49 protein-coding genes and 1 tRNA gene are annotated in these 51,041 nt (G+C 42.0%); 13 read left to right on the plus strand and 37 right to left on the minus strand.

Translation table 11 applies throughout. The features are described from left to right. Positions 1-182: hypothetical protein (locus BTO21_RS20180; protein WP_211298261.1), on the plus strand; the 182-nt coding region annotated here is incomplete at its 5' end. A gap of 299 nt (positions 183-481) precedes the next feature. Here BTO21_RS20180 and cysQ read toward each other — a convergent pair. Genes cysQ through cysG form a run of 6 tightly spaced genes read right to left on the minus strand, consistent with a single transcriptional unit; the run spans position 482 to position 7,395 of the window. Continuing rightward, entirely contained in the window at positions 482-1,219 is a 738-nt protein-coding gene (cysQ, locus tag BTO21_RS18445; protein ID WP_045030890.1) for a 3'(2'),5'-bisphosphate nucleotidase CysQ, read from the minus strand. Positions 1,220-1,243: 24 nt separating this feature from the next. Next, positions 1,244-1,867 (minus strand): adenylyl-sulfate kinase, encoded by a 624-nt coding sequence (gene cysC / locus BTO21_RS18450; protein WP_045030892.1) that lies wholly within the window; start codon positions 1,865-1,867, stop codon positions 1,244-1,246. 19 nt (positions 1,868-1,886) lie between these two features. Next, positions 1,887-3,617, minus strand: coding sequence for an SLC13 family permease (locus BTO21_RS18455; protein WP_045030895.1), 1,731 nt, complete (start codon positions 3,615-3,617; stop codon positions 1,887-1,889). Positions 3,618-3,622: 5 nt separating this feature from the next. Beyond that, complete coding sequence (gene cysN, locus BTO21_RS18460) at positions 3,623-5,047, minus strand: sulfate adenylyltransferase subunit CysN (protein ID WP_105026970.1); 1,425 nt, start codon at positions 5,045-5,047, stop codon at positions 3,623-3,625. Between the two features lie 10 nt (positions 5,048-5,057). After that, positions 5,058-5,966 carry a sulfate adenylyltransferase subunit CysD gene (cysD, locus tag BTO21_RS18465; RefSeq protein ID WP_045030899.1) on the minus strand — a complete coding sequence of 303 codons (909 nt, stop codon included), beginning with the start codon at positions 5,964-5,966 and terminating at the stop codon, positions 5,058-5,060. A gap of 13 nt (positions 5,967-5,979) precedes the next feature. Continuing rightward, a complete protein-coding gene (cysG, locus tag BTO21_RS18470; protein ID WP_045030901.1) occupies positions 5,980-7,395 on the minus strand; it encodes a siroheme synthase CysG in 1,416 nt (471 codons plus the stop codon). Positions 7,396-7,810: 415 nt separating this feature from the next. Between cysG and BTO21_RS18475 the strand changes: the two genes are divergently transcribed. The 4 genes from BTO21_RS18475 to BTO21_RS18490 all read left to right on the plus strand — a co-directional run bounded on the left by BTO21_RS18475 (position 7,811) and on the right by BTO21_RS18490 (position 11,870). Then, the gene (locus BTO21_RS18475) at positions 7,811-9,778 is read left to right on the plus strand and encodes a bifunctional 2',3'-cyclic-nucleotide 2'-phosphodiesterase/3'-nucleotidase (protein ID WP_045030902.1); all 1,968 of its coding nucleotides are present in this window, start codon (positions 7,811-7,813) and stop codon (positions 9,776-9,778) included. Between the two features lie 94 nt (positions 9,779-9,872). Then, positions 9,873-10,469 carry a Crp/Fnr family transcriptional regulator gene (locus tag BTO21_RS18480; protein WP_105026971.1) on the plus strand — a complete coding sequence of 199 codons (597 nt, stop codon included), beginning with the start codon at positions 9,873-9,875 and terminating at the stop codon, positions 10,467-10,469. A gap of 67 nt (positions 10,470-10,536) precedes the next feature. Further along, positions 10,537-10,998 carry a GNAT family N-acetyltransferase gene (locus BTO21_RS18485; RefSeq protein WP_045030904.1) on the plus strand — a complete coding sequence of 154 codons (462 nt, stop codon included), beginning with the start codon at positions 10,537-10,539 and terminating at the stop codon, positions 10,996-10,998. Further along, positions 10,998-11,870, plus strand: a complete 873-nt coding sequence (locus tag BTO21_RS18490; RefSeq protein ID WP_045030906.1) for a DMT family transporter — start codon at positions 10,998-11,000, stop codon at positions 11,868-11,870. Before BTO21_RS18485 ends, BTO21_RS18490 begins: the two co-directional genes overlap by 1 nt. Before the next feature lie 79 nt (positions 11,871-11,949). Here BTO21_RS18490 and BTO21_RS18495 read toward each other — a convergent pair whose 3' ends face one another. After that, on the minus strand, positions 11,950-12,810 hold the full coding sequence (locus tag BTO21_RS18495) for a LysM-like peptidoglycan-binding domain-containing protein (RefSeq protein WP_170064531.1): 861 nt from the start codon (positions 12,808-12,810) through the stop codon (positions 11,950-11,952). A 124-nt stretch (positions 12,811-12,934) separates the two neighbouring features. Between BTO21_RS18495 and BTO21_RS18500 the strand changes: the two genes are divergently transcribed. Then, positions 12,935-13,555 (plus strand): BamJ family beta-barrel-assembly machinery protein, encoded by a 621-nt coding sequence (locus BTO21_RS18500; RefSeq protein ID WP_045030910.1) that lies wholly within the window; start codon positions 12,935-12,937, stop codon positions 13,553-13,555. Positions 13,556-13,732: 177 nt separating this feature from the next. Further along, positions 13,733-14,218, plus strand: coding sequence for a DUF2780 domain-containing protein (locus tag BTO21_RS18505; RefSeq protein ID WP_045030912.1), 486 nt, complete (start codon positions 13,733-13,735; stop codon positions 14,216-14,218). A gap of 95 nt (positions 14,219-14,313) precedes the next feature. On the opposite strand, the gene BTO21_RS18510 is transcribed toward BTO21_RS18505, so the two are convergent. The 8 genes from BTO21_RS18510 to BTO21_RS18545 all read right to left on the minus strand — a co-directional run bounded on the left by BTO21_RS18510 (position 14,314) and on the right by BTO21_RS18545 (position 22,116). Further along, positions 14,314-15,078, minus strand: coding sequence for a phosphoadenylyl-sulfate reductase (locus BTO21_RS18510; RefSeq protein ID WP_045030914.1), 765 nt, complete (start codon positions 15,076-15,078; stop codon positions 14,314-14,316). Then, positions 15,071-16,762 carry an assimilatory sulfite reductase (NADPH) hemoprotein subunit gene (gene cysI / locus BTO21_RS18515; RefSeq protein ID WP_045030916.1) on the minus strand — a complete coding sequence of 564 codons (1,692 nt, stop codon included), beginning with the start codon at positions 16,760-16,762 and terminating at the stop codon, positions 15,071-15,073. Before cysI ends, BTO21_RS18510 begins: the two co-directional genes overlap by 8 nt. Continuing rightward, on the minus strand, positions 16,762-18,582 hold the full coding sequence (locus BTO21_RS18520) for an assimilatory sulfite reductase (NADPH) flavoprotein subunit (protein ID WP_045030918.1): 1,821 nt from the start codon (positions 18,580-18,582) through the stop codon (positions 16,762-16,764). Before BTO21_RS18520 ends, cysI begins: the two co-directional genes overlap by 1 nt. Before the next feature lie 166 nt (positions 18,583-18,748). Next, the gene (locus BTO21_RS18525) at positions 18,749-18,979 is read right to left on the minus strand and encodes a thymidylate kinase (protein WP_045030920.1); all 231 of its coding nucleotides are present in this window, start codon (positions 18,977-18,979) and stop codon (positions 18,749-18,751) included. Between the two features lie 152 nt (positions 18,980-19,131). Then, the gene (locus tag BTO21_RS18530) at positions 19,132-19,758 is read right to left on the minus strand and encodes a TIGR04219 family outer membrane beta-barrel protein (protein ID WP_045030922.1); all 627 of its coding nucleotides are present in this window, start codon (positions 19,756-19,758) and stop codon (positions 19,132-19,134) included. A gap of 87 nt (positions 19,759-19,845) precedes the next feature. Continuing rightward, a complete protein-coding gene (pspG, locus tag BTO21_RS18535; protein ID WP_045030923.1) occupies positions 19,846-20,088 on the minus strand; it encodes an envelope stress response protein PspG in 243 nt (80 codons plus the stop codon). Positions 20,089-20,319: 231 nt separating this feature from the next. Beyond that, positions 20,320-21,300, minus strand: coding sequence for a tRNA dihydrouridine(20/20a) synthase DusA (dusA, locus tag BTO21_RS18540; RefSeq protein WP_045030925.1), 981 nt, complete (start codon positions 21,298-21,300; stop codon positions 20,320-20,322). A gap of 261 nt (positions 21,301-21,561) precedes the next feature. Continuing rightward, positions 21,562-22,116 (minus strand): porin family protein, encoded by a 555-nt coding sequence (locus BTO21_RS18545; RefSeq protein WP_052672693.1) that lies wholly within the window; start codon positions 22,114-22,116, stop codon positions 21,562-21,564. Positions 22,117-22,981: 865 nt separating this feature from the next. Here BTO21_RS18545 and zur point away from each other — a divergent pair. Continuing rightward, positions 22,982-23,434 (plus strand): zinc uptake transcriptional repressor Zur, encoded by a 453-nt coding sequence (gene zur, locus BTO21_RS18550; RefSeq protein ID WP_045030928.1) that lies wholly within the window; start codon positions 22,982-22,984, stop codon positions 23,432-23,434. A gap of 220 nt (positions 23,435-23,654) precedes the next feature. Then, positions 23,655-23,861, plus strand: coding sequence for a cold-shock protein (locus tag BTO21_RS18555; protein WP_045030930.1), 207 nt, complete (start codon positions 23,655-23,657; stop codon positions 23,859-23,861). Between the two features lie 90 nt (positions 23,862-23,951). On the opposite strand, the gene pgi is transcribed toward BTO21_RS18555, so the two are convergent. Further along, entirely contained in the window at positions 23,952-25,604 is a 1,653-nt protein-coding gene (pgi, locus tag BTO21_RS18560) for a glucose-6-phosphate isomerase (protein ID WP_045030932.1), read from the minus strand. A gap of 258 nt (positions 25,605-25,862) precedes the next feature. On the opposite strand from pgi, the gene BTO21_RS18565 reads away from it, so the two are divergent. Next, entirely contained in the window at positions 25,863-26,282 is a 420-nt protein-coding gene (locus BTO21_RS18565) for a secondary thiamine-phosphate synthase enzyme YjbQ (RefSeq protein ID WP_045030933.1), read from the plus strand. A gap of 107 nt (positions 26,283-26,389) precedes the next feature. On the opposite strand, the gene alr is transcribed toward BTO21_RS18565, so the two are convergent. Further along, positions 26,390-27,469: an alanine racemase gene (gene alr, locus BTO21_RS18570; protein ID WP_045030935.1), complete on the minus strand. Its 1,080-nt coding sequence runs from the start codon at positions 27,467-27,469 to the stop codon at positions 26,390-26,392. Positions 27,470-27,495: 26 nt separating this feature from the next. Continuing rightward, the gene (locus BTO21_RS18575; protein WP_045030937.1) at positions 27,496-28,893 is read right to left on the minus strand and encodes a replicative DNA helicase; all 1,398 of its coding nucleotides are present in this window, start codon (positions 28,891-28,893) and stop codon (positions 27,496-27,498) included. A 231-nt stretch (positions 28,894-29,124) separates the two neighbouring features. Between BTO21_RS18575 and BTO21_RS18580 the strand changes: the two genes are divergently transcribed. Then, a complete protein-coding gene (locus BTO21_RS18580; protein ID WP_045030939.1) occupies positions 29,125-29,883 on the plus strand; it encodes a DUF481 domain-containing protein in 759 nt (252 codons plus the stop codon). Between the two features lie 75 nt (positions 29,884-29,958). On the opposite strand, the gene rplI is transcribed toward BTO21_RS18580, so the two are convergent. The 7 genes from rplI to nsrR all read right to left on the minus strand — a co-directional run bounded on the left by rplI (position 29,959) and on the right by nsrR (position 35,575). After that, the gene (gene rplI / locus BTO21_RS18585; protein WP_045030941.1) at positions 29,959-30,411 is read right to left on the minus strand and encodes a 50S ribosomal protein L9; all 453 of its coding nucleotides are present in this window, start codon (positions 30,409-30,411) and stop codon (positions 29,959-29,961) included. A gap of 38 nt (positions 30,412-30,449) precedes the next feature. Beyond that, positions 30,450-30,677: a 30S ribosomal protein S18 gene (rpsR, locus tag BTO21_RS18590; protein WP_045030943.1), complete on the minus strand. Its 228-nt coding sequence runs from the start codon at positions 30,675-30,677 to the stop codon at positions 30,450-30,452. A 15-nt stretch (positions 30,678-30,692) separates the two neighbouring features. Continuing rightward, on the minus strand, positions 30,693-30,995 hold the full coding sequence (priB, locus tag BTO21_RS18595; protein WP_036788812.1) for a primosomal replication protein N: 303 nt from the start codon (positions 30,993-30,995) through the stop codon (positions 30,693-30,695). Between the two features lie 8 nt (positions 30,996-31,003). Beyond that, the gene (rpsF, locus tag BTO21_RS18600; RefSeq protein WP_045030945.1) at positions 31,004-31,390 is read right to left on the minus strand and encodes a 30S ribosomal protein S6; all 387 of its coding nucleotides are present in this window, start codon (positions 31,388-31,390) and stop codon (positions 31,004-31,006) included. A 308-nt stretch (positions 31,391-31,698) separates the two neighbouring features. After that, positions 31,699-32,433, minus strand: coding sequence for a 23S rRNA (guanosine(2251)-2'-O)-methyltransferase RlmB (gene rlmB / locus BTO21_RS18605; protein ID WP_045030947.1), 735 nt, complete (start codon positions 32,431-32,433; stop codon positions 31,699-31,701). Between the two features lie 3 nt (positions 32,434-32,436). Further along, positions 32,437-35,001: a ribonuclease R gene (gene rnr / locus BTO21_RS18610; RefSeq protein WP_045030949.1), complete on the minus strand. Its 2,565-nt coding sequence runs from the start codon at positions 34,999-35,001 to the stop codon at positions 32,437-32,439. Positions 35,002-35,140: 139 nt separating this feature from the next. Beyond that, a complete protein-coding gene (gene nsrR, locus BTO21_RS18615) occupies positions 35,141-35,575 on the minus strand; it encodes a nitric oxide-sensing transcriptional repressor NsrR (protein ID WP_065192464.1) in 435 nt (144 codons plus the stop codon). A gap of 104 nt (positions 35,576-35,679) precedes the next feature. Here nsrR and hmpA point away from each other — a divergent pair, with 104 nt between their 5' ends. After that, positions 35,680-36,882, plus strand: coding sequence for an NO-inducible flavohemoprotein (hmpA, locus tag BTO21_RS18620; RefSeq protein ID WP_045030953.1), 1,203 nt, complete (start codon positions 35,680-35,682; stop codon positions 36,880-36,882). Positions 36,883-36,969: 87 nt separating this feature from the next. Here the strand turns inward: hmpA and motX are convergent, their stop codons facing one another. The 11 genes from motX to tsaE all read right to left on the minus strand — a co-directional run bounded on the left by motX (position 36,970) and on the right by tsaE (position 48,626). Next, positions 36,970-37,593 carry a flagellar protein MotX gene (gene motX / locus BTO21_RS18625; RefSeq protein ID WP_045030955.1) on the minus strand — a complete coding sequence of 208 codons (624 nt, stop codon included), beginning with the start codon at positions 37,591-37,593 and terminating at the stop codon, positions 36,970-36,972. A gap of 146 nt (positions 37,594-37,739) precedes the next feature. Further along, on the minus strand, positions 37,740-39,056 hold the full coding sequence (locus BTO21_RS18630) for an adenylosuccinate synthase (protein ID WP_045030957.1): 1,317 nt from the start codon (positions 39,054-39,056) through the stop codon (positions 37,740-37,742). A gap of 120 nt (positions 39,057-39,176) precedes the next feature. Next, positions 39,177-39,371 carry a DUF2065 domain-containing protein gene (locus BTO21_RS18635; RefSeq protein ID WP_045030959.1) on the minus strand — a complete coding sequence of 65 codons (195 nt, stop codon included), beginning with the start codon at positions 39,369-39,371 and terminating at the stop codon, positions 39,177-39,179. Between the two features lie 75 nt (positions 39,372-39,446). Then, positions 39,447-40,448, minus strand: coding sequence for a protease modulator HflC (gene hflC / locus BTO21_RS18640; protein ID WP_045030961.1), 1,002 nt, complete (start codon positions 40,446-40,448; stop codon positions 39,447-39,449). Positions 40,449-40,450: 2 nt separating this feature from the next. Then, a complete protein-coding gene (gene hflK, locus BTO21_RS18645; protein WP_045030962.1) occupies positions 40,451-41,614 on the minus strand; it encodes an FtsH protease activity modulator HflK in 1,164 nt (387 codons plus the stop codon). 53 nt (positions 41,615-41,667) lie between these two features. Then, entirely contained in the window at positions 41,668-42,957 is a 1,290-nt protein-coding gene (hflX, locus tag BTO21_RS18650) for a ribosome rescue GTPase HflX (RefSeq protein ID WP_045030964.1), read from the minus strand. A 28-nt stretch (positions 42,958-42,985) separates the two neighbouring features. Then, a complete protein-coding gene (hfq, locus tag BTO21_RS18655) occupies positions 42,986-43,252 on the minus strand; it encodes an RNA chaperone Hfq (protein ID WP_036788836.1) in 267 nt (88 codons plus the stop codon). An 86-nt stretch (positions 43,253-43,338) separates the two neighbouring features. After that, positions 43,339-44,274 carry a tRNA (adenosine(37)-N6)-dimethylallyltransferase MiaA gene (gene miaA, locus BTO21_RS18660; protein ID WP_045030967.1) on the minus strand — a complete coding sequence of 312 codons (936 nt, stop codon included), beginning with the start codon at positions 44,272-44,274 and terminating at the stop codon, positions 43,339-43,341. 3 nt (positions 44,275-44,277) lie between these two features. Continuing rightward, the gene (gene mutL, locus BTO21_RS18665) at positions 44,278-46,413 is read right to left on the minus strand and encodes a DNA mismatch repair endonuclease MutL (protein ID WP_105026973.1); all 2,136 of its coding nucleotides are present in this window, start codon (positions 46,411-46,413) and stop codon (positions 44,278-44,280) included. Positions 46,414-46,415: 2 nt separating this feature from the next. Then, on the minus strand, positions 46,416-48,155 hold the full coding sequence (locus tag BTO21_RS18670) for a LysM peptidoglycan-binding domain-containing protein (protein ID WP_045030971.1): 1,740 nt from the start codon (positions 48,153-48,155) through the stop codon (positions 46,416-46,418). 6 nt (positions 48,156-48,161) lie between these two features. Beyond that, a complete protein-coding gene (tsaE, locus tag BTO21_RS18675) occupies positions 48,162-48,626 on the minus strand; it encodes a tRNA (adenosine(37)-N6)-threonylcarbamoyltransferase complex ATPase subunit type 1 TsaE (RefSeq protein ID WP_045030973.1) in 465 nt (154 codons plus the stop codon). A 435-nt stretch (positions 48,627-49,061) separates the two neighbouring features. Here tsaE and queG point away from each other — a divergent pair, with 435 nt between their 5' ends. Then, on the plus strand, positions 49,062-50,195 hold the full coding sequence (gene queG / locus BTO21_RS18680; protein ID WP_045030975.1) for a tRNA epoxyqueuosine(34) reductase QueG: 1,134 nt from the start codon (positions 49,062-49,064) through the stop codon (positions 50,193-50,195). Positions 50,196-50,912: 717 nt separating this feature from the next. Here the strand turns inward: queG and BTO21_RS18685 are convergent. Further along, positions 50,913-50,988, minus strand: a tRNA-Gly gene (locus tag BTO21_RS18685). Positions 50,989-51,041: the final 53 nt, after the last annotated feature.

Genomic DNA, 51,041 nt, shown 5'->3' on the forward strand with positions numbered 1-51,041 from the left:
CGTTAGCACAATACATCGTATTGGCTGAGGCTGCGTATACTACTCCGCGCCAATTTAAAGTCAACAAGTTTTTTAAATCAGATTTAAGAAACCCTTTACTGACTTGCCTTGCGTTAAAAACAAATTACATTTCCAACCATTCGAATAACATTCAAATCAAGACTGCGATTTTCATAGCTTAATATAAGACAAAAACAGTCAATTACCGCAATGATTTTTTATAAACCGCTTATCGACAAGTTACACACAGGTTGTAAGTAACTTACTAACCGTAGGTATTCCGTGTCGTTGGGCTGCATTATAGAGAGAACACAAAGGATGACAATTGTTTATTTGCTTTTTTGGTGTGAATGCTAGTAATACCAACCAAAAGCCATAAAAGACTCAATATTCATACAACAACATCCCTGATTAGTAGTTGTGATTTAAAAATGCTGCTGACTATTTAATCAATCAGTGACTTTTGGTTAATTTAAAATGATTATGAGACAACAAAACAAGGATTCAATAAAGATTCACGATCATAACGAAGTGGTAAACCCTCAAAATCATTCACTGTAGCGCCAGCACTTTCAGCTATACATTGACCAGCTGCGGTATCCCACATCATTGTTGGCCCGAAACGCGGGTAATACTGGGCGCGTCCTTCAGCCACTAAGCAAAACTTCAATGATGATCCAACCTCAACCAATTTATGCTCACCTAATTGTTGAAGATAAACAGCTAACTCAGCAGAAGGGTGTGAACGACTACCAACAACGGTTGGAATAGTAGAGGGTAAAAGACGAATCACATCTTTACCTGCTTTAGTCACAAGCCAAGCTTTATTACTATCACCCAACCACGCTTTATTTAATGCAGGCGCATAGACCACTGCTAAAATAGGTTTCCCGTTTTCAATAAGTGCGATATTAACGGTGAACTCGCCATTCTTATTGATAAATTCTTTGGTGCCGTCAAGTGGGTCCACCAGCCAAAAAGATTGCCAATGTTGACGCTGTTGCCAATCAGTATGTGGTGACTCTTCAGATAAAATAGGGATATCAGGCGTTAACTGTTGTAACTGACTAATGATAATTTCATTCGCGGTAAGATCCGCAATGGTCACGGGGCTATTATCGGCTTTATTTTCAATAATAATATTACTGTGATAATGCGTCATTATTGATTTACCCGCATCCAATGCGATGTTGTATATAGCATCAAGTAATGTTGTCACTTACGGTACTCCTGTTACCAGTTATCAAGCAATAATACCTCGACTCCGTAAAGCGTTAATACATTGCTCAATTAACTCATTAATATTATGACTATCGGCTGCAAGATGAATTTCAGGCTGTAAGGGCGATTGGTACTCTGCATCAATACCTGTAAATTGCTTTATTTCTCCCGCACGTGCTTTTTTATATAATCCTTTAGGATCGCGCTTTTCGCATTCAGCCAAAGGGGTATCAACAAATACTTCAATAAATTCACTTTGTGGCAGTAAATCTCGAACTAATTGTCTTTCTTCACGATGGGGCGAGATAAACGCACTTAGCACGATTAATCCTGAATCAGCCATTAGTACGGCAACCTCACCAATCCGGCGAATATTTTCACGTCGATCTTGCTCTGAAAAGCCAAGATCTTTGCATAACCCATGACGAACATTATCACCATCTAATAAATAGGTATGATAACCCAACGCCAATAATTGATGCTCTAAGGCTCCAGCAACCGTTGACTTACCAGCACCACTCAACCCAGTAAACCATAAAACACAAGGCTGCTGCTGCTTTTGCTGACCTCGCTGCTCTTTAGTCACACTATAACTATGCCAGACAATATTATTGTTATCATCATGGGACTTCGTTGTCGTATTCATAACATATTCCATTGTTAATTTAGTTAAAAGGAAAGACGAATGGGATCAAGATCAACACTACGCTGGAATACACAATGGAAAGCGGTAATCCAAGTTTAATATAATCTCTAATTTTATAATTACCGACGCTGTAAACGAGTAGATTGGTTTGATAACCATACGGTGAAATGAAACTCGCACTCGCGCCAAATAACACTGCCATAATAAAAGGCATCGGATCGACACCATAGCCAAGCGCCAAGCTATAGCTAATTGGAAAGGCCAATGCTGCCGCGGCGTTATTGGTGATCAGCTCAGTAAGAATTAAGGTGAGTAGATAAATGGCAATTAAACCACCATAAACACCCCAACCATTAAATGCGGTAATAAGGGCTTGTCCCATGTGGTGTGATAAGCCGCTGGTCATCATTAATTGTGCTAATGTTAATGCTGACCCAACAATCACTACAATATCGATAGGAAATCGACGGCGAAGCTCACCAAATGAAATAATACCCAACGCCACCAGCACCAATAGATAAACGGCTAATCCTTTTATCAATGGTAGCCAATCAAATAAAGCCAATACAATCACACTTAAAAAACCGGCTAATACTGTTGTGCTGCGATAACGGTCTAAACGGGCGCTTGAATCGAGACCATTAACCAATACAAATTCACGCTCAAGCTTGGTTTGCTTTTGGTTAAACAGTTTCCCCGGCACAATAACTAATGTATCTCCAGCTCGTAATTCAATATTACCCAAGCCACCAGCTAACCGTTCATGGCCACGACGGATGGCGACTACTACCGCATCAAAGTTTTCGCGAAATTGAGTGATTTTTAAGGTACTACCACAAATAGCAGCAGAATGGCTGACCACTACCTCCATCATCGATTGACCATTAAGATGATGCTGACCAAATAAATGCAGTCCTTCTATTTCTTGTAAAGTGGTGACACTTTCAATATCACCACAAAACAATAATCGATCGCCTGCTTGTAATTTAGTCTCAGGGCAAACGGGTGCAATTGTCTTACCATCACGAATAAGCTCAGCCAAAAATAAACGCCGTAATGCGCGAAGTCCATTTTCAGTGACACTCTTTCCTATTAACGGTGAATGACTTTTTACTCGCGCCTCTAAAAAATAAGGCAGCTGTTCTTCACTGTCGTCATCGTTATCCGGTAAAAAATAACTCAATGGGATTAAGATCATTAACCCAATAACTAATACCGCTAAGCCAATCATGGTCGGGGCAAAAAAACCAAGACTCGGCAAGCCGACATCTTCAACAAAGCTATTAATAATAAGATTAGTCGATGTACCAATTAAGGTCAGTGTGCCCCCTAAAATAGCGGTATACGATAAAGGCAGTAATAATTTAGAGGGTGCATGGCGTTGATTACGTTTTATCGCCCCAATTAACGACACCACCACCGCGGTATTATTGGTAAAAGATGATAATAACGCGGTTGATAATCCCAGCTTAGCCACAACTGAACTATGACCACCTTGTGAAATCTGGCGTCCAACCCAACTAATTAAGCGGGTTTTTTCTAATGCAATTGACACTAATATCAACAGCACTAAGGTTAATAATGATGAGTTAGTAAAATTTGCGGCAATGGCTGGTAATTCAATTAAGTTTGCTTGAAAACCAATAAACGCACTGCCAGCAAATAAATACGCGGGTTTAATCTTCGTGGTGAGCAAGCAGAGAATAATCACTACTAGCATTGCCAGCACAGTAGCTTGTTCCCAGCTCATTCACATTACTCCAGTAATTGACTGATATCTTTCGCATCCCAATGCGGGAAGTGCTTACGGACTAATGCATTAAATTCAACTTCAAACGTTGAATAACTACGACTGCTTTTATCTGTTGCTAATGGCTCTCTAATTAATCCGGCGCCAACGGTTACATTGGTTAATCGATCAATAATGATAAAGCCGCCAGTATCTTTACAGGTTTGATAGCTATCAACGGCAATCGCATCGTGTAAGTTGAACTCACATAAACCAATGCCATTAAGGGGTAACGTCTCGGTTGCAAAGGTATCAAGACTATTAATATCAACTTGATGACGTATCGTACTTACACTGCCTAGCGTTTTTTTACCTGCCACTTTAATATCATACTGACGTCCCGCCGTTAATGCGGTTTCCCCCATCCAGACAATATCGGCTAATACATTATTACTTAACGGCACGTTATCTTCCGTGGCAATTAACGTATCACCACGGCTAATATCAATTTCATCCGTTAAGGTAACAGTAATGGCTTGGCCTTTAGTTGCTGATGCTAAGTCACCATCAAAAGTGACAATCCGCTCTACAGTCGATATTTTACCTGAAGGTAATGCGGTAACTCGTTGCCCAACACGTAATTCACCCGACGCTAATGTGCCAGCAAAGCCGCGAAAATCGAGATTAGGACGATTCACATATTGAACAGGAAAACGTAAGTCTGCCGAATCATCATCCGTCGACAAATCAACGTATTCTAATAGCGTTAATAACGGCTCGCCTTGATACCACGGCATCTTGGTACTTTGACTGACAACGTTATCGCCCTCTAAAGCTGACAGAGGTAACAATTGAATATTGATATTAGGATTGAGTTTTTTTGAAAATTGGAGGTATTGCAGCCTAATATCGTCAAAACGTGCTTGATCAAAATCGACCAAATCCATCTTATTAATTGCTACAATAAATTGGCGGATACCAAGTAAACTGGCGATATAAGAATGACGTCGCGTTTGATCTAAGACCCCTTTACGGGCATCAATCAAAATAACCGCCACATCACAGGTCGAGGCGCCAGTTGCCATATTACGGGTGTACTGCTCATGACCCGGAGTATCAGCAATAATAAACTTACGTGCTTTGGTCGAGAAATAACGGTAAGCGACATCTATGGTGATCCCTTGCTCACGCTCTGCTTGCAGTCCATCGACTAATAATGCTAAATCAGGTTTATCGCCCGTGGTACCGACTTTTTGACTATCAGTATGGATTGCAGCAAGTTGATCTTCATAAATCTGATGCGAGTCATGCAGTAGACGACCAATTAAGGTACTTTTACCGTCATCAACGGAGCCACAGGTTAAAAATCGCAGTAAAGATTTATTATGGTGTTGATCGAGGTAAGCTTCGATACCCAATTCTGCGACCTGTTGTTCTATCACACTGTTCATTATTCTCTCCTTAGAAATAACCTTGGCGTTTTTTCAATTCCATTGAGCCAGATTGATCATGATCGATAGCTCGACCTTGACGTTCACTGGATGTCGCCACCAGCATTTCTTCAATGATCCCCGGTAACGTATCAGCAGTAGATTCCACCGCTCCCGTTAACGGGTAGCATCCCAAAGTTCTAAAACGGACACTTTTTTGCTCAATGGTTTCCCCTGGCTGTAACTCTAACCGCTCATCATCGACCATGATTAACATCCCATCACGCTCAACAACCGGTCGTACTTGAGATAAATACAGCGGCACAATTTCGATTTGCTCTAAAAAGATATATTGCCAAATATCAAGTTCAGTCCAATTGGATAACGGGAACACGCGAATGCTTTCGCCTTTATTAATTTGACCGTTATAGGTTTTCCATAATTCAGGGCGTTGATTTTTAGGATCCCAACTGTGATTTTTATCGCGGAATGAATACACTCGCTCTTTAGCGCGTGACTTTTCTTCATCGCGACGAGCACCACCAAATGCAGCATCAAAACCGTACTTATCCAGCGCTTGTTTTAAACCTTGGGTTTTCATAATGTCAGTATGCTTTGATGAACCATGGGTAAATGGCCCCACTCCCATCGCTACCCCTTCTGGATTCTGATGGACTAATAAATCAAAACCGTATTTCTTGGCGGTACGATCACGAAACTCAATCATTTCGCGAAATTTCCACGTGGTATCGACGTGCAATAACGGAAACGGAATTTTTCCGGGATAAAAAGCCTTACGAGCTAAATGCAACATCACTGAAGAATCTTTACCGATGGAATACATCATTACAGGGTTATCAAATTCAGCCGCAACTTCACGCAAAATATGAATACTTTCCGCTTCGAGCTGTTTGAGGTGGGTTAAACGTTTCGAATCCATCACTCTCTCCATGTTATGCCAGTTTCACTACCGCTTCAGGTTGCGGTAATAACTGTTCCTTTGTTGTGAACCAAGCTAATTTATGTGACAACTTAACGACTTCACCGACAACAATTAACGATGGCGAAGCAGCATGCTGTGCTAAATCGGCAAGTTGATCTAATTGTCCGGTTAATACTTTTTGAGTGGCCTGTGTGCCGCGTTCAATAATCGCTATAGGGGTATCAGGGGCGCGGCCATGTTGTAATAACTGCTGCTGAATATGGCTCGATTTCATTAGCCCCATATAAATCACTAAGGTTTGATTACCACGCGCTAAGGTTGACCAATCGAGCTGCTGACCATCGGGCTTTAAGTGCCCAGTAATAAACATCGCGGTTTGAGCGTAATCACGATGAGTTAATGGAATGCCAGCATAAGCAGTGGCACCTGCTGCGGCAGTAATTCCGGGAACAACTTGAAAATCAATCCCCGCCTCTACCAGTACTTCTAACTCTTCAGCGCCACGACCAAACACAAATGGATCACCGCCTTTAAGCCTTACAACGCGTTTACCTTGTTGGGCATATTCAACAATTAAACGGTTAGTTTGCTCTTGCGGCACACTGTGAAAGCCCGCTTTTTTTCCGACACAGACTAATTCCGCGTCACGGCGCACCAACGCCATTACTTCATCGGAAACAAGGTAGTCATACAGCACTACATCTGCTTGCTGCATTAACTGTAAACCACGTAAAGTTAATAACCCTGCATCACCGGGTCCGGCCCCAATTAAAGCAACTTGCCCTGTTGGTGGCGTATGGTTTTGTAACTGTTGTTCTAATGCTTGCTGCGCTTCACTATGACGACCAACAGCAATCAAATCAGCAAAACGACCATTAAAAGCTTGCTCCCAAAAGGCACGACGACTAGAAAAGGTAGGGAGCTTGGTTGCAAGATAACCTCGAAAGCCACCAGCTAGGGTTGCCATCTTGCCTAAGTGCTGTGGCAGTATCACTTCTAGTTTTTGACGTAGTAAACGCGCAAGAACGGGCGCTTTACCTGATGATGAAATCGCAACAATGATCGGTGAACGATCAATAATTGACGGCACAATAAAACTACAACGTTGAGTATCATCAACTACATTGACCAATACTTGGCGTTGATTCGCTGATTGATAGACCAAGGCGTTCAGCGCTTTATATGGGGTAGCTGCAATCGCTAAAAAAATCCCATCAAGATCGCTAGGAGTAAACTCTTCACCAATATGGCGAACTTGACCCGCGGCAATGGCTTCCTCAAAATCCGTATTAAGCTTAGAGGCAATCACCCCCACATCTGCACCTGCTTTTAATAACATCCTTGTTTTGCGCCATGCGCTATTACCACCACCAACAACCAAACAGGGTCGACGCTTTAAATCAGCAAATATTGGTAAATAATCCATTGTTAACTCTCCATTGTTGCTCTGTTACCACTATAGAGAGCCGGTGATATAACTTGAAATTCTAAAGTTTCATTTTTTATACTCAAAAGTTTGGTTGTTAATTCGAGCGTTCTCTTTCTGTTACCAAAGAGGATGATCAACCGCAAATAAATACAAACCAAACATAAATAGCGAACAGCAGCCAAAATGAAGGATTTTCAAATAACACTTCGAACCTAAGTTATGCTTTTTATTTCTTAATTTAATGATTCATTTTTGCTTTCAGCTCCATAGTTACGGTTATTTAACGGTTTAATAATCGTTGTGCATATAAAAAATGAGAGTTAAAGCACAATTACGCGACAGGTTGTGATAGTAACCGCATAAGATTTGCTATTTTAAGCGCGCTTTCCTTGCCTATCCTTTGGAGATACACATGACACTATCTGTTAAGCCTTTATCAATTGCGGTATTAGGCGGACTCCTGCTACTTGCCGGCCCTGCAAACGCAGAAACAATTAAATTACGTATTCTTGAAACAACAGATATTCATACAAATGTAATGGATTACGATTATTACAAGGATAAGCCAACCGATAAAACAGGCTTAGTGCGCACAGCAACATTGGTTGAGAAAGCGCGCGCCGAAGTAATTAACAGTGTCTTGGTTGATAATGGTGATTTATTGCAAGGCAGCCCGATGGGTGACTACATGGCAGCCAAAGGTATTAAAAAAGGCGAGGTTCACCCTGTTTATAAGGTCATGAATCAACTTGGCTACGCAGTAGGTAATATTGGTAACCACGAATTTAACTATGGCCTAGATTTCCTTGATACCAGCATCGAAGGCGCAAACTTCCCTTATATCAATGCCAATGTTTATGATTTAAAAACCGGCAAAAACTTATTTACGCCTTACCTTATTCAGGATTACACCTTCAAAGATAACGACGGTAATAACCAAAAACTAAAAATTGGTTACATTGGTTTTGTGCCACCACAAATTATGGTGTGGGATAAAAATAACCTTGAAGGTAAAGTAGAAGCGAAAGACATTAAACAAACTGCTGAGAAGTTTATTCCACAAATGAAGGCGGAAGGCGCAGATATTATTATCGCCATTCCACACTCTGGCGTTTCAACTGATCCGTATAAAGTGGGCGCTGAAAACTCAGTCTACTTCCTCACCCAAGTTGAAGGCATCGATGCAATCGCATTTGGTCACTCGCATGCGGTATTCCCAAGCAAAGACTTTGCTAATTTACCCGGCGTTGATATTGAAAAAGGCACCATTAATGGTATTGCAGCAGTGATGCCAGGTCGCTGGGGTGATCACGTTGGTATTATGGATTTAGTGTTAAATAAAGAAGGCAATAGCTGGAAAGTAACCTCAGCCCAAACTGAAGCACGCCCTATATTTGATAAAGCCAACCAAAAATCGTTAGTAAAAGCCGATCCTAAATTGGTTGCAGCAGTAAAGATTGATCATAATGCCACTCGTGATTTTGTTAACCAACCTATTGGTAAAGCTAGCGATGTGATGTACAGCTATTTAGCCTTGGTTCAAGATGATCCAACCGTACAAATCGTTAACTTGGCACAAAAAGATTACGTTGAACGCTTTATTCAAGGCGACCCCGATCTTGATGGCCTGCCAGTATTATCAGCAGCTGCCCCATTTAAAGCAGGCGGTCGTGGTAATGACGCAGGTAACTACACCGAAGTAGAAGCAGGCCAACTAACATTCCGTAACGCGGCTGACTTATACTTGTACCCCAATACCCTTGTTGCGATGAAGGTAAAAGGTAAAGATGTTCAAGAATGGCTAGAATGTTCCGCGGCACAGTTTAATCAAATTGATGTTAACAGTGAGAAGCCACAAGGATTGATTAACTGGGATGGTTTCCGTACTTACAACTTTGATGTCATTGATGGCGTCAAATACAACATTGATATTTCACAACCTGCAAAATACGATGGCGAATGTAAGCTAATTAATCCAACCGCTAACCGTATTAAAGATTTAAGCTTTAATGGTAAGCCGATTGATTTAAAGCAGACGTTCTTAGTCGCAACTAACAACTACCGCGCTTACAGTGGTAAATTTGCAGGAACGGGTGAAGCGTTTGTTGCTTTTGCATCACCCGATGAAAACCGTACTGTATTATCCGATTACATCAGTCGCGTGAGCAAACAAAAAGGTCAAGTGGTACCAAGTGCTGATAATAACTGGCACTTCACACCACTGAAAAGTGATAACAAACTAGATATTCGATTTGAAACTGCAAACAGTGATAAAGCAGCACAGTTTATTAAAGATAAAGGCCAATACCCAATGCACCAAGTGAGTACCACGCCTGGTGGGTTTGCTATTTACCAATTGGATCTTCAATCTAAAAAATAATAACACTTCAATGTAACATCTATATACCGCAACCTTGGTTGCGGTATTTTTTTGGTACACTATCGTTACTGCCTATTTCAACGTTAGATTATCTATGTTCTCCAATAACCATGTCGAATTAATCGCTTTCCTAACCCAACTTGGCGCTGATGCTGCTACCATTAGCGATGTGATTGCCGTAGCGGAACCGTTAGAACTACCTACTCGGCATATTCTATTGCACCAAGGGCAACGTCAAACCCATTGCTACTTTTTATTAAACGGCCTCTGTCATGCGTGTTATCTCACTGATCAAGGTAAGCAGTTCAGTAAAGAGTTCTATTGGGATCAAGATGTAATCATTGGATTTGAAAGTCTAATTAATAACGAACCATCAGCTTTTCTATTAGAAACATTATCAGCCAGTCAATTAATCATGTTGCCCATCACATTATTTCAACAATGGCGCCAGCAACAGCACCCACTCTATCAAGCATTATTAGAACGCCAGTTACTGCATAAAGAACACAAAGAACGCTTTATGTTAATGCACACACCAGAACAACGATTACAACTATTTTGTGACCATTTTCCAGAGTTAGTCGGTCGCATTACCGACTACCAATTAGCGTCTTACTTAGGGATTACTTCCATTAGTTTAAGCCGTATCAAAAAACGGATCGCAAGTGACGATATTATTGATAAAAGTTAACCATTGTTAACCTCATTACTGATAAATATCGATACACTCAGCAGTATATCTAATAAGGACTTTAACCATGACGACTTGGCAATGTTTACCCTTTGAACAACTGACCACCCACCAGCTTTATGATCTTTTAAAGTTACGTTCTGATGTGTTTGGCGTTGAACAAAATTGTGTTTACCCTGATCTTGATGATCACGACCGAGCCGATAGTGTTTACCACCTCCTGGGTTACGCAAACAATGAACTCGTTGCGTACCTCCGTTTATTAGCGCCAGGGGTAACCTATGATAACGTCAGTATTGGGCGGGTGGTTGTGGCGCCAAGCCAACGTAAACATGGCCTCGGTCATCAATTATTACGTCAAGGATTAGCCCACGCAGAAGTCATTTGGCCACAACAGTTAATTGAAATTGGTGCTCAACAATACTTAGTCGATTTCTATCGCTCTCATGGTTTTACTCAAACTTCAGACATGTATCTTGAAGACGGTATCCCTCATGTTGATATGCAATTATTACAAGATCTGGTGTAATGCGTTGGTCTGCAGTTTCAGTCGGTATTGCGATTTTAATTTGCGGTAATTTATCGTCATCACTGTCTGATGTGGCAGTAAAATTATTAGATGGCAGCGTATCTGCGTTTCAATATATGTTTATTCGCCAATTATTGAGCGTGATCCTAATTGCACCATTATGGTTACGATTAACCCCCGCTCAGCGTGATATTGGCCATTGGAAAATCAATGCTATCCGTGCCCACTTAGTATTAGCAGGCAGTGGGATGTTACTGATCGCTCTAACCTATCTACCACTAGCCACCGCAAATGCCTTATTTTATGCCGCGCCACTATTAATGTTACCACTATCAATGGTCGTGTTAGGTGAGCGCCCTAATAAAGAAAAAGTGCTAGCAACTGCGGTGGGATTTATAGGCATTATTATTGTGTTACGCCCAGATCAATTTCATTGGGCGGCATTGGCAGCGCTAGGTACCGCATCAACGTTAGCGTTATATAATGTTTTAGTGCGCAAATTACCGCCTCAACAACCGATAATTAGTACACTATTTTGGACCGGTATTTTATCGTTACCAATATCAAGCTTATTAGCCTATCAATATTGGCAACCATTACAGCCAAAGCAATGGTTATTGATTGCAGCAAGTGCCGTGTTTACCTTGGGCTATCAGGGATGTTGTGTGGCAGCGTACCGTCAAAGCGAAACGTATAAGATTGGTTTGGCAGAATATTCGGGGCTGATCTTTGTGGCGATATTGGGTTATCTATGGTTTGACGAAATTCCCGATTTACTCACTGGTTTAGGTATTCTATTGATTATTATTCCAATGGCACCATGGCCAAAGATTCGTCATTCTAAAAATGCACTAACCCATAATGCAGATTAAGAAATCTAACACTTAAAAACAACAAGCCGCCAAGTTTACCACTGGCGGCTTGTTTATTTAGAGCTCAATAATAGGTTATTTATTGGCGGTAGAAACGACCACTGGCATTTCTTGCATACGAAACAGAAATACCGTTACCTTGAATTTTTAAGCCGTCGATCTTACCTTGGCTATTTTGACGGTAACGTAATGTTTGTCCGGCTTGAATACGGCTAATTGGCTTACCCGCCCCTTCAATATTCGCCATGGCATAAAGATCGCCTAACGGTAAATTTTTATCTCGGAAAATATTGGCTAGGGTTTCCCCTGCTGGTACTTTTAAACTGTACCACTGACCTGCAACACCTGCGGGTTGTTGAGTTGCAACGGATGCAGGCTGCACGTTAGGCTTAGCACCTTGCGATACCACTACGGGCTTATGAGTTGTAGTATCAATGGTATAAACCTTACCGCCATTAATCGGATATATTTTTGATGTCATAGGCTTACGTTCAGGAGCCGGACCACGATCTTCTATGCCACCCGCCGCTTTCATTCCAGCATCTTCTTTAATATCAGCGCTATCTAATACCACATCGGTACGTTTAACGATGCCTTGTTTACGACTACCATCAGGATTGTTTTCTGCCTGAATATTAGGCCCAGATGTGACGAGGCTAGCAACATCACTATTGCCTAAATTAAGAGAAATATCACGACGCATCGGTATTCCCCCCGATCCTCCCTCTAATTCTTTTGCTGATGGCAGCATTAATACACCAATAAATACTGGCACCACAAACAGTAACGCCCAACGATGAAAACGAGGAAAACGCTGCCATACTCGACAGGCTCCAGATAGACGCTCGCTGCATTTTGTCTTTACCGCGCTAATGTTTAGTTTTAGTGGCGGTTGACGGCGGCCGTTTTTTTTATTTGAACGGCGGTTTACCTTTCCCATATACAGCACTCCAAAGCTTCATATGTCACGCAATTAGCGAATATTGGTTACAAACATTTACCCGACGGGGGCTAAACTGTTATCCTGCCTGCTTTAATTCATTCTACATTAAGAGATGACAATAATGTCTGACGTTAAACTAGATACAGTTGAGACTAAAGCAAGCTACGGTATTGGTCTACAAATGGGTCAACAACTAGCACAAAGTGGTCTTGAAGGCCTAAACGTAGCAGCAATTGCTAAAGGTATTGCAGCTTCTCTTGCTGGCGAAATGCCAGAAATCGAAGTTGATGAAATCAACAATGCGCTACGTGATCTTCACACAACAGCAGACGCTGCACGTCAAGAGCAAGCTAAATTAGCGGCAGCTGACGGCGAAGCATTCCTAGCTGAAAACGCACAGCGTGCAGAAGTTACAGTAACTGATTCTGGCCTTCAATACGAAGTTCTAGTTGAAGGCAACGGTGAAATCCCAACTTCTGACAAGCAAGTACGTGTGCATTACCACGGTATGCTAACAGATGGCACTGTTTTTGACAGCTCTGTATCTCGTGGTCAACCTGCAGAATTCCCTGTAACTGGCGTTATCGCTGGTTGGGTTGAAGCTCTTCAAATGATGCCTGTAGGTTCTAAGTGGAAGCTGTCTATTCCACAAGACCTTGCTTACGGTGAGCGCGGCGCAGGTGCTGCTATCCCTCCGTATGCTGCACTAGTATTTGAAGTAGAGCTACTAGAAATCCTTTAAGATTTTTAGCTTGAACAAATAAATAAACGGCGCTCCGAGCGCCGTTTTTTATGGCTGTAAAATAATTCAATCAATAATAAAGCATTACAATCAGACAAATCTTCACTAGGATTGACATACCCAAGTCAATTTCTAATTTTAAAGACTTCGGTATTTATCTTTACTAAGGAGTCTCCAATGAAAAAACGTCGTATCGTCACGACTCTCGCAGCGGTTGCATTGTTATCATCAAGCACCATGAGCTACGCCTTTAGCTTATCTGATATTTTCGGTGGAGAAAGTGCCGATCAAGTGGTCAGCCAAGTGGCACAAAACCCACTAACAAAAACCCTTATTTCTGAGCTTGGTGTTAAACCAGAGCAAGCAGCCGGTGGTGCTGGTGCACTATTAGGGTTAGCGGCGAGCCAACTTTCAGGCCCACAAGGCAGTGAACTTTCAAAACTGATCCCTGGTGCTGAAAAGTTAACGGACTCATTACCAATGGGATTAGGTCAGCTACTTAGCAACCAAGCTAACATTGATAAAGTGTTCTCATTACTTGGTATGGATCCAGCGATGATTAACAAGTTTATTCCTGTTATCACCCAGTTCTTAGGCCAGCAAGGTGCAAGTAATGCCCTTTTAGGCGCGCTAGATAAAGTATGGGCACCTGCTGCAAAATAATATTTTCAGCCCCAATAACCAACAAGGCAGCGTCGATACGCTGCCTTGTTTTTTATTTAACGTCTTGATTATTTAACGTCGCAATTTATTACCGCTTAAATACCTGAACCTTGTGATTCAGTATCATTATCTTCATGCAACCCACATTCACGTTTCAGACCAAAAAAACGGGTCTCTTGTTCTGTCATTCCCGGTTGCCATTTGACCGTAGTATGTATATCACCCACCGATAAATAATCGTGCTGTTTTAACGGATGGTAAGGTAGGCCATGTTGCTGCAAGTAAGCATCAATATCCTCATTACTCCAGTCAATCACCGGTAAAAACTTAAACCGTCCATTTTGAATAGCTAATACCGGTAATGTCGCTCGAGAATCCGCTTGCTCACGGCGTAAACCAGAAAACCATGTGCTCACATTGAGCTCATTTAATGCCCGTCGCATCGGCTCAACTTTGTTTAATTGATTATATTGCTTAATGCCATCAACACCTTGGAGCCACAATTGACCATAACGTGCCTCCTGCCATGCAGCGCTTTGTTTTGCACTGTATACATGAAGGTTGAGGTTTAACTGTTTGGTTAAGCTATCAATAAATTGATACGTTTCAGGGAATAAATACCCGGTATCGGTTAACACCACCGCAATATCCGCTTTAGCTTGCGTGACGAGGTGTAACATCACCGCCGATTGGATGCCAAAACTTGATGCTAACGCAAATTCCCCATCAAGGTTATCAAGCGCCCACTGCACCCGTTGTTGCGCTGTCATCGTTTCCAGCGTGGCATTAATTTCAGCCAGCTGAATAATTTGACTCACTTTTGGCAGTTCAAGTAACTCAGCCAGTTGACATTTAGGCATAGAAATCCCTCATCGATATTTTCACTTCATCAATAATGCCAGCGCGAATAGTAAAATCACCAAAGTCTTCACTGCGTTGACGTTCAATTGCCCAACGCCCGACTAAATTATCAATTTCATCCATGATCTGAGCGACGGTAATGTTTTCACGGTACATTTTCGGTACACGGGTACCATTACGGTTGCCCCCTAAATGCAAGTTATAGCGCCCGGGTGCTTTACCCACTAAGCCAATTTCAGCCAACATCGCACGACCACAACCATTAGGACAGCCCGTTACCCGTAGAATGATATTTTCATCGTCGTCTAACCCATGCTTTTCTAGAACACCTTCAACATCCGTCACAAACTCGGGCAGGAAACGTTCTGCTTCTGCCATCGCTAATGGACAAGTTGGCAGCGATACACACGCCATCGAGTTTTTACGTTGCTCACTAACACTGTCATCCATCAAACCATGATCACGTGCGATCTTCTCGATCCTGGCTTTGTCTTTCGCTAACACCCCTGCAACAATCAGGTTTTGGTTGGCGGTCATTCTAAAATCACCGCCATGCACCTTGGCAATTGCTGCCATACCCGTTTTTAGGGACTTATTGGGGTAATCAAGTAGACGCCCATTTTCAATGAACAAAGCGAGATGATGCTTACCATCAATACCTTCCACCCAGCCAATGCGATCACCGCGATCGGTAAACTCATACGGGCGACTGTCTGCAAATTTAATGCCTGCACGTTGCTCAACTTCCGCTTTAAATACCTCCACCCCAACCCGATCAAGAGTATATTTAGTTTTGGCATTTTTACGGTTTGAGCGATTACCCCAATCACGTTGCGTTGTTACCACCGCTGTCGCAACATCTAAGGTTTTATCTAATGGTACAAATCCAAAATCATCCGCGCGACGGGGATAAGTTGCATGATCACCATGAGTCATCGCCAGTCCACCACCAACCAACACATTAAAACCTACCAATTTGCCATTATCAGCAATCGCAATAAAATTGAGATCATTAGCATGGACATCAACATCATTTTGCGGCGGAATAACCACTGTGGTTTTAAACTTACGCGGTAGGTAATTACTGCCTAAAATCGGCTCTTCATCGGTTGTTTCTAATTTTTCACCATCAAGCCAAATTTCAGCATAGGCTCGCGTTTTAGGTAATAGATGCTCACTGATTTTTTTTGCCCACTCATAAGCTTGTTGATGTAGCTCCGATTCAACCGGGTTAGTGGTACACAGTACATTACGGTTCACATCACCTGCTGTTGCAATAGAATCGATACCAATTTTATTGAGCGTTTGGTGCATTAATTTGATATCAGGTTTTAGCACGCCATGAAACTGGAATGTTTGACGGGTTGTTAAACGAATACTGCCGTACGACGTGTGCTCATCAGCAAATTTATCAATCGCAAGCCATTGTTTTGGAGTGATCACTCCCCCCGGCATCCGCGCTCGTAACATCACATTTTGGAGCGGTTCTAATTTTTGTTTAGCACGCTCAGCACGAATATCACGATCATCTTGTTGATACATGCCATGAAAGCGAATTAACTGAAAGTTATCGGCGCTAAAGCCACCAGTAATACGATCATCAAGATCTTGTTCTATGGTGCCACGAAGAAAATTACTCTGACGCTTTAAACGTTCGTTATCTGATAATTTTTGCTCAGTCATTAGTACACATCCCTTTGATAGCGTTTAGTTTTACGCAGTTCATTGAGATACTGCTCGGCTTGTTGTGGTGTTTGATTTCCTTGCTGTTCAATAACAGTTAACAATGCGTGATGGACGTCTTTTGCCATGTGGGTTGCATCGCCACACACATAAACATGCGCGCCTTGTTGTAACCACAGCCATACCTGTGCAGCTTGCTCTAAAATACGTTGCTGAACATACACTTTCTCAGCTTGATCACGACTAAACGCCACATCTATTCGCGTCACAACACCAGCTTTTAAATACTTTTGCCATTCAACTTGGTAAAGAAAATCTTCGGTAAAAGTTCGATCACCAAAGAATAACCAGTTTTTGCCGTTTGCTTCACGGTTATCACGCTCTTGAACAAATGCACGAAAAGGCGCAATCCCGGTACCGGGGCCAATCATGATCACTGGCGTATTATCATCAGCAGGTAATTTAAAGTTATTATTGGTTTCAACAAACACTTTGACTTCACCACCTTCTTCTAAACGCTGGGCCAAAAAGCTTGATGCGCCACCTTGACGTTGAACATCACCTTGTTGGTATTCAACCACACCTACAGTAAGGTGCACTTCTTCACCGACTTCTTGTTGGCTTGAAGCAATCGAATATAAACGCGGTGTTAAGCGGCGTAACAAGCCAATGAATTGCGGGGCGGTTAGCGTGGCTTTCTTTTCCGCTAAGACATCAATGATTTGAGTGTTGGCTGAATACTCTCGCAGCTTTTCACGATCAGCCACCAGCTTTTGTAACTTTTTGCTACCTGAAAGCTCTGCGTATTTGGTTACAAACTGTGGATTTGATGCGGTAATTTCATATTTAGTGATTAAAGCATCACGTAAGCTTAAAGCTACGCCATCAACATCAACATCAACCGAGGCCTCAGCATCTAAGCTAAGTTTCGCTAAAATGGTATCTGCCAATTGCGGGTCATTATCAAACCACACCCCCAACGCATCACCAGGCTGGTAAGTTAATCCTGATTGCTCGAGATCGATCTCAATATGACGCACATCTTTGTCTGAGCCACGGCCGGTGATTTTTTGGCTAACGGATAAACTGGCACTAAAAGGATGTTGTTTATTATAAACAGTGGAAGCTACTTGATGTTGCCCCACTGGTAACTGCACTACTTCAGCTTCACCCGTTGATAACGTTTGTTGGGTTTTGGCTAAGACTTGCAACTGCCATTCAGCTGCCGCAGCATCATAATCGACATCACAATCTAATCGTTCTAGCATTGGCTGAGCGCCTAATTTCGCTAGAGATTGATCAAAATCTTTTGCCGTTTGACAGAAAAACTCATAGCTCGAATCCCCTAAACCAATAACGGCATAATGTAAGTCGGGTAATTTAGGGGCTTTCTTTGATTGTAAAAACTGATGTAACTCAATCGCATCATCAGGGGCCTCACCTTCTCCATGTGTTGAGGCAACAATGATGACATGCGTTTCTTTCGTGAGATTTTTAGCTTTAAAATCACCCGCAGAAATCAGCTTAACAGCAATATCTTGCGCTTGAGCTTGCTGCTGTAACGCTTCAGCAACGCCTTTAGCATTACCTGTTTGTGAAGCATAAATGATGGTTAATTGCCCCGCAGGCTTGGCTGCAGCAAGTACATTTGACGTAGGAGCAACCGCTGTTGCTGGCGATTGAGATTGGCTTAACCCCCAAAAGTAACCACTGATCCAAGCCAGCTGTTGTGGTGATGATTCCGCTGCAGCTAACTTGAGTTGATCTATTTGTTGATCATTAAGTGGGCTAGCTAAAGCGGATAGTTGATTGATTGACATAGCACGACGATCCCTATTCATTGCTTTACGTTAGAGTAGCCATTTAAGCTAATAACAAGAAAGAATAGATAAGAATGTTTTATAACCATTTGTAAGGTTAAACGTACAAAAAAACCAAACAGCAATAATACTATTTGGTTTTTAGCTAAGAGAATATAGATAGGATTTAATATTCGTCAGCGATCCTAACCTGCTGAAAACCAACCTCAAATGCTTGTTGGGTGGCACTGTCAACATCACCATAACACTGCTCACTACCACCAATATCCGTTAAGGGGACTAAGCCACCGTGACGATGACGAAATTCAACAATATAACCACTATTAATCGAAGGCTCGACCAATGCTTCAACAAGATCTTGGTGAGCATATAGGTGTTTCAATTCAGTTAATGTCATCACTTACTCCCCCTAATACTGGTATTGTGCCTTACCAACACAATCAGTTTGCTTACCTTTAAAAGTGGTACACAAACCCAATTTTCGCCAATAAAAAAACCACGAAATAATCGTGGTTTTATAATTGGATCACAGAAATGCTTAACTGTTAATTAAAAATCAACTTCCACACCAGCAAACCAACCATCAAGTTCAACATCACTTGTCGTTGATTTCTTGAAGTCATAATCCATCATACGGTAGCCCGCACGTAAATTAAGATCTGCAGCAACCAAGCCTAAGGTATATTTCACACCCGCTTGACCATCAAACAAACGTGTACCGTCATATTTACCCGCATTCGCTTGAGCAAAAACGGTTAGTGGTGTTGCTGGAATACCCAACTCGGCAGCAGCATAAACTGTTGGCTGCCAATCACTAAAGCTGTTCTGGTGCTGAATCTTAACACCTGCAAATTTAGTCATCGTCACACCAAGATCAAGTGCAACTAAATCGTTATCAAGAATCTCATAATAAGCGGTGAAATCACTTTGCTCAAAATTCACATTGCCTGTATCAATATCGTTATAACGTACCATCACGTTTGGCACTAAAGGAATAAAGTGCTCAAAAGATGCGTAATAAGATGTTGAGGTATCATCACTTTTCTGACCATTTACTTTTGCATTTGTAAACCATGCATCCGCACCCACTTTAACACCTAATAAGGTATCAGCTTGGGCTGGAAGGGCTGCCGCTAGCGTCATTGCTGCTGCAATTGAAAGCACCACTTTTTTCATGCCGAGTCTCCGCTCTTTATCATTTTATGTAATTAATCGCACAAAATTATATCAGAGTCAGTATAAAAACTCTGCAATCAATCGCAGTTAATCGCGACGATGACGAGACATCCGCTCTTGATGCTGTTTATCTGCATTACGCTCACGGAAGAACCAAATACCTAATGCTATAACAATGATCCACGGTAATAATTTAAACACCAACCCTAACATCCCAACAACCGCCATTACCGCAAATCCTGCCGCAACCGCGATCAATACTCCAATCAGACTGACGCCAGTAAATATCAGCACCAATGTAAAAGCGACTAAAAACAGAAACTCAAACATAGATTATCCTTTTATCTTACTGCACCATCCACATGAAGCTGCAGTATCAAATTTATTATCACCTACAATACTGCACAATTCACGCCAACTCTAAACTAATTATTTTTTCTTATTTTTCATGCATATAAAAAACGCCAACTCGATAAAGAATTGGCGTTTACTATTTATTGGTTAATTTCACCTAATACTCAGTAAAATTCACCACATCAATCAATTAAATTAGCACTATTGTTATACATCTAACTCGGCAGGGATTTTAGCTAATGCTTGTTGCACAACTTCAATACCAGCACCCGGTTTATGGGCATTTTCACTGATATAACGACGCCATTGACGTGCACCTGGCATACTTTGGAATAAACCTAGCATGTGACGAGTAATATGGCCTAAGTATGATCCGTTAGCTAACTGACGCTCAATATATGGATACATTGCCTCAACCACTTCACGACGTTTCATGACCGGACGATCGCTACCAAATAAACGCTGGTCGACTTCTGCCATTAAATATGGGCTCTGGTAAGCTTCACGACCTACCATTACACCATCTAAATGTTGTAGATGTTGCTCCATTTCTTCAAAGGTTTTAATGCCACCATTGATCGCCATGGTTAACTGGGGAAAGTCTTGCTTTAATTGGTATACACGTGGGTAATCCAACGGTGGAATTTCACGGTTTTCTTTCGGGCTCAAGCCTTTTAGCCATGCTTTACGGGCGTGAATAATAAAATTATCACAACCACCTTTTGTTGATACGGTATCAACAAAGTGGGTTAAAAATTCATACGAATCTTGTTCATCAATACCAATACGCGTTTTAACGGTAACCGGAATATCAGCAACTTCACGCATTGCCGCTACACATTGTGCCACCAGCTCAGCTTCACCCATTAAGCAAGCACCAAACTTACCATTTTGGACCCGATCTGATGGACAACCTACGTTTAAGTTAATTTCATCATAACCACGCTCAGCAGCTAACTTAGCACAACGCGCAAGATCAACTGGATTTGAACCACCCAGTTGTAACGCTAATGGATGCTCTTCTTCGTTATACGCTAAGAAATCACCTTTACCGTGAATAATTGCGCCAGTCGTTACCATTTCGGTATACAACAATGCTTCTTTACTCATTAAACGATGGAAATAACGGCAATGACGGTCGGTCCAATCCAGCATCGGAGCGACAGAGAAACGGGTAGAAGGGTACATATTACAATATTCCTTAAATATTAAGTGGTTATGGCAAATACCACTTACGGGTATTGCAATATTCTTCATCCAATATTAACTTTATTTAGCAAACAAAAACGGATGAGGGACAGTTTAGGAGGCATCAATTGTCCCTAAAATATCTTTTTAGGCGCGGATTCTACCTTAAAATAGCAGTTGTCACCATGGTTACCAAAAACCAAAAAAGCGCTCGAAACCCACGGATAGAGTTTCGAACGCAAAAATTATTTTACTTTAATCCTAAAATTTATAATCAACAGACCATACAACTTGCTCCGTCGCTTTTAAGCGGGTATTGGCTTGCTTATAGTTTTGATCTAAATAACGGTAGGTTAAATCGCTTGAGATATGACTGGTCAGTTGAATATTAGCACCCACTTGCCCACCCCACACAAAATCACTGGCACTTTGTGCACCGGCATTAGAATATGAGATTCGATCATGTGAGATCCCCATTGACGGGCCTGCAAAAAGGTTAATTGTAGAAGTGACAGGCATTAAATAGTCATAAGAGGTTAAGAATAAGTTTTGAGTATGCTTGGCTTTGTCGTCCTCAATCGAGTAACGATCTTTTTTAAAGCCATATGTCGCACTTAAACGATGATGGTCATTAATAATAACACCAGCACGTAATTGATAACTGGCATCCTCACTGTGTTTGTTTGCATCACCTTTAAAGGTATCCGTTTGATAACCGATACCGCCACCAATAAAGCTTTCCACATGACTTTGTGCCATCACACTTGATGACAATGCTCCAGAGAATAACACCACTGCTAATACACTTTTTTTCATTATTTAATCCCTTTTGTTTACAGTAATACCGCTTATAAATAACTATCTTACAACGCGTTTTTAAGCGTTTAATCTATTTGTTACTCGTAAACTAAAACAGCTTAACTGCACCGCAACTTAATGAAATATAAGACTATTAGTTATCTTACTCTAGCCTGAATGGCAGTAGTTAAATGACATTAATACCTTCAACTAAATGTAACAATATATGTATTAGTGCATCGATATTTACGGTGCTATTAAACCGTTTGAGATTAGCTTGTTATAAAAAAGTGGTTATCTCTATACATGGCTTTTAATAACGAAAAAGGCCTTGAACAATGTTCAAGGCCTTTTTGAGAATTCTTTTTTTGCTACCAGTCAATAATTGACCGTGCTGCAAGACTTTACTTAGTCATGTTGCCGCTTTTGTACATTGTAGAAAAGACTGGCGTGTAAAGTGCAACAATTTTATTAATGATACCTGACATTGATTTTTACCTTAAAAGATTAAGCTTTTTATATATAACCATCGCCTAATTACTGAATATTTAAGGCATCGGTCACGTTTCGTTGGGCGTCATTATAGGTATTTTTCATTGGTTGAGAAATGAAAAAAAACACTACCTAGACATTAGTTTTTATAATGATTAATACTGCGCATCTTGAGCTGTTTTTTATTATTCATGTTATCGCTATATTACTCAAAGAAAATCAAGATCAGCCTACAATGCCCCCATATCACAACATCTTGTTTTTTCTGTCAGTTGATAGCGTGATCATTTACACGTAATCCTCTTCCTAATCGCTATTGCGTGCTAAGTGTGAGTATGTTTTCAAGCAGCTGTGATAAAATAACAACTTAATGACGTTTTTTTGAGGCTCTATGACGGTTCAAACTCAACTGCTAGCCAAAGCACAACAGCTCTGTGATCAACGCGGGGTAAGAATGACCCCCCAGCGCTTAAAAGTACTGGCGCTGATCATTAATCATCATAGTTCTATTAGTGCTTATGAGTTACTTGATTTACTCAAAGCATCAGAACCCCAAGCTAAACCACCCACGGTTTATCGCGCCTTAGATTTTCTACTCGCACAAGGGTTTGTGCATAAAGTCGAATCAACCAACAGCTATATTGCTTGTTGTGTACTTGGTCATGCTGATCATTGTTCACAACTATTAATTTGTGATACGTGCGGATTTGTTGAAGAAACCCACGATGATGAAATTGCAAAACTATTACGTATAAAATCAGAACAATATGGCTTTAGCATTAAGCATCACGTAATTGAAAGCCATGGTATTTGCCATAAATGCCAGCAAACTAACAACGATTAACCCTCTGTTAGTGCTATCACTGATAGTGGTAGCATTATTCCGCCAATTCTAAGCGATGTTAATGCTATTCAACGTAATATTAATTAACGTTAGCCAAGACATAAAACCACAATAAAAAACTACTCATTGTCATAAATTCGATCTAGACTGAACTCTTCATACGCACCTAGTTACCTATTAACTGTAACTACTACGATTAGTCTATAAGGGAAAGACGTACATGAGTAAACTGACTGGAACCGTAAAGTGGTTCAACGATGATAAAGGCTTTGGTTTTATTTCTGCTGCCGATGGTAAAGATGTGTTTGTGCACTTCAGTGCTATTCAAGCACAAGGACGCAAAACATTACGTGAAGGTCAAAGCGTAGAGTTTATCGTCACTGATGGTCAGAAAGGCCCCCAAGCTAGCGATGTTATTACAGTATAATTCGCTACTGCCAAAAATAAAAAACGCCGCTATCATCACGATAGCGGCGTTTTATTTTATCGGTTAACCATCGCTAACCAATATTCGGCATTATGCACGCCATTGTTTGAATGCATTGATCAAACCATTGGTTGAACTATCGTGGCTCACAACACCATCAGTGCTGTTTAGCTCTGGTAAAATTTGATTTGCAAGTTGCTTACCAAGTTCAACGCCCCACTGATCAAAGCTAAAGATGTTCCAAATAACACCTTGAGTAAAGATTTTGTGCTCATACAACGCAATCAGTGCGCCTAACGTGTATGGTGTGATTTCTTTAAGTAGAATCGAGTTCGTTGGACGGTTGCCTTCAAACACTTTAAATTCTGCTAACTCATCAATTTCTGCTTGTGATTTACCCGCAGCAACAAATTCAGCTTCAACTGTCTCACGACTTTTACCAAACGCTAATGCTTCAGTTTGGGCGAAGAAGTTAGCCATCAGTTTAGGATGATGATCACCTAATGGATTGTGGCTAATAGCAGGTGCAATAAAATCACATGGAATCAACTTCGTACCTTGGTGAATAAGTTGGTAAAACGCGTGTTGACCGTTCGTTCCTGGCTCACCCCAAATAATAGGACCTGTTTGGTAATCAACAGGCTTGCCACCACGATCAACATACTTACCATTTGATTCCATGTTACCTTGTTGGAAGTAAGCAGGGAAACGGTGCATGTATTGATCGTAAGGTAGGATCGCTTCAGTTTCTGCGCCGTGGAAGTTGTTATACCAAATACCAATTAACGCCAAGATCACGGGTAACTTTTGCTCTAGTGGTGCTTGAACAAAATGGTTATCCATCGCATGACCACCTTCCAATAACTTAACGAAGTTATCAAAACCTACTGCTAAGCTAATCGAAAGACCAATTGCAGACCATAGTGAATAGCGACCACCAACCCAATCCCAGAACTCAAACATGTTATCGGTATCAATACCAAATTCAGCCACAGATTCCGCATTAGTAGAAAGTGCTGCGAAGTGTTTAGCAACGTGGGCTTTATCTTCCGCCATCGCTAAGAACCAATCACGCGCAGACAATGCGTTCGTCATGGTTTCTTGGGTAGTAAAGGTTTTAGATGCAATTAAGAATAACGTTGTTTCAGGGTTTAAATCTTTTAGGGTCTCAACAATATGAGTCGCATCAACGTTAGAGACAAAGTGCATGTTGAGACGGGTTTTGTAAGCTGATAACGCTTCAGAAACCATGTAAGGGCCAAGGTCTGAACCGCCAATACCGATATTAACTATATCGGTAATTTGTTTACCGGTATAACCTTTCCACTCACCACTCACAATGCGGTTAGTGAAACTTTCCATCTTAGCCAATACGGCATTAACCGCTGGCATAACATCTTCGCCATCAACAATGATTGGCATATTGCTACGGTTACGTAACGCAACATGTAGTACAGCACGATCTTCAGTACGGTTAATTTTCTCACCGTTGAACATATCCGCAATAGCCGCTTCTAGCTCAGTTTCTTTCGCTAATGCAAACAACTTAGTCAAAGTTTCTTCTGTGATCAGGTTCTTGGAATAATCCAATAAAATATCAGAACCAAACTGAGCAGAAAATTTGGCAAAACGCTCGCTATCATTAGCAAATAAATCACTTAATTCGAAATCTTGAGCTTGCTCAAAATGGGCAGTCAATGCTTGCCATGCTTTTGTTTGCGTTGGATTAATGTTGTTTAACATAATAATGTTCCCGATGTTGTTATGTTCATCCCTCGAATCATATCGTCTTCGAAAGATCCTCGATCTATGCCATTTAACCTAGACCACTAGCTCACTAATAATAATGTTACCTGTTACAACTAATGATGACCTTAAAGTAACATTATCGTCATGGTATCAAATCACGAAAATATCACTGCATCATACCTGTATTTATCAGTAAGATGATAATGGTAATCACTAATCAAACTAAAAGGTTTCACCGATAGGTAGCTAACTATGTGGTATCAAAAGACGATTCATCTTACCCCGAGAGCGCGTGGTTTTCATCTAATAACCACTGAGCTAGAGCAAAATTTAGCAATAATTCAATCATTAAAGGTCGGTATTGTGCATTGCTTTATTCAGCATACATCAGCCAGCTTAACCATTAATGAAAATGCCGATCCAACTGTTCGTGATGATATGGAAGCACATTTTAATCATAGCGTTCCCGAACGCGCTACTTTCTATCAACATACCGATGAAGGTGATGATGATATGCCAGCCCATATTAAAACCGCATTACTCGGAAACAGTATTAGTATTCCTATTACTGATGGCCAGCTTGCGTTAGGTATGTGGCAAGGAATTTACTTAGGCGAACACCGAGATCACGGTGGTTCACGGCGAGTCGTTATTACCGTTCAAGGTGAATAACCATCGATAACACTTTGATAAAAAACTCATAAAAAACCCATAAAAAAGCCGCGAACGAATGTCGCGGCGCTTACGGTTATTAATTATTTATTCAGTTATGACATTGATTATGAATAGGTCATTGCCACTCGAGGTGTCAACTTGGTCATTAGCTCATAAGCAATCACGCCAGTATATTGCGCGACCACTTCCGCGGGTAAACCTTTACCCCATAAAATGGCTTCATCACCGACTTTATCTGTCGCATTCGGCCCCAGATCAACCGTCAGCATATCCATCGAAACTCGACCAGCGGTTGGTACGATACGACCATTAACCACTACAGGAGTTCCATTAGGTGCGCAACGTGGATAACCATCACCATAACCGATAGCAATAACACCCACTTTAGTATCACGCTCACAAGTCCAGATACCACCATAACCGACTTTTTCACCTTGTTTGACGTCACGTACCGCAATTAAGCTTGAGGTTAACGTCATCACTGGTTGTAAGTTATAGTTTGATGCCATGCGGTCTAATTCATCAAATGGTGACACGCCATACATGATAATACCAGGACGGATCCACTCAAAGTGACTATCAGGCCATGCTAAAACCCCGGCAGAGGCTGCAAGTGAACGCTCACCTTCATAAGGTTTAGTTAAGGTTGAAAAGCACTCTATTTGCTTGACGGTAATATCACTACTTAGATCATCAGCATTACCAAAATGGCTAATAAAGCGTAATGGCTTAGCGACATTATCGCAGTCGTGTAACCGTTGCATAAATTGTGGCACTTGTTCTGGACGTAATCCAAGACGATGCATACCAGTATCTATTTTAACCCATACCCGTACAGGCCCATCTAGCTCTGCTTGCTCAAGCGCTTCAAGTTGTTCAATTGAATGCACTACGGTATGAATATTATTAGTCACTAATACAGGTAAATCTGTGGGGGCGTAAAAACCTTCCAATAATAAGATCGGTTTTACCACTCCACCCGCACGCAGCATTAACGCTTCTTCTATGCGTGCCACACCATAAGCATCAACATTGGTAAGGCTCTTTGCCACATCTAACAACCCATGTCCGTATGCATTGGCTTTAACCACCGCCAAAATTTTACTGTTTGGTGCCTGCAGGCGGATTTGACTCAGATTATGTGCCAAAGCTTGGGTATCAATATGTGCAGTTGCAGCTTTCATCCAATATCCTAAATAATTTTTAAGGCTTACTCTTCATCAAAAGCAGGGCCAGCATAGTTATCAAAGCGAGAGAACTGGCCTTGGAACGTTAAACGTACAGTACCAATTGGACCATTACGTTGTTTACCTAAGATGATTTCAGCGATCCCTTTAAGGGCACTGTCTTCGTGATAAACCTCATCACGGTATATAAACATGATTAAGTCAGCATCCTGCTCAATGGCGCCAGATTCACGCAAATCAGAGTTAACAGGACGTTTATCTGCTCGTTGCTCCAATGAGCGGTTAAGCTGGGAAAGGGCAACAACGGGCACATTCAATTCTTTCGCTAATGCTTTTAGCGAGCGTGAGATCTCAGCGATCTCTAAGGTACGGTTTTCTTGTAAGCCGGGAACACGCATCAACTGTAAGTAGTCGATCATGATCATACTAAGACCACCATGGTCACGCGCAATACGACGCGCACGAGAGCGAACCTCGGTAGGCGTTAGACCTGAACTATCATCAATAAACATATTCTTCTTTTGCATCAGAATACCCATGGTTGATGATATTCGCGCCCAATCTTCGTCATCCAATTGTCCAGTACGGATCTTGGTTTGATCAACACGCGATAATGATGCCAACATACGCATCATGATTTGTTCAGCGGGCATCTCTAATGAGAAAATCAGCACCGGCTTTTCTTGATCCATCGCCGCGTTTTCACATAAGTTCATCGCAAAGGTGGTTTTACCCATCGATGGACGCGCAGCAACAATGATCAAATCAGACCCCTGCAAACCAGCAGTCTTCTTATTTAAATCAGTAAAGCCTGTTGAAACCCCTGTCACACCGTCTTGGGGTGATTGATAAAGCAACTCGATACGTTCCAGCGTACGCTCTAAAATAGTATCAACATTTTGGGGGCCTTCTTTATCGTTAGTGCGTTGTTCTGCAATGGCAAACACTTTACTTTCGGCCATATCCAGCAAATCTTCACTGGTGCGGCCTTGAGGATCATAACCCGCATCTGCAATTTCATTAGCAACCCCAATCATGTCACGGATCAAAGCACGTTCACGGACAATATCAGCATACGCTAAAATATTGGCTGCTGACGGGGTGTTTTTAGCTAATTCAGCAAGGTAAGCAAAACCGCCAACATCATCAAGTTTATCTGAGCGCTCAAGATGTTCAGACAGCGTGATCAAATCAAGTGGCTGTCCACCTTCCAATAAGGCTGCGGTTGCCTCAAAAATAATCCGATGAGGACGGCTGTAGAAGTCTTTTGCAACTACTTTCTCAGCAACAGTATCCCAACGCTCATTATCCAACATTAACCCGCCAAGTACTGATTGTTCAGCCTCAAGCGAATGGGGTGGCATCTTAATGGCGTCCATTTGATTATCTTTTAATTGTTTCGATTTACGATTATCTGTCATAGCAATTGTGCATTTACCAAAACCAAGAACGGAGCTCGACAGTATAACCTATCCCCTGCTTCTGCGTAGCTATAAACCATTGCGATTGATCACTTCCCAGCCTAACAATTATCCACCTTTTTAAGTTGACGAAAAGTATGACAACGATTCCTAACCAAAAGCTGACAAATTTAGGCTAGAATGCGGCGATCAATATTTTTATCTTCAATTTACCCTGCCAGCGGAGGACTTTTGGCAAGATATATACTCACATTACTACTGCTTGCCACTACCGCAGCCAATGCCAGTGAAGAATCAACACCAGAAGCACCGAGTGAACCCTCACCGCTAACCAGCACTATCGGCTTGGGTTATCAAGCACTATCGGGCAACTCTGATTCCCAGACCATGAATGGTAATGTGGCGCTGACATACACCAAAGGTCGTTATCAAACCAACGCCGATGCTAAGTTTATTATGGCAAAAAAAAATGGCCAAGAAGATAAACGAAAACTATCAACCAGCTTAAAATCAAAACGAATGATCCGTGATGGGTATTATTTTTATGGTAATGGTAGCTATATTGATGACCGCTATGGGCCTTATTATGCAGATTCGATCGTTTCAACGGGTATAGGTTACCGTTTATTTAGCTATGAAACCTTTCAAACATTGGTGGATATTGGTCCTGGCTTTCGCCACCAAGATCCTAATCTCGATGAGATAAAGAGCGACAGTATTGTTAAACAAGAAGTTGTTAATGAAATGGTACTGCAAAGTACGATTGATATGCAATGGAAGCCTTTAAAGTCATTAACATTAAGTGCTAAATTCAATTTTATATCCGGTAAAAGTAATACCACACTAGAAAGCTCATTCAATGCCACCAATGCTATCACTGATAATATTGCCTTAAACTTAGGCTACACTCAAACCTATTATTCATGGGTGCCAGAGGGCATGAAAAATTCCGATACCACCACTACGATATCGTTAATTTATACGATCTAGTCGCCAACGCCCCAAATTACAGACATAAAAAAACCAGCCCGAAGGCTGGTTTTTTACTATTAAAGCTAAAAGCGATTACTGAGCAGCAACAACGTTTAGTTTAACAGTTGCGAATACGTCTGAGCTTAGCTGAACGCTAACTTCAAATTCGCCAGTAGCACGTAGTGCGCCTTCAGGTAGACGTACTTCACTCTTAACAAGTGCAACGCCTGCAGCAGAAACTGCTTCAGCGATGTCACGAGTACCGATTGAGCCGAATAGTTTACCTTCGTCACCAGCTTTAGATGCAATAACTACACCTTCAAGCGTGTTTAGTGCTTCAGCACGTGCTTGAGCAGCAGCGTGTTGCTCAGCAACTTTAGCTTCTAGCTCTGCGCGACGTGCATCGAACATTTCAACGTTCGCTTTAGTCGCCATAACTGCCTTAGCTTGTGGGATAAGGAAGTTACGAGCGTAGCCCGCTTTAACGTTAACCTGGTCGCCAAGGCCACCTAGGTTAGCGATTTTATCAAGTAGAATAACTTGCATTATCTTGTCCTCTATAAAGTTCTAAAAACGACTAACGCTTACAGATGCTTATCTGTGTACGGAAGAAGTGCTAGGTAACGAGAACGCTTGATAGCGCGAGCTAGCTGACGCTGGTATTTAGCGCGAGTACCAGTGATACGGCTAGGTACAATTTTACCAGCTTCAGTGATGTAGTTTTTCAGAGTTGCTACGTCTTTGTAGTCAATCTCTAGTACGCCTTCTGCTGTAAAACGGCAGAATTTACGACGACGGAAGAAACGAGCCATGGGCTATCTCCTGATCTAAATTAAGTCAATGTGATCGGCATGCAAAACTAATTTCCCGATGCCATTACGGCCGGTTTGGTAAGAGATAAATCCCTCCACCTTAATATTGCTTCCGACAACTAAATCTTGAGTGAGAACTTGTTGACCTTTACCACTGATTACCACGTTAATATAACAATATATTTGGCGTGGTAAGTCAGCTTCCCGCTGCACAGAACGATGCTCAAGCACAAAGTGACAATGAGGTATGCCTGCCGGGGATTGGCTTCGTTTGGGATGCTTGGCAATAGTACCAGTCAACACCAGACGATTAGTCATTTAGCAAATTACTCAGCAGCTGCTTCGCCTTCAGATTGTGCTTCAGCACGATCGTCACGCTTAGTAAAACGCTCTTCTTTAGCCTTCATCATAGGAGATGGCTCAGTTACAGCGTTTTTAGTACGCATGATCATGTTACGGATCACTGCGTCGTTGAAGCGGAAGTTTGACTCAAGCTCGTCAATAACAGCCTGCTCAGCTTCAATGTTCATAAGAACATAGTGTGCTTTGTGCAGTTTGTTGATTGGGTAAGCCATTTGACGGCGGCCCCAATCTTCTAGACGGTGAATTTGACCACCAGAATCTTTGATAGCAGCAGTGTAACGCTCGATCATGCCAGCAACTTGCTCGCTTTGATCAGGGTGCACCATGAATACGATTTCGTAATGACGCATAGGTTGCTCCTTACGGATTATTCAGCTTCCCTTGTCGGCTCGGTTAACCTGAGGAAGCAAGGAACTAAAAAAAGAACCGAGAATTTGGATGACGGATAGTACAGAGAATGATCAATCTAGGCAAGCTTATTTTATCGCCAGCAACCGCTTTTCAATGAAATGAACCTTAACCTCAGCTTATCATGCTCACAACGCAATGATTCTCATAATTGCTGTATAAATTTCATACCGCTAGGTAATAAAAAACCCGCCTAGTCACAACTAGGCGGGTTTAAATAATTATGCAGTTATTTGACGTTAATCACGCATTATCCGCGTTGACGTACCGCTTCAAATAAACAAATACCGGTCGCAACCGATACGTTCAGACTTGATACTGAACCCGCCATTGGGATTTTGATCAAATCATCACAGGTCTCACGTGTTAGGCGACGCATACCTTCACCTTCAGCACCCATAACAATCGCCAATGGCCCTGTTAGTTTGCTGTGGTAGATATCGTGCGTTGCTTCACCAGCAGTACCCACAATCCATACGCCTTTATCTTGCAGCGCACGCATAGTACGTGCCAAGTTAGTTACGCGAACTAATGGCATGATCTCAGCTGCACCACAAGCCACTTTACTTGCGGTTGCATTTAGCTGTGCTGAGCGATCTTTCGGTACAATCACCGCGACAGCGCCAGCAGCATCGGCGTTACGTAAACATGCACCTAGATTATGCGGATCAGTCACACCATCAAGAATAAGCAGTAATGGATTTTCTTGCGTAGCCAATAAATCATCAAGGTTGTTTTCGTTATATTGCTTACCAGGACGCACGCGCGCAATAATACCCTGATGAGAAGCACCATCAACTTTGTCATCTAATGCTTTACGGCCCGCTTCTTGAATCGTGATGCCTAATTCTTGTAACTCAGTAATTAACGGCAGCAAACGATCATCTTCACGCCCTTTGAGTACGAATACTTCAATAAAGCGCACCGGATCAGATGCAAGTACAGCTTTAACGGCATGGATGCCAAAAATCATATCATTACTCATGGATTAACTCTTCTTTGCTGCGCGTTCTGATTTACCCGCACGTTGCTTTTTCTTCTTGCGAACTTTGGGTTTCTTTTTAGGATCAGTCAGCGGCTTTTCATCCGATAACTTACGTGGTTTTTTATTTCTTGGCTTTTTCTTTTTAGCGTCAGCTTGTGGAATCGCGCCTTCTTTTAAATTTTTACGTACCGAAGAACGCTCACGTTTATTTTTAGAACGTGATTCATCAGCTACCGCTTCGCCATTTTCAACTTTAAACGCAGGCATGCCTTGACGCTTTAAGCCATCAGCTTTACGCATGCGTTGTTTTTTCTCACGCCCTTTAGCCGTTTTACCCGCACCGCGTTGTTTACGCTCAGCACCAACGATATCAAAATCTAATTGACGATCATTTAAGTTAATAGCCGCCACTTTAACGTGCACAGTATCGCCTAAACGATAAATCACGCCCGAGCTTTCACCGACTAAGCGTTGACCCACAGGATCAAATTGGTAGTAATCATTAGCAAGGTTTGAAATATGCACTAAACCGTCAATGTTGAGTTCATTGAGTCGTACAAAGAAACCAAAGCCAGTCACGTTAGCGATAACACCTTCAAACTCATCACCAAGATGATCTTGCATGTACTCACACTTGAGCCAATCAGACACATCACGGGTCGCGTCATCAGCACGACGTTCAGTGGTTGAACACTGCTCACCGATAGCATCAATTTCCTCAAATGAATAATGATGACCGCCAGTTAACGTATCGTTTTTAGTGTTACCCGCTTGTTTAGCAATTAAGTATTTAATCGCACGGTGCAAGGTTAAGTCAGGGTAACGACGGATTGGCGAGGTAAAGTGAGCATACTGGCTCAGTGCTAAACCAAAGTGACCAATATTATCCGCTTGATAAATCGCTTGCTTCATTGAGCGCAGTAGCATGGTTTGAATTAATTCACGATCATTACGATCTTTAATTAAATTCGCTAATGCTGCGTAATCTTTTGGACTTGGCTCTAAACCACCACCAAGTTCTAAACTTAGCTCGCCCAAGAAATCACGGAAACCTTGCAGACGTTCTTCACCTGGGATGTCGTGAACACGGTATAACGCAGGCTCTTTGGCACTTTCAACAAATTGTGCTGAGGCGATATTGGCTAAAATCATACATTCTTCGATGATTTTATGCGCTTCATTACGGACTAACGGTACGATGTTCTCGATCTTACGATCAGCATTGAAAACAAACTTGGTTTCAATGGTTTCAAATTCAATCGCACCACGCGCTTCACGAGCAACTTTCAGCGCTTTAAACATGCTGTAAAGTTCTTCAAGGTGCGGCACTAATGGCTGGTAACGTTGACGAAGTTCTTCATCACCATCAAGCATGTTACTTACTTTAGTGTAAGTTAAACGCGCATGTGAATTCATCACCGCTTCATAGTGCTTATAACCAGTAAGCTTACCGCCCTCAGAAACGGTCATTTCACACACCATACACAAGCGATCGACTTGCGGGTTAAGTGAACATAAACCATTTGAAAGCACTTCTGGCAGCATTGGAATAACTTGAGCTGGGAAGTAAACCGAGTTACCACGTTTTAGGGCTTCGTTATCCAGCGCTGATTTAGAACGCACGTAATAACTTACATCGGCAATTGCCACCCATAAACGCCAGCCACCATCAGGATTACGCTGACAGTGAACCGCATCATCAAAGTCACGTGCATCTTCACCATCAATGGTTACTAACGGCAATTGACGTAAATCAACACGACCCAATTTAGCATCTTCTGGTACTTCTTCCATCAGATGCTTAATTTGATTGTCGACTTCTGATGGCCACACATGTGGAATATCATGAGTACGCAGGGCGATTTCAATTTCCATACCCGGCGCCATATTCTCACCCAGTACTTCAACCACACGACCCACCGCATTATGCTGACGGGTTGCACGTTGATTGATCTCAACCACAACCACATTACCCATGCGGGCACCTTGACGGACGTCTTGCGGAATAATGATATCTTGTGCAATACGAGAATCATCAGGCACCACATAACCCATGCCGTCTTCAAGGAAGAAACGACCAACAATTTGGTTTGGTGATTCAGTTAATACACGTACAACACGGCCTTCGCGACGACCACGTTTATCTTCGCCATCAGCTTGCGCTAAAATGTAATCACCATGGATCACACTGCGCATTTGATGGGCAGGTAACAATAAATCAGTGTCTTTACTGTAAGTACCTTCAGGACGTAAGAAGCCAAAACCATCGCGGTGGCCGATAACGTACCCTTTAATTAAATCTAAACGCTCAGGCAATGCGTAACATTGGCGGCGAGTAAAAATTAATTGACCATCACGCTCCATCGCACGTAAGCGACGACGCAGGCCTTCATATTGATCATCACCCTCAAGCTTTAACGCAGCAAATAACTGGTCGCGGCTAACGGGTGTACTAAAACCACGAATTACTTCTAGTAGTAGTTCACGGCTTGGAATAGGATTTTCGTAATTAGATGCTTCGCGTTCGCGAAAAGGATCAACCGGTAAATCGGTAGTACCTTTAGACATAAACAGTTCCTGTTGGCCAACCATACTTTAAGTATACTCAGCTCTTAGGTGAACAGATGGGAACAGGTAATTTCATAACTACCTATTCCACTAAATAATAGGGAGTAGTGTGATGCTAGATCATTATCTTTGAATGATCTTAGTGTTCTGCAGGCAACCCCAATAAGACACGCAATGGTGGATTATTATCTACCAAAGTCAATAATGTGTACTTATCTAGCTCATTTAAAAAAGCATTACGCGCATCAGCAAGGATCCCCTTGAGCTGACATGCAGGAGTAATATTACAAAAATCAGGCGCACAATTGACGATTTGTAACGGTTCAATCGCCCTTACCACATGCCCTAATACAATATTTCCCGCAGGCATTCCTAAGCGAATACCACCATTTTTTCCGCGTACGGTTTCTACATAACCTAATTGGCCTAATTTATTAATAATTTTGACCATATGGTTACGCGACACGCCATAGGTATCGGTGACTGTTGTGATACTTGTTAACTCGCCGCTAGGCAAGCTTGCAAGGTATATCAAGGCTCGTAGGCCATAATCGGTAAAACTAGTTAACTGCACATTCACTCCTCCTGTTGCTATTTTAATCTTGTTCTTGACTAAAAGATACAGATCAGATACAACTTATAACATATATTATAAATACAACTTATAAAGAGAAAGTAATGCTCACTCAAAAAACCATTGATATCGTAAAATCGACCGCCCCCGTCATTGCCGCCGCAGGCCCTGCAGTAACCCAACACTTTTATCAGCGTATGTTCAGCCATAACCCTGAGTTAAAAGATGTTTTCAACATGAGCAACCAACAAAATAGAGACAATGACGCACCTTCTAGTCAGCAAAAAGCGTTATTTAATGCGGTTTGTGCTTACGCTAATAACATTGATAATTTAGCAGCATTATTACCTGCCGTAGAAAAAATAGCCCAAAAGCACACCAGTTTTTTAATTACTGCCGATCAATATCAAATAGTGGGTCATCATCTGTTAGCAACCATTGATGAATTATTAGCACCAGGACAAGAAGTCTTAGATGCATGGGCAGAAGCTTATGGTGTGTTAGCTCATATATTCATTAGCCGTGAAGAAGAAATTTATCAAGAGAGCAATGATAAAGACGGCGGCTGGCGTGGTACGCGTGAATTTATCGTTACCAGCAAACAAGCTAATAGTGAATTAATTACCAGCTTTACCTTTACCCCCGTAGACGGTGGCCAAGTCGCGACTTACAAACCTGGGCAATATTTGGGTATTTATATCAATGCGAAAGAATTAGCGAACCAAGAAATTCGTCAATACAGTTTATCGTCAGCACCCAATCACAGTCATTATCGCATTTCAGTTAAGCGAGAAGCACAAGGAACGGTCTCAAACTATCTTCACGATAAGATCAATATTGGCGATAAGGTTAACTTAGTCGCACCTGCTGGTGATTTTTTCTTGAATGTTAATTCACAAACCCCCGTTACTTTAATTTCTGCGGGTGTGGGATTAACACCAATGCTAGCGATGCTTGAAACGTTAACTCAACATCAGGCAGCAGTGAATTGGTTGCATGCCACAGAAAATGGTCAGCAACATGCTTATAAAGATCATGTAAAGACACTGGCTAATCAACATTCGCACATCGCTGCATTGACATGGTACAACGCCCCAACCAGCAGCGATCGTCAAGCAGAAGACTATGATTACCAAGGCTTAATCGAGCTTGATAAAATCACAAATCAAATTTCAGATCCTGAAATGCATTTTTATTGCTGTGGCCCAGTCGGTTTTATGCAGTTTATCGCTAAGCAGTTAATTGAATTGGGTGTCACCACTGATCGTATTCATTACGAATGCTTTGGACCACACAAGGTACTGTAACGTCTTTAGCTGACAACGCCAGAGTCGATCCATAATAAAAACAGCACCTCATTAGGTGCTGTTTTTTATTGCACTGAATAACTGCTGTTACCAAAACGATGAGCGTCGTTTAGCGCGCGCAATAATATTCGCTGGCATCTTTTTTTCTAACTGCTGACGTAATTGACGGATTTGTTGATATTGGCCTTTCTCGGTGGTCACGGTTTGATATAACCATCGATAAGCATCTTCGTAATCTAAAGGGCTGCCATTATCGGCAATCAGCAATTGCGCTAATTGAATTCGAGCGCGAACATTGCCTAAGGCGGCAGCTTCCCGTAAATAAGGAATAGCGCGTTGTTTATCTTGTTGTAAAATAACACCCTGAGCGTAATAACGTCCCAGCTGTTCCAATGCAACAGGCACCCCTTGTTGAGCAGCGGCACGCATATAATATAACCCCTGTGCTACATCTTTAGGCACACACACCCCCCACGCCAACATATCACCATAAAGAAATTGATAAGCGGGTGATTCAATTTGTTCGGCGCGTGCTTGAATATCTTGTACTAACTGACAATCATCGGCTTTAACTTGAGCTAAATGCTGATTGGTTGTAAACCATGCACTCAACTGATCCTCGGAATAAATAGGCACAGCCTCTCCAACCCCAGTGATCGCATGAACCGGTGTTGCCAACCAAGCAGCAAACATTATCAACCAGGATTTCATTGGCATTCCTCAAACGTCGAATAGTTAACTATCGGCAATTTGAGACCAAACTTTAACGCAATACAGATCGTACTATAACGCTATTATTCAGCTATAAAAAAACCAGCTCGAAAGCTGGTTTTTCTGCTTAAAGCAACCGCTAGTGATTACTCACCGTATGGATGTACTTTAATGATCGTTTCGTTGCGATCAGGACCCGTTGAAATAATATCAATTGGCACACCTGTTAGCTCTTCGATACGTGCAATGTAATCAAGTGCTGCTTGTGGTAGCGCATCCAGTGTTTTGGCACCAAATGTTATTTCGCTCCAGCCAGGCATTGTTTCATAGATTAGCTCTAGATCTTCGTACGCATCAGCCGCCATTGGAGAAACTTCTAGAATCTCACCAGACTTCGTTTTGTAACCAGTACAAATTTTCAGCTCTTTAAGACCATCTAGTACGTCTAGTTTAGTTAGACAGAAACCAGAGATAGAGTTGATTTGTACCGCACGACGCATAGCAACCGCATCAAACCAACCAGTACGGCGTAGACGACCAGTCGTTGCGCCAAACTCGTTACCAACAGTACCTAGGTGCTTACCTACTGGATCTTGCTTTTCTAAACCATCATATAGCTCAGTTGGGAACGGACCAGCGCCAACACGAGTACAGTATGCTTTTGCAATACCAAGAATGTAACCTAAGTAACGAGGACCAAAACCAGAACCTGCAGCAACACCACCAGCAGTGGTCGTTGACGAGGTTACGTATGGGTAAGTACCGTGGTCGATATCAAGCAATGTACCTTGCGCACCTTCAAACATGATCTTGTCGCCACGTAGACGTGCATCATCAAGTTCTTTCGTTACGTCGATAACCATTGATGTTAATAGGTCAGCTTGAGACAGTACTTTTTCTAGTACTTCTTCGTAGCTTACAGGCTCAGCATGGTAGTAATGCTCAATCTGGAAGTTATGGTAAGCCATGACTTCTTTAAGCTTTTCAGCAAAGGCTGCTTTATCAAATAAATCGCCAACGCGAAGACCGCGACGAGCAACTTTATCTTCGTAAGCAGGACCGATACCACGACCAGTAGTACCAATTGCTTTTTTACCACGAGCCGCTTCGCGAGCTTGGTCAAGAGCAATGTGGTAAGGAAGAATCAGTGGACAAGCTTCTGATAGGAACAGACGCTCACGAACAGGAATACCACGTGCTTCTAGTGGGCCCATCTCATTCATTAGTGCATCAGGAGAAAGTACAACACCATTACCGATGATGCATTTAACATTGTCACGTAGGATACCTGATGGGATCAGGTGAAGAACAGTTTTCTCACCGTCAATAACTAGGGTGTGACCGGCGTTGTGTCCGCCTTGGTAGCGAACTACATATTTTGCATCTTCGGTCAGCAGGTCAACGATCTTACCTTTACCTTCGTCACCCCATTGGGTGCCAAGAACGACTACATTATTTGCCATCTTTCTTCATCTATCATAGTTAAAAAAGGATTCTAGCACCTTAACCGCCCGCTTGCAGTCATTTTTGGCTTAATACATTTCATATTTGACGCGTTTTATCTGTTTTTTATGGCTGTTTTTCTACATTCTTAAATACATCATATACGCAATAACACTGCCAGCCACGACCAGACAGCCACCAATACGACGTAGCGTATTATCATCTTGTTGGCTTAATTGACTAACCATATTGCGCCATCCTTGGGGGGCGAATAATGGTCCTAAACCTTCAACAATTAACACTAAACCAATGGCTAATAAAATTGTATTCATCATGTATTTTATCCAAAAAAAAAGACAAGGCCAAAGCCTTGTCTTTATTATAACGATTACGTTGTTAGTAAAGCGAGCTTACTTTGCTGGTAGCTCTGAATGGTTCATATATTTAAAGAACTCATTATTCGGATCAATAACAAGAATGTCATTTTTCGAACTAAAGCTCTTTTCATACGCTTTCAGAGAACGCCAGAAGCTGTAGAACTCAGGGTCTTGATTATATGCTTTTGCATAAATCTCAGCCGCTTTTGCATCTGCGTCACCGCGTACAACTTGTGCTTTACGCTTCGCCTCAGCTAAAACTGTTGCCACTTCAAGTTCTGAACGAGCACGAAGCTCTTCAGCACGTTGACGGCCTTGAGAACGGTAGCTACGTGCCACTGACTCACGCTCAGCACGCATACGACGGTAGATAGACTCACTGATTTCATCTGGTAAATTGATTTTCTTAATACGGAAATCAACTACTTCAATACCTAAGTCTTTCGCACTTTCACGCGTTTCTTCAAGTACATCAGCCATGATTTGATCACGTTGGCCTTCAACTTTCTTCACCGGTACCACACCTTCAATTACCGCTAGAGCAGCTTTTGCCGCTTTAGTTTGTGCAATATCAGACGATGTAGTAGATGCTGAAGTGCTGTCTTCTCCAGATACGATTTGCTTGATTTCTTTCGCACCAATTTCGGCACGTAAGCTATCAACAACTTTACGCTTTAACAATGATTCCGCTGTTGATGTATTACCACCACCCGTTGCTAAGTAATATTTACCGTAATCTTTAATACGCCACTTTACGTAGGTATCAATGATCACGTCTTTTTTCTCAGCTGTTAGGAAACGGTCAGCTTGGTCATCCATGGTTTGAATACGCGCATCAAGATCATGCACACGATCAAAAACAGGAACTTTAAAGTGTAAACCTGGCTCGTAAATTCGTGCAACTTCGGTATTGTTATCTTTTATGATACGACCGAAACGCACGACGATACCACGCTCGCCCTCTTTCACGACAAACATAGACATCAATAATAGTGCAATAAAAATCACAACTACTGGGATGATTAACTTACGCATAATTAATATCTCCCTTGACGGCCAGTGTCAGCGCGTGGTGTTGGAGCGACTGGCGTTGGTGTTTCCACTTTTTCCAATTCAATACCACTTAATCGGCCAGAATCTACTGGCTTTTTCGCTTGGTTATTTGATTGATTCATTAACTTTTCAAGTGGTAAATACATCACGTTATTACCACCAGATTTAGTATCAATTAACACCTTGCTGGTATTGCTGTATACACGTTCCATCGTATCAAGATACAGACGTTCACGGGTTACTTGCTTAGCGGCTTCGTATTGTGGCAACAGCTTATCAAACTGTGCAACATCACCGAGTGCACCATTAATAACACGCTCAGAATAACCTTCTGCTTCGTTCTTCAGACGCTCAGCACGACCCGTTGCTTTTGGCAAAATGTCATTACTGTAAGCTTCTGCTTCACGCACATAACGTTCTTCATCTTCACGTGCTGCAATAGCATCATCAAAGGCATCTTTAACCGCTTCTGGTGGACGCGCACTTTGGAAGTTAACGTCCACAACACGGATACCCATGTCATATTTTGCGATAATTTTATTAATTGCAGCTTGAGTATTCGCACGAATAGTCTGACGGCCCGTTGTTAACGCTTGATCCATAGTTGAATCACCGATAACCGCACGCAGTGCAGAATCTGTTGCTTGACGCAAACTATCATCGGCATTGGTAACACTGAACAGGTATTTCTCAGCATTATCAACACGGTATTGGACATCCATCTCAACTTTCAATACATTTTCGTCTTTGGTTAGCATTAAGCCAGAAGCTCGTAGCGAACGAATTGCTTGTACGTTAACAGGGATGACTTCATCAATAAAAGTCGGCTTCCAGTTCAAACCCGGCTTGACGATTTGATCAAACTTACCGAAGCGCAGCACAACACCTTGTTCTGCTTCACTTACAGTGTAAAAGCCTGAAAATCCCCATACAGCCACAGCTAAAACTGCAACAGCACCCAAACCTACAGCGCTACCGCTGCCTGTTGGTCCTTTTTTATTACCAAACACACCACCAACCTTACGACTTAGTTTTGAGAAAACCTCATCCAGATCGGGTGGTCCTTGTTCACGTCCACCATGATTTTTATTACCCCAAGGGTCTTTATCATCACGGCCGCCGTTGTTACCAGGCTCATTCCACGCCATTATAGAACTCCATCAATGTGATATGACGACAGTTTTTATTACTCAGCAATCCATTAAGCAACGATGTAGTCATCTAACGAAGTACTTTCTCTTTTTTGTAACCGCGACCATTCTGCCATCGGTAAGCGAATATCAATCATTAAACAGCCATCTGATTCATACTCTTCTTGCACAATACATCCCATCTGATAAAACTTACTGCGTAGCCGTCCAATCATTTCAGGCGGCAAACGCAAGCTGTGCTTTATCATTGTTCCTGCAAGACGTTCTGTTAAGGCTTGGAATAACAAGTCAATGCCTTGCCCTTCCATGGCTGATACCCAAACTCGTCGAGGTAAACCCTCTTCGTCACGCTCAATTCGTGGTTGTGCATTATCCAAGTTATCAATTTTATTCATAACAAGTAAAACAGGAACGTCGCTGGCCTCGATTTCATCAAGTACGGTATCTACCGCCTCAATGTTCTCGCGAAAACGATCATCACTGGCATCAACCACATGAAGCAATAGATCTGCTTCTTGTGTTTCTTTTAATGTTGCTTTAAACGCAGCCACTAAATCGTGGGGTAAATGTCGAATAAAACCAACAGTATCTGCAAGTATCGCTGCACCGACATCTGCAACTTCAATCTTTCGCAATGTTGGATCTAAGGTAGCAAACAGCTGATCGGCTGCATATACCCCAGCATCGGTAATACGATTGAATAATGTTGATTTACCCGCATTGGTATACCCAACTAATGACACCGTTGGGATTTCTGCTCGATTACGCGCTCGACGTCCTTGATCACGTTGTTTAGCGACTTTATCTAAACGACGTAAAATTGTTTTAATACGTTCTCGTAATAAACGTCGATCGGTTTCTAACTGAGTTTCACCTGGCCCGCGAAGGCCAATACCACCTTTTTGTCGCTCAAGGTGAGTCCAACCACGAATTAATCGAGTTGATAAATGCCGTAATTGTGCTAGTTCAACTTGCAACTTACCTTCGTGGGTACGTGCGCGTTGGGCAAATATATCGAGAATTAACCCGGTACGATCAATCACTCGGCATTGACAAAGCTGCTCTAAGTTTCGTTCTTGTGCAGGTGACAATGCGTGATTAAAAATAATTATATCTGCATCAACAGTTTTTACTGCATCGGCGATTTCTTGCGCTTTACCTTCACCCACATAATATTTTGGAAGCGGTGTTTTACGGCTACCCGTAACTACGTGCAGCGCGTTAACTCCAGCGGAAGACACTAGCATTTCAAATTCGCTAAGATCTTCCCATTCCTCATCTTGAGTGAAGTTTATATGAACAAGAATAGCCTGCTCACCAGCTTCATAACGGTCAAACAAGTAATCGACTCCTTATTTGAAAATAATCTTACTCTTCTGTTTTTTCTGGACGGTCGCTTCCTGCTGGACGATCACTCGCATGGTGATGATTCACCGGACGAGCGGGAACAACAGTAGAAATAGCATGCTTATAAACCATCTGGTTGACGGTGTTTTTAAGTAAAATGACAAATTGATCAAATGATTCAATTTGGCCTTGTAGTTTGATACCGTTTACCAGGTAAATAGAGACCGGGATTCTTTCACGACGCAGCGCATTCAAAAACGGGTCTTGCAGAGATTGCCCCTTAGCCATTATTTCTTTTCCTTATTTGTTTGTAGTTGTATTAGCAACGAACAAAAACTAAAAATACGCAAAGCAGTTCAGAGTATACACGTTAATTAAACATCACATCTAACTGAGTTTGTGACGGTTTGTAACGCGCTATCAACATCACTACTATCCAACCAAGTCAAATCTTTCCAGCCACGAAGCCAAGTGATTTGACGCTTTGCCAATTGACGGGTAGCACAGATACCACGGAAAACCGCTTCATCTATGTCATGTTTCCCGTCCAAATATTCCCACATCTGTCGATAACCGACACAGCGCATAGAAGGAAGTTCAAGGTGAAGATCACCACGGTCATACAATGCCCGCACTTCCTGTTCAAACCCTGCTTCGATCATTTTTTTGAACCTAAGCTCAATTCGATGATGCAGTACAGCCCTATCCGTGGGCGTAATTGCAAATTGGTGAACCTTATAAGGTAACGATTCACCTTGAGTCTTTGTTAACTCAGTTAATGTTTTACCTGAGATGCGAAAAACCTCCAATGCACGAGATAATCGCTGTGGATCATTAGGGTGAATCCTTGCACCAGCCACAGGATCAATTTGCACTAATTCATCATGCAGTGCTTGCCAACCTCGAGCTTCAGCATCTTGTTCTATACCGGCGCGAACAGTATTATCTGCCGCAGGTAATGGTGACAAACCTTCCAATAATGCCTTGTAGTACAACATAGTACCACCGACCAACAAAGGAATCCGCCCCGCAGCTACTATATCAGCCATTTCTTTTAGTGCATCCGAACGAAAGTCTGCAGCAGAATAACTTTGCGCTGGATCACGAATATCAATTAAACGATGCGGTGCTAGTGACAATTCATGCGCATCTGGTTTTGCTGTACCGATATCCATCCCTTTATAAATAAGGGCGGAATCGACACTTATCAACTCAACGGGTAGCTGCTCCCGCAACCGAATCGCTAGATCAGTTTTACCTGACGCTGTCGGGCCCATTAAAAAAATTGCTTGTGGTTGTGGCTTAGTCATAAATTACTTAAATGCTTCTATCGCTGCTTGCATATCAACAGGACGAACAAGTTGCGCTTTAAACGTCATCACTTGTTCCCCCCATAGCTGCTCTAATTCGGTAATTAACTGAATCGCTTGTGCCAAGGTATAACTTGTTACCGGCATATGGCATTGTTTAGCGAGCCAGAATAAAAGGTTATCCCATCCTTGAGCATCAGGATCATCACTCACGGTATGAAGATAGGTTAACAAATTTGGGATTAACTGTTGTAAGTTTTGTTGCCTTAGTGGCATACACACCGCAAGAATAATAATGCTATTACGTCCTTTGGACTTTAGTTGGATCCCTAATTGCTTTAATAATTGTCCATGTTGCTCAGCGCACTGAATCAATTCCACCTCAATCGGCACAGCCAATGGGATCAATAACGGTTGGGGCTTTAAGCCTTCCGTTTTTGCTAACTGTAACTGGCCAACGTGACGTAAGTGCTCTGCGATCGGTAAATGCAGTAACACCATTTCATGTTGCTGACTCAACAATAAAAATTGCTCATCAACAACAACTAATGCTTTTCCTAACCCCACATTGTTACTGTGAGAACGCTTACCCGTTATCGCTATTGGCTGTCTTGATAACGGCCATTCACGTCGCGGCTCAGCTATTCGAGTCGAGGGTTCGGTTAATGTAACTTGGCTCGGTGTCGATTGAGTCGGTTCAGTGTTATCTGTTGTAAGCAGCTGTTGATAAGCTTTACGCTCTGTCGCAGTAGGCCCAGGTTCACCATAATGGCGAGGAGAAGCATTTGCATACTGTCCAGATTTTGAACCTTGCTGACGTTCAACAGGTACTAATTGTGATGAATTTTTTGGGCTACTCTTTTGACTATAGCTTTGTTGAGTATCTTTACTAACTGAATTTGCTAATAAAGTTTTTTCATTTGAAAAAGTAGAGACAGAACCTTGATTGGAATCAGGTAGGGATATAGGTGTAACTGGCGATGAATCACTTGCAGCTAACCAACTATCGGGTGCAGCCTTATTCGGGTAATCAGGCATCGCAGCAATAGTGTGTGATGCGCGATCAATAGGATCGGTAGTTACCTCAGCATGTGCACTGGCTCTCATTGGTGCTTGATACTGATGCGCATCATCAACATCTGCGGCTTGCTGTAATGCACTTTGCAGGGTTTGATAAATAAAATCATGCACTAATCGAGCTTGATGAAACCTAACTTCATGTTTGGCAGGATGAACATTAACGTCCACTTGATGTGGATCAACCTCAATATACAACACATAAGCGGCATACTGATCGGATCGTAAGCTTGATTCATACGCTTGTCGAATCGCATGATTGATCAATTTATCTTTCATCATACGACCATTAACGTAGCAATATTGAATGTCATTTTGGCTACGAGCTCCTTGTGAGCTACAAATCCAACCTGATAATTTCAAATCACCATGCGCTAATTCAACCACTAATGCATGTTGCAAAAAGGAAGGTCCACAAGCGGCAGCTAAACGGCGTTCTTGTTGTAATGCATTATCAGCAATACGATATTGTCGCACCAATTTACCGTTATGGCGCAGTGTGATCGCAACATCAAAGCGGCTTAAAGCAATGCGTTTGATCAGTTCATCAATATGAGTAAATTCTGTTTTTTCAGTCCGTAAAAACTTACGTCGCGCTGGAGTATTAAAAAACAAATCCAAGACTTCCAGTGTCGTACCTACGGGATGAGCGGCAGGTTTTAACTGAACATCCATATCACGACCTTCAGCATAAGCTGACCATGCTTCTGCTTGATCTTCGATACGTGAGGTTAAGGTTAACCGTGAAACTGAACTGATACTGGCGAGGGCTTCACCACGAAAGCCTAAGCTAACAATGGCTTCTAGATCATCCAATGAGGCTATTTTTGAGGTCGCATGACGGCTTAAGGCCAAACCAAGTTCATCCTTAGCAATGCCTTTACCGTTATCACGAATACGAATCAGCCGGCTGCCACCTTTTTCGATATCAATATCGATTCGAGTGGCACCGGCATCTATACTATTTTCAACAAGCTCTTTGACTACCGATGCGGGGCGTTCAACAACTTCACCCGCTGCAATCTGGTTAGCCAGCCGAGCGGGTAAAATCTGAATCGGCATAATTAACTTCTTGGAATGATTAGCGTCTGTCCTACTGCTAGTTTATCAGAACGTAGCTTATTCGCATCACGAATAGTTGCTACAGATACCCCATATTTTGCCGCAATCTTACTTAGAAACTCACCACGACGTACTTTATGACGTTCTACTTTCGTCGCCGCAACGGCAATTTTTAGTTTCTGTCCGACCATGACCTTGTCTGACTTTAAATGGCTCGTTTGACGAATGCTACTCATGGTGACCCCATATTTAGCCGCAATTTTGCCAAGATACTCACCACGCGTCACGGTATGCCACACAATACGAGTGGCTGGAGCGTGATTAGTTACCACTTTAGCAGCTGCCGTTTTTACAACAGGCGCAGTCGTCGCAGTAGTAATGCCAGAACCAGGGATCACAAGAACTTGACCAATATTCACTGAATTTGATTTCAAGTTATTAGCCGCTTTAATCGCCGCCATTGATGAACCATATTTCGCGGCAATACCACTTAATGTTTGGCCAGACGTGACTTTATGTTTCATGCCTCCAGCTTTCAAACGCGAAGCAAACAACGTGCCTTCAGGTGGATGGGCGGTAAAGTACTGTAAAATGCCTTTATAAACCGCATTAGCTAGTTGATTTTGATGGGCATTAGAGGTTAATTCACGCTCTTCAATTGGGTTCGTAATAAAACCTGTTTCAACTAATAATGATGGAATATCTGGTGATTTCAAGACCGCGAGACTGGCATATTGCGGTACCGTTTTGTGTAAACGCGCAATATGGCGCAAATTCGCCAAAACGCGTTTAGCGACATCGTAGCCTTCTTTCTGTGAATAACTAAATTGCAGATCGAGTACCGCACGACCTAAATATTTATCTTTAGGATTGCTTGATAATACATCGCCACCACCCAGCAACTCTGATTGCTTCTCGCTTTGCTCTAACCAACGACCAATCTCAGTATTAGCACGACGGGTGTTTAATACCCATACCGATGCACCACGAGGTTTAGGTGAACTAAAGCCATCTGCGTGAATAGAAACCAATAATAGCGCTTTATTTTTACGTGCGATCTCTGAACGTTTACTTAATCCTACATAATAGTCACCACGACGAGTCATGACCGCACGCATACCGGTTGTAGCATTGATTTTAGCCGCTAATTTACGCGCAACAGCTAAAGTTACGTTCTTTTCATATTTATGGGTTGGTCCAATAGAGCCGGGATCATCACCACCGTGACCCGCATCGACTGCGACCACAATATCAGCCGTACCTGAAGGTAACTTAGCTAAATTGTTTTCAGTCGCAGTTTCTTCTGCTTGCTCTTCTTTATCAACAGCCCCAACGCCAGAACCATTAGGTAAATCCATTACCAATCGATAGCCATAGCTACCATCAGGTGTTGGTGAAAGTGAGAATATTGTTGGTTTCGTGGTACGTTTAAGTTCAAACACTAATCGCGTAGTGCCTTTTTCAGGCGCATTACTGCTACGAATAGTGGTTAAGATCTCACTCTTAGCAACAGTGATTGGTAACTTGGTTTTCAGTGAGGTCTTGTTCAAATCGATCACTAATCGTGACGGATTAGATAGCATAAACTGCGAATAATCTGCTTGGCTTTGCATATCTAACACGACACGCGTTTCATCAGGAGCCGGCCACACCCGTACTCCTTTTAGTTCATTTGCAAAAGCGGTAGAACTAACTAATCCCACTCCCAAAATTAGAAGATTTGCATACGTCCGTAACGCCATTTCTAATTAACCTAATTGTAAGTGGTTGATCAACGTTGAACCATAATCCGTATTCGACGTTACTAATGCTGTTCGGTGATCGCCGTCATAACGCAATTCCAATTCAAGATCAGGTGCGGGCAACATACCGATGCCTTTTTCTGGCCACTCCACTAAACAAATAGCATCATTGGTAAAGTAATCACGGATCCCCATAAATTCTAATTCTTCTGGATCCGCAAGACGGTATAAATCAAAATGATAAACTTGCCAAGGCGCAAGATCATACGGTTCAACCAATGTATAGGTCGGGCTTTTCACATTCCCTTGATGACCCATTGCACGGATAAAGCCACGACTGAATGTGGTTTTACCTGCACCTAAATCACCATGGAGATATATTGTTGTTTGTTGCGTGCAGGCTTTAGCCAATTTAAGGCCAAAATCTACCGTTGCCTGCTCATCAGCAAGGGAAGTTTCAAATGTTTGCATTATATTTTATCTTGGGTTGACTAATTGACGAATAAACGGAAAAAGATCAGCCGCCAGCATACCACGCTCGCCGCTTTGCGCACATAAATCTGCTGCTTTAAGATAAATCAACACCTAGATCTCTCTTTGTCGAAATAAAGATCTCACTGCAGATGGTCGCCTAATTTTACCGCAATAAAGCAATACCATTCAATTTATGTCAGGCACATATTCAGCACAGGTGCAGCTTTACACCTTTGCAGATTATCTCAGCTATTATTGCAACCATTGACAATAGTGTGTCAGCTTGTGAGATTACAGCTATCCCTTCTTCAGTGATTAACAATAAGTATCAATTAAATTGTTACCTATTAGCAATCATCACTAATGACCACTCTAAAATAAGAATGTGCTAGAATCCGTTCCCTGATTTTTACCCGTAATAAGACTGACACTATGACTATCGATTATCAACAACTCGCTCTGCAAATTAAAATCTGGGGACAAGAACTCGGCTTTCAAGCGGTAGGGATCAGCGATATCGATTTGTCACAACATGAAGTCCAATTACAACGATGGTTAGATGCTGGCTACCATGGTGATATGGACTGGATGGCACGCCACGGCATGATGCGAGCCCGACCACATGAATTATTACCAGGTACCGTCCGCGTAATCAGTGTCAGAATGAATTATTTACCACCACAAGCAGGTTTTGCTCAAACCTTAAAACAACCAACAAAAGCCTATATTAGCCGCTATTCGCTTGGACGAGATTATCACAAACTGATCCGCAACCGTCTTAAACAGTTAGGCCAACGGATTGAAACCGTTGTCGGTGAATTTGGCTGTCGACCATTCGTCGATTCAGCACCGGTACTTGAACGTCCATTAGCTGAAAAAGCAGGATTAGGCTGGACGGGGAAACACTCACTCATTCTTAACGACCAATCAGGCTCATGGTTCTTTTTAGGAGAGCTGTTAATTGATCTCCCCTTACCCATAGATGAGCCAGTAAGCAATCAATGTGGTAAATGTGTCGCTTGCATGACTAGTTGCCCAACGGGTGCCATTATCGAAGCAGGGGTAGTTGATGCGCGGCGTTGTATTTCTTATCTCACTATCGAATTTGACGGTATCATTCCTGAACAATATCGCGCCGCCATCGGCAATAGAATTTATGGCTGTGATGATTGCCAATTGGTATGTCCATTTAACCGCCACGGAGAAATAACCGCAGAAACAGACTACCACTGTCGTGATACGCTGTTTCAACAAGATCTGGTAGCACTCTACCAATGGAATGAAGCAACATTCTTAAAGAATACTGAAGGATCGGCTATTCGCCGCATTGGTCATATGCAATGGTTACGTAATATTACTATCGCACTAGGTAATGCGCCGTATCAAGTAGATATCGTGACAGCGCTAACGATGCGTCAGGGAGAATATCCATTAGTCGATATTCATATTGAGTGGGCTTTAGAGCAACAGCGCCAAAAACACCAGCAATTGGTTATCGATGTTCTGCCTAGCTCAACTAAACGGTTAATACGGATCATAGAGAAGGGTCTACCTCGAGATGCGTAACACTCTGGGTATATGTGGAAAACTTTTTAAATTAAGCTAAAAACAGTAGGGAAATTAAAGATTAAACACAGGGAGTGGATAACATAATCAAGATGGTTATCCCGATAGGGAAAGAATCAAATGAACTGTGTAAAAATTGTAGATAAAACAAAACTAACCCTTAATAAACAAACAGTTATCCTGTTAGCTATTTATGGTTAATAAGACTAATAGTTTCAGATCTATTACCCGTTATAAAGTTATTCACACCTAGCTATCACATCTAATCAACCAACTTACCCACAGATTTTTTTATGTGGATAACTCTGTTAATGTAACTGTGATCTAACGGTGCAATAAATCTAAAACACTCACTAAAATAATGACTTATCAGGTATTGTTATCAATGAATAACAACAAACAAAATAAACCACAATATTGCTATCATAGTAAGTACAATTTATCAGTGTTAGGAAAGAGCATTTGCCATATATGACAATATTGATCTTACAAAACATCTTTGCAAATAGCTAAGATGAAAAAAACAACCATTAGGTTGCATGATCAATAGCAGATGATGTAATCGAAGCTGATTGCTTCTAAGTGGGCTTCGTAGTCAAACTAGAAACACTTGAAGCAGTACACTGATGATATCGGTAATCGAATACCTCAGGAATACCACATTAAGACTAATACTTCACAGTAGTAGTTCACCGATAAGTTCGATGATAACTAAATTGGAGCGACACACGAGGTTCGAACTCGTGACCTCAACCTTGGCAAGGTTGCGCTCTACCAGCTGAGCTAGTGTCGCAGAGCTAGGTCTTTCACCTATCATTTATCACTTAAGCGGCAATAAATTATTAA

The sequence above is a fragment of the Photobacterium phosphoreum genome, from assembly GCF_002954725.1.
Taxonomy (GTDB): domain Bacteria; phylum Pseudomonadota; class Gammaproteobacteria; order Enterobacterales; family Vibrionaceae; genus Photobacterium; species Photobacterium phosphoreum.

Coding starts and splice junctions, on each gene's coding strand:
- cysC (WP_045030892.1), bottom strand. CDS start 1,867: ATGAATACGACAACGAAGTCCCATGATGATAACAATAATATTGTCTGG.
- BTO21_RS18455 (WP_045030895.1), bottom strand. CDS start 3,617: ATGAGCTGGGAACAAGCTACTGTGCTGGCAATGCTAGTAGTGATTATT.
- cysN (WP_105026970.1), bottom strand. CDS start 5,047: ATGAACAGTGTGATAGAACAACAGGTCGCAGAATTGGGTATCGAAGCT.
- cysD (WP_045030899.1), bottom strand. CDS start 5,966: ATGGATTCGAAACGTTTAACCCACCTCAAACAGCTCGAAGCGGAAAGT.
- cysG (WP_045030901.1), bottom strand. CDS start 7,395: ATGGATTATTTACCAATATTTGCTGATTTAAAGCGTCGACCCTGTTTG.
- BTO21_RS18475 (WP_045030902.1), top strand. CDS start 7,811: ATGACACTATCTGTTAAGCCTTTATCAATTGCGGTATTAGGCGGACTC.
- BTO21_RS18480 (WP_105026971.1), top strand. CDS start 9,873: ATGTTCTCCAATAACCATGTCGAATTAATCGCTTTCCTAACCCAACTT.
- BTO21_RS18485 (WP_045030904.1), top strand. CDS start 10,537: ATGACGACTTGGCAATGTTTACCCTTTGAACAACTGACCACCCACCAG.
- BTO21_RS18490 (WP_045030906.1), top strand. CDS start 10,998: ATGCGTTGGTCTGCAGTTTCAGTCGGTATTGCGATTTTAATTTGCGGT.
- BTO21_RS18495 (WP_170064531.1), bottom strand. CDS start 12,810: ATGGGAAAGGTAAACCGCCGTTCAAATAAAAAAAACGGCCGCCGTCAA.
- BTO21_RS18500 (WP_045030910.1), top strand. CDS start 12,935: ATGTCTGACGTTAAACTAGATACAGTTGAGACTAAAGCAAGCTACGGT.
- BTO21_RS18505 (WP_045030912.1), top strand. CDS start 13,733: ATGAAAAAACGTCGTATCGTCACGACTCTCGCAGCGGTTGCATTGTTA.
- BTO21_RS18510 (WP_045030914.1), bottom strand. CDS start 15,078: ATGCCTAAATGTCAACTGGCTGAGTTACTTGAACTGCCAAAAGTGAGT.
- cysI (WP_045030916.1), bottom strand. CDS start 16,762: ATGACTGAGCAAAAATTATCAGATAACGAACGTTTAAAGCGTCAGAGT.
- BTO21_RS18520 (WP_045030918.1), bottom strand. CDS start 18,582: ATGTCAATCAATCAACTATCCGCTTTAGCTAGCCCACTTAATGATCAA.
- BTO21_RS18525 (WP_045030920.1), bottom strand. CDS start 18,979: ATGACATTAACTGAATTGAAACACCTATATGCTCACCAAGATCTTGTT.
- BTO21_RS18530 (WP_045030922.1), bottom strand. CDS start 19,758: ATGAAAAAAGTGGTGCTTTCAATTGCAGCAGCAATGACGCTAGCGGCA.
- pspG (WP_045030923.1), bottom strand. CDS start 20,088: ATGTTTGAGTTTCTGTTTTTAGTCGCTTTTACATTGGTGCTGATATTT.
- dusA (WP_045030925.1), bottom strand. CDS start 21,300: ATGTACCCTTCTACCCGTTTCTCTGTCGCTCCGATGCTGGATTGGACC.
- BTO21_RS18545 (WP_052672693.1), bottom strand. CDS start 22,116: ATGAAAAAAAGTGTATTAGCAGTGGTGTTATTCTCTGGAGCATTGTCA.
- zur (WP_045030928.1), top strand. CDS start 22,982: ATGACGGTTCAAACTCAACTGCTAGCCAAAGCACAACAGCTCTGTGAT.
- BTO21_RS18555 (WP_045030930.1), top strand. CDS start 23,655: ATGAGTAAACTGACTGGAACCGTAAAGTGGTTCAACGATGATAAAGGC.
- pgi (WP_045030932.1), bottom strand. CDS start 25,604: ATGTTAAACAACATTAATCCAACGCAAACAAAAGCATGGCAAGCATTG.
- BTO21_RS18565 (WP_045030933.1), top strand. CDS start 25,863: ATGTGGTATCAAAAGACGATTCATCTTACCCCGAGAGCGCGTGGTTTT.
- alr (WP_045030935.1), bottom strand. CDS start 27,469: ATGAAAGCTGCAACTGCACATATTGATACCCAAGCTTTGGCACATAAT.
- BTO21_RS18575 (WP_045030937.1), bottom strand. CDS start 28,893: ATGACAGATAATCGTAAATCGAAACAATTAAAAGATAATCAAATGGAC.
- rplI (WP_045030941.1), bottom strand. CDS start 30,411: ATGCAAGTTATTCTACTTGATAAAATCGCTAACCTAGGTGGCCTTGGC.
- rpsR (WP_045030943.1), bottom strand. CDS start 30,677: ATGGCTCGTTTCTTCCGTCGTCGTAAATTCTGCCGTTTTACAGCAGAA.
- priB (WP_036788812.1), bottom strand. CDS start 30,995: ATGACTAATCGTCTGGTGTTGACTGGTACTATTGCCAAGCATCCCAAA.
- rpsF (WP_045030945.1), bottom strand. CDS start 31,390: ATGCGTCATTACGAAATCGTATTCATGGTGCACCCTGATCAAAGCGAG.
- rlmB (WP_045030947.1), bottom strand. CDS start 32,433: ATGAGTAATGATATGATTTTTGGCATCCATGCCGTTAAAGCTGTACTT.
- rnr (WP_045030949.1), bottom strand. CDS start 35,001: ATGTCTAAAGGTACTACCGATTTACCGGTTGATCCTTTTCGCGAACGC.
- hmpA (WP_045030953.1), top strand. CDS start 35,680: ATGCTCACTCAAAAAACCATTGATATCGTAAAATCGACCGCCCCCGTC.
- motX (WP_045030955.1), bottom strand. CDS start 37,593: ATGAAATCCTGGTTGATAATGTTTGCTGCTTGGTTGGCAACACCGGTT.
- BTO21_RS18630 (WP_045030957.1), bottom strand. CDS start 39,056: ATGGCAAATAATGTAGTCGTTCTTGGCACCCAATGGGGTGACGAAGGT.
- BTO21_RS18635 (WP_045030959.1), bottom strand. CDS start 39,371: ATGATGAATACAATTTTATTAGCCATTGGTTTAGTGTTAATTGTTGAA.
- hflC (WP_045030961.1), bottom strand. CDS start 40,448: ATGCGTAAGTTAATCATCCCAGTAGTTGTGATTTTTATTGCACTATTA.
- hflK (WP_045030962.1), bottom strand. CDS start 41,614: ATGGCGTGGAATGAGCCTGGTAACAACGGCGGCCGTGATGATAAAGAC.
- hfq (WP_036788836.1), bottom strand. CDS start 43,252: ATGGCTAAGGGGCAATCTCTGCAAGACCCGTTTTTGAATGCGCTGCGT.
- miaA (WP_045030967.1), bottom strand. CDS start 44,274: ATGACTAAGCCACAACCACAAGCAATTTTTTTAATGGGCCCGACAGCG.
- mutL (WP_105026973.1), bottom strand. CDS start 46,413: ATGCCGATTCAGATTTTACCCGCTCGGCTGGCTAACCAGATTGCAGCG.
- BTO21_RS18670 (WP_045030971.1), bottom strand. CDS start 48,155: ATGGCGTTACGGACGTATGCAAATCTTCTAATTTTGGGAGTGGGATTA.
- tsaE (WP_045030973.1), bottom strand. CDS start 48,626: ATGCAAACATTTGAAACTTCCCTTGCTGATGAGCAGGCAACGGTAGAT.
- queG (WP_045030975.1), top strand. CDS start 49,062: ATGACTATCGATTATCAACAACTCGCTCTGCAAATTAAAATCTGGGGA.